This is a genomic window from Leisingera sp. S2M4 (genome assembly GCF_055398055.1).
Window position 1 is genome coordinate 2,322,388 of sequence record NZ_AP040861.1, and the last position, 57,152, is coordinate 2,379,539.

At 64.6% G+C, this 57,152-nt stretch carries 47 protein-coding genes (2 of these 47 only partly in view); 21 read left to right on the plus strand and 26 right to left on the minus strand.

Annotation, left to right across the window (positions count from 1 at the left end):
• From ACZ52D_RS11295 to ACZ52D_RS11325, 7 genes are all read left to right on the plus strand, one after another.
• Positions 1 to 139, plus strand: the 3' portion of a protein-coding gene (locus tag ACZ52D_RS11295; RefSeq protein ID WP_464441371.1) for a transporter substrate-binding domain-containing protein. The gene continues 626 nt to the left of window position 1, outside the view; 139 of the gene's 765 nt are visible here — the last part of the coding sequence; its start codon lies off the left edge, out of view; the stop codon is at positions 137 to 139.
• 9 nt (positions 140 to 148) lie between these two features.
• Entirely contained in the window at positions 149 to 895 is a 747-nt protein-coding gene (locus ACZ52D_RS11300) for an ABC transporter permease (RefSeq protein WP_464441372.1), read from the plus strand.
• Positions 892 to 1,653 carry an ABC transporter permease gene (locus ACZ52D_RS11305; RefSeq protein WP_222454997.1) on the plus strand — a complete coding sequence of 254 codons (762 nt, stop codon included), beginning with the start codon at positions 892 to 894 and terminating at the stop codon, positions 1,651 to 1,653. Before ACZ52D_RS11300 ends, ACZ52D_RS11305 begins: the two co-directional genes overlap by 4 nt.
• 383 nt (positions 1,654 to 2,036) lie before the next feature.
• On the plus strand, positions 2,037 to 3,161 hold the full coding sequence (locus tag ACZ52D_RS11310; RefSeq protein WP_464441373.1) for an extracellular solute-binding protein: 1,125 nt from the start codon (positions 2,037 to 2,039) through the stop codon (positions 3,159 to 3,161).
• A 157-nt stretch (positions 3,162 to 3,318) separates the two neighbouring features.
• A complete protein-coding gene (locus ACZ52D_RS11315) occupies positions 3,319 to 4,431 on the plus strand; it encodes an ABC transporter ATP-binding protein (protein WP_464441374.1) in 1,113 nt (370 codons plus the stop codon).
• A 13-nt stretch (positions 4,432 to 4,444) separates the two neighbouring features.
• Entirely contained in the window at positions 4,445 to 5,365 is a 921-nt protein-coding gene (locus ACZ52D_RS11320; RefSeq protein WP_464441375.1) for an ABC transporter permease, read from the plus strand.
• Positions 5,362 to 6,651: an ABC transporter permease gene (locus tag ACZ52D_RS11325; RefSeq protein ID WP_369926864.1), complete on the plus strand. Its 1,290-nt coding sequence runs from the start codon at positions 5,362 to 5,364 to the stop codon at positions 6,649 to 6,651. Before ACZ52D_RS11320 ends, ACZ52D_RS11325 begins: the two co-directional genes overlap by 4 nt.
• Before the next feature lie 67 nt (positions 6,652 to 6,718).
• Here ACZ52D_RS11325 and ACZ52D_RS11330 read toward each other — a convergent pair whose 3' ends face one another.
• The 7 genes from ACZ52D_RS11330 to lpdA all read right to left on the minus strand — a co-directional run bounded on the left by ACZ52D_RS11330 (position 6,719) and on the right by lpdA (position 16,073).
• Positions 6,719 to 7,723 carry a helix-turn-helix domain-containing protein gene (locus ACZ52D_RS11330; protein ID WP_417472752.1) on the minus strand — a complete coding sequence of 335 codons (1,005 nt, stop codon included), beginning with the start codon at positions 7,721 to 7,723 and terminating at the stop codon, positions 6,719 to 6,721.
• Between the two features lie 95 nt (positions 7,724 to 7,818).
• A complete protein-coding gene (gene gcvP / locus ACZ52D_RS11335; protein WP_464441376.1) occupies positions 7,819 to 10,668 on the minus strand; it encodes an aminomethyl-transferring glycine dehydrogenase in 2,850 nt (949 codons plus the stop codon).
• A gap of 116 nt (positions 10,669 to 10,784) precedes the next feature.
• On the minus strand, positions 10,785 to 11,150 hold the full coding sequence (gcvH, locus tag ACZ52D_RS11340) for a glycine cleavage system protein GcvH (protein WP_417472750.1): 366 nt from the start codon (positions 11,148 to 11,150) through the stop codon (positions 10,785 to 10,787).
• 22 nt (positions 11,151 to 11,172) lie between these two features.
• Positions 11,173 to 12,270, minus strand: a complete 1,098-nt coding sequence (gene gcvT, locus ACZ52D_RS11345; protein WP_222455005.1) for a glycine cleavage system aminomethyltransferase GcvT — start codon at positions 12,268 to 12,270, stop codon at positions 11,173 to 11,175.
• A 62-nt stretch (positions 12,271 to 12,332) separates the two neighbouring features.
• Positions 12,333 to 13,703, minus strand: a complete 1,371-nt coding sequence (locus ACZ52D_RS11350; protein ID WP_464441377.1) for an alanine/glycine:cation symporter family protein — start codon at positions 13,701 to 13,703, stop codon at positions 12,333 to 12,335.
• Between the two features lie 25 nt (positions 13,704 to 13,728).
• Positions 13,729 to 14,673, minus strand: coding sequence for a lipoyl synthase (gene lipA / locus ACZ52D_RS11355; protein WP_222455007.1), 945 nt, complete (start codon positions 14,671 to 14,673; stop codon positions 13,729 to 13,731).
• Positions 14,674 to 14,690: 17 nt separating this feature from the next.
• Complete coding sequence (lpdA, locus tag ACZ52D_RS11360; RefSeq protein WP_464441378.1) at positions 14,691 to 16,073, minus strand: dihydrolipoyl dehydrogenase; 1,383 nt, start codon at positions 16,071 to 16,073, stop codon at positions 14,691 to 14,693.
• A gap of 175 nt (positions 16,074 to 16,248) precedes the next feature.
• Between lpdA and ACZ52D_RS11365 the strand changes: the two genes are divergently transcribed.
• Positions 16,249 to 16,863 carry a helix-turn-helix domain-containing protein gene (locus tag ACZ52D_RS11365; RefSeq protein ID WP_222455009.1) on the plus strand — a complete coding sequence of 205 codons (615 nt, stop codon included), beginning with the start codon at positions 16,249 to 16,251 and terminating at the stop codon, positions 16,861 to 16,863.
• Positions 16,864 to 16,939: 76 nt separating this feature from the next.
• Entirely contained in the window at positions 16,940 to 17,593 is a 654-nt protein-coding gene (locus ACZ52D_RS11370; RefSeq protein ID WP_464441379.1) for a GntR family transcriptional regulator, read from the plus strand.
• Between the two features lie 60 nt (positions 17,594 to 17,653).
• On the opposite strand, the gene ACZ52D_RS11375 is transcribed toward ACZ52D_RS11370, so the two are convergent.
• Complete coding sequence (locus ACZ52D_RS11375) at positions 17,654 to 19,969, minus strand: methyl-accepting chemotaxis protein (RefSeq protein ID WP_464441380.1); 2,316 nt, start codon at positions 19,967 to 19,969, stop codon at positions 17,654 to 17,656.
• A gap of 574 nt (positions 19,970 to 20,543) precedes the next feature.
• On the opposite strand from ACZ52D_RS11375, the gene ACZ52D_RS11380 reads away from it, so the two are divergent.
• Positions 20,544 to 21,257 carry a trypsin-like serine peptidase gene (locus tag ACZ52D_RS11380; RefSeq protein WP_222455012.1) on the plus strand — a complete coding sequence of 238 codons (714 nt, stop codon included), beginning with the start codon at positions 20,544 to 20,546 and terminating at the stop codon, positions 21,255 to 21,257.
• 15 nt (positions 21,258 to 21,272) lie between these two features.
• On the opposite strand, the gene ACZ52D_RS11385 is transcribed toward ACZ52D_RS11380, so the two are convergent.
• The 4 genes from ACZ52D_RS11385 to ACZ52D_RS11400 form a co-directional block, all read right to left on the minus strand.
• Entirely contained in the window at positions 21,273 to 22,451 is a 1,179-nt protein-coding gene (locus tag ACZ52D_RS11385; protein ID WP_464441381.1) for an HlyD family type I secretion periplasmic adaptor subunit, read from the minus strand.
• The gene (locus tag ACZ52D_RS11390) at positions 22,448 to 24,835 is read right to left on the minus strand and encodes an ATP-binding cassette domain-containing protein (RefSeq protein ID WP_464441382.1); all 2,388 of its coding nucleotides are present in this window, start codon (positions 24,833 to 24,835) and stop codon (positions 22,448 to 22,450) included. The genes ACZ52D_RS11385 and ACZ52D_RS11390 overlap by 4 nt, the downstream gene beginning before the upstream one ends.
• Complete coding sequence (locus ACZ52D_RS11395; protein ID WP_464441383.1) at positions 24,832 to 26,121, minus strand: TolC family protein; 1,290 nt, start codon at positions 26,119 to 26,121, stop codon at positions 24,832 to 24,834. Before ACZ52D_RS11395 ends, ACZ52D_RS11390 begins: the two co-directional genes overlap by 4 nt.
• A gap of 98 nt (positions 26,122 to 26,219) precedes the next feature.
• The gene (locus tag ACZ52D_RS11400) at positions 26,220 to 28,766 is read right to left on the minus strand and encodes an Ig-like domain-containing protein (RefSeq protein WP_464441384.1); all 2,547 of its coding nucleotides are present in this window, start codon (positions 28,764 to 28,766) and stop codon (positions 26,220 to 26,222) included.
• A 688-nt stretch (positions 28,767 to 29,454) separates the two neighbouring features.
• Here ACZ52D_RS11400 and ACZ52D_RS11405 point away from each other — a divergent pair.
• From ACZ52D_RS11405 to ACZ52D_RS11415, 3 genes are read left to right on the plus strand one after another with little or no spacing between them, the layout of a single operon-like run.
• Positions 29,455 to 31,389 carry a PrkA family serine protein kinase gene (locus ACZ52D_RS11405; RefSeq protein ID WP_464441385.1) on the plus strand — a complete coding sequence of 645 codons (1,935 nt, stop codon included), beginning with the start codon at positions 29,455 to 29,457 and terminating at the stop codon, positions 31,387 to 31,389.
• Positions 31,390 to 31,407: 18 nt separating this feature from the next.
• Entirely contained in the window at positions 31,408 to 32,745 is a 1,338-nt protein-coding gene (locus ACZ52D_RS11410; protein ID WP_464441386.1) for a YeaH/YhbH family protein, read from the plus strand.
• On the plus strand, positions 32,732 to 34,246 hold the full coding sequence (locus ACZ52D_RS11415; protein WP_222455019.1) for a SpoVR family protein: 1,515 nt from the start codon (positions 32,732 to 32,734) through the stop codon (positions 34,244 to 34,246). Before ACZ52D_RS11410 ends, ACZ52D_RS11415 begins: the two co-directional genes overlap by 14 nt.
• A 115-nt stretch (positions 34,247 to 34,361) precedes the next feature.
• Here ACZ52D_RS11415 and ACZ52D_RS11420 read toward each other — a convergent pair whose 3' ends face one another.
• A complete protein-coding gene (locus ACZ52D_RS11420; RefSeq protein ID WP_464443133.1) occupies positions 34,362 to 35,474 on the minus strand; it encodes an S-(hydroxymethyl)glutathione dehydrogenase/class III alcohol dehydrogenase in 1,113 nt (370 codons plus the stop codon).
• A 357-nt stretch (positions 35,475 to 35,831) separates the two neighbouring features.
• Here ACZ52D_RS11420 and ACZ52D_RS11425 point away from each other — a divergent pair, with 357 nt between their 5' ends.
• Together ACZ52D_RS11425 and cueR are read left to right on the plus strand one after the other, a co-directional pair.
• A complete protein-coding gene (locus ACZ52D_RS11425; RefSeq protein WP_464441387.1) occupies positions 35,832 to 38,339 on the plus strand; it encodes a heavy metal translocating P-type ATPase in 2,508 nt (835 codons plus the stop codon).
• On the plus strand, positions 38,336 to 38,725 hold the full coding sequence (cueR, locus tag ACZ52D_RS11430; protein WP_222455021.1) for a Cu(I)-responsive transcriptional regulator: 390 nt from the start codon (positions 38,336 to 38,338) through the stop codon (positions 38,723 to 38,725). The genes ACZ52D_RS11425 and cueR overlap by 4 nt, the downstream gene beginning before the upstream one ends.
• Before the next feature lie 47 nt (positions 38,726 to 38,772).
• On the opposite strand, the gene ACZ52D_RS11435 is transcribed toward cueR, so the two are convergent.
• Genes ACZ52D_RS11435 through pcaC form a run of 4 tightly spaced genes read right to left on the minus strand, consistent with a single transcriptional unit; the run spans position 38,773 to position 41,369 of the window.
• A complete protein-coding gene (locus ACZ52D_RS11435; RefSeq protein ID WP_222455022.1) occupies positions 38,773 to 39,603 on the minus strand; it encodes a 3-oxoadipate:acetyl-CoA acetyltransferase in 831 nt (276 codons plus the stop codon).
• A 16-nt stretch (positions 39,604 to 39,619) separates the two neighbouring features.
• The gene (pcaG, locus tag ACZ52D_RS11440) at positions 39,620 to 40,240 is read right to left on the minus strand and encodes a protocatechuate 3,4-dioxygenase subunit alpha (RefSeq protein WP_464441388.1); all 621 of its coding nucleotides are present in this window, start codon (positions 40,238 to 40,240) and stop codon (positions 39,620 to 39,622) included.
• The gene (pcaH, locus tag ACZ52D_RS11445; protein WP_464441389.1) at positions 40,240 to 40,968 is read right to left on the minus strand and encodes a protocatechuate 3,4-dioxygenase subunit beta; all 729 of its coding nucleotides are present in this window, start codon (positions 40,966 to 40,968) and stop codon (positions 40,240 to 40,242) included. The genes pcaG and pcaH overlap by 1 nt, the downstream gene beginning before the upstream one ends.
• 11 nt (positions 40,969 to 40,979) lie before the next feature.
• Positions 40,980 to 41,369, minus strand: coding sequence for a 4-carboxymuconolactone decarboxylase (gene pcaC / locus ACZ52D_RS11450; protein ID WP_369925546.1), 390 nt, complete (start codon positions 41,367 to 41,369; stop codon positions 40,980 to 40,982).
• A gap of 87 nt (positions 41,370 to 41,456) precedes the next feature.
• Here pcaC and pcaQ point away from each other — a divergent pair, with 87 nt between their 5' ends.
• Positions 41,457 to 42,380, plus strand: coding sequence for a pca operon transcription factor PcaQ (pcaQ, locus tag ACZ52D_RS11455; RefSeq protein WP_464441390.1), 924 nt, complete (start codon positions 41,457 to 41,459; stop codon positions 42,378 to 42,380).
• A gap of 72 nt (positions 42,381 to 42,452) precedes the next feature.
• Here the strand turns inward: pcaQ and ACZ52D_RS11460 are convergent, their stop codons facing one another.
• The 3 genes from ACZ52D_RS11460 to ACZ52D_RS11470 form a co-directional block, all read right to left on the minus strand.
• On the minus strand, positions 42,453 to 43,166 hold the full coding sequence (locus ACZ52D_RS11460) for a GntR family transcriptional regulator (RefSeq protein WP_464441391.1): 714 nt from the start codon (positions 43,164 to 43,166) through the stop codon (positions 42,453 to 42,455).
• A gap of 74 nt (positions 43,167 to 43,240) precedes the next feature.
• Positions 43,241 to 44,398, minus strand: coding sequence for an acetylornithine deacetylase (argE, locus tag ACZ52D_RS11465; protein ID WP_464441392.1), 1,158 nt, complete (start codon positions 44,396 to 44,398; stop codon positions 43,241 to 43,243).
• Positions 44,399 to 44,403: 5 nt separating this feature from the next.
• Positions 44,404 to 45,588 carry a M24 family metallopeptidase gene (locus ACZ52D_RS11470; protein ID WP_464441393.1) on the minus strand — a complete coding sequence of 395 codons (1,185 nt, stop codon included), beginning with the start codon at positions 45,586 to 45,588 and terminating at the stop codon, positions 44,404 to 44,406.
• A gap of 259 nt (positions 45,589 to 45,847) precedes the next feature.
• On the opposite strand from ACZ52D_RS11470, the gene ACZ52D_RS11475 reads away from it, so the two are divergent.
• From ACZ52D_RS11475 to ACZ52D_RS11485, 3 genes are all read left to right on the plus strand, one after another.
• Positions 45,848 to 46,327, plus strand: a complete 480-nt coding sequence (locus tag ACZ52D_RS11475; protein ID WP_369925536.1) for an Lrp/AsnC family transcriptional regulator — start codon at positions 45,848 to 45,850, stop codon at positions 46,325 to 46,327.
• 81 nt (positions 46,328 to 46,408) lie between these two features.
• The gene (locus tag ACZ52D_RS11480) at positions 46,409 to 47,884 is read left to right on the plus strand and encodes an NAD-dependent succinate-semialdehyde dehydrogenase (RefSeq protein ID WP_464441394.1); all 1,476 of its coding nucleotides are present in this window, start codon (positions 46,409 to 46,411) and stop codon (positions 47,882 to 47,884) included.
• 63 nt (positions 47,885 to 47,947) lie between these two features.
• Positions 47,948 to 49,321 (plus strand): aminotransferase class III-fold pyridoxal phosphate-dependent enzyme, encoded by a 1,374-nt coding sequence (locus ACZ52D_RS11485; RefSeq protein WP_464441395.1) that lies wholly within the window; start codon positions 47,948 to 47,950, stop codon positions 49,319 to 49,321.
• A gap of 104 nt (positions 49,322 to 49,425) precedes the next feature.
• Here ACZ52D_RS11485 and ACZ52D_RS11490 read toward each other — a convergent pair whose 3' ends face one another.
• The 6 genes from ACZ52D_RS11490 to ACZ52D_RS11515 form a co-directional block, all read right to left on the minus strand.
• Complete coding sequence (locus tag ACZ52D_RS11490) at positions 49,426 to 50,421, minus strand: ABC transporter ATP-binding protein (RefSeq protein ID WP_222455033.1); 996 nt, start codon at positions 50,419 to 50,421, stop codon at positions 49,426 to 49,428.
• Positions 50,418 to 51,452 (minus strand): Gfo/Idh/MocA family protein, encoded by a 1,035-nt coding sequence (locus ACZ52D_RS11495; protein WP_464441396.1) that lies wholly within the window; start codon positions 51,450 to 51,452, stop codon positions 50,418 to 50,420. The genes ACZ52D_RS11490 and ACZ52D_RS11495 overlap by 4 nt, the downstream gene beginning before the upstream one ends.
• Positions 51,449 to 52,288 carry a carbohydrate ABC transporter permease gene (locus ACZ52D_RS11500; RefSeq protein WP_464441397.1) on the minus strand — a complete coding sequence of 280 codons (840 nt, stop codon included), beginning with the start codon at positions 52,286 to 52,288 and terminating at the stop codon, positions 51,449 to 51,451. Before ACZ52D_RS11500 ends, ACZ52D_RS11495 begins: the two co-directional genes overlap by 4 nt.
• Before the next feature lie 12 nt (positions 52,289 to 52,300).
• A complete protein-coding gene (locus ACZ52D_RS11505) occupies positions 52,301 to 53,263 on the minus strand; it encodes a carbohydrate ABC transporter permease (protein ID WP_464443134.1) in 963 nt (320 codons plus the stop codon).
• A gap of 184 nt (positions 53,264 to 53,447) precedes the next feature.
• Entirely contained in the window at positions 53,448 to 54,704 is a 1,257-nt protein-coding gene (locus tag ACZ52D_RS11510; protein WP_464441398.1) for an ABC transporter substrate-binding protein, read from the minus strand.
• A 29-nt stretch (positions 54,705 to 54,733) separates the two neighbouring features.
• Entirely contained in the window at positions 54,734 to 55,633 is a 900-nt protein-coding gene (locus ACZ52D_RS11515) for an N-acetylmuramic acid 6-phosphate etherase (RefSeq protein WP_464441399.1), read from the minus strand.
• A 179-nt stretch (positions 55,634 to 55,812) separates the two neighbouring features.
• Between ACZ52D_RS11515 and ACZ52D_RS11520 the strand changes: the two genes are divergently transcribed.
• A complete protein-coding gene (locus ACZ52D_RS11520) occupies positions 55,813 to 56,679 on the plus strand; it encodes a glucosamine kinase nucleotide-binding domain-containing protein (protein ID WP_464441400.1) in 867 nt (288 codons plus the stop codon).
• Positions 56,676 to 57,152: the 5' portion of a GntR family transcriptional regulator gene (locus ACZ52D_RS11525; RefSeq protein WP_222455040.1), read on the plus strand. It continues 279 nt past the right edge of the window; only the first 477 of its 756 coding nucleotides appear in the window; its start codon is at positions 56,676 to 56,678; the stop codon falls past the right edge of the window. Before ACZ52D_RS11520 ends, ACZ52D_RS11525 begins: the two co-directional genes overlap by 4 nt.

The window sequence follows — 57,152 nt, forward strand, 5'->3', positions numbered from 1 at the left end:
GGGCCGCGGCGTGGGCGCAGGCGTGCGCAAGGGCGACGATGATCTGCGCGAGGCGCTGAACAAGGGCATCGCGGCCATCCTGGCCGACGGCACCCACGAGAAGATCACCGCCAAATACTTCACCACCAGCATCTACTAAGGCGCTGACGTGACCGGACTGCTTGAACTTTTGGGCCTTGGCGCCAGCTCAGAGCTGCTGTCGCTGTCAGGCTGGGGCGGCAACCTTCTGCGGGGGCTTGTCAATTCCTTGCAGATCGCTTTTGGCGCCTTTGGCATGGGGCTGGTGATCGGGCTGTTCGGAGCCTATGGCAAACTCTACGGCGGGAAGGTCACGCGTGATCTTCTCGCCATCTACACCACGGTGATCCGGGCGGTGCCGGAACTGGTGCTGATCCTGATCCTCTATTACGTGGGCAGCGATATCATCAACAAGATCTCCGCCGCGATGGGCGGCGGCCGGGTCGAGATCAACGGTGTTGCGGCGGGCATCTGGGTGCTGGGCGTGGTGCAGGGGGCCTATGCCACCGAAGTGCTGCGCGGCGCCATCAAGGCGGTGCCGACGGGCCAGATCGAGGCGGCGAAATCCTATGGCATGCCGGCCTTCATGATCATGCGCCGGGTGACGATCCCGGCGATGATGAGCTTTGCGGTGCCGGGGCTGGCGAACCTGTGGCTGATCGCCACCAAGGACACCGCGCTGTTGGCGGTGGTCGGCTTCAACGAGCTGACGCTGGAGACCCGGCAGGCGGCCAGCAGCACGCGGGCCTATTTCACCTTTTTCCTTGCGGCAGGCGCGCTCTACCTGATGGTGACGCTGTGTTCCGGCGTGGTCTTTGCCCGGATCGAAAAATGGGCGCGCCGCGGCCAGCCCTCGCTGAAGGGGGGCACGGCATGACCAGTGTGAAGGCGCTGATGCAGCCGCACCGCATCGTGATGATGCTGATTTTTGCCGCACTTGTGGTCTGGTGCGCGCTGTCTCTGCGCTGGGACTGGATCCCGCAGTATGCGCCGCTGGCGCTGGAGGGGTTGTGGACCACCATCTGGATCCTGGCGGTGTCGACCTTCCTCGGCTTTCTGCTGGCGGTGCCGCTGGGGCTCGCGCAGGCCATCGGCCCCTGGTACCTGTCGATCCCGGCGCGCACCTTCTGCACCATCATCCGCGGCACGCCGCTGCTGCTGCAGATCTGGCTGCTGTATTACGGGCTGGGCTCCCTGTTTCCGCAGTTCCCCTGGATCCGCGGGTCCGAGCTGTGGCCCTATCTGCGGCAGGCCTGGCCCTATGCGGTGCTGGCGCTGACGCTGTCCTATGCGGGCTATGAGGGCGAGGTGATGCGCGGTGCCTTTTCCGGTGTGGCCAAGGGCCAGCTGGAGGCAGCCAAGTCCTTTGGCATGCCGCGTTTCACCATGTTCCGCCGGATCTGGCTGCCGCAGGCGGTGCGTAACGTGCTGCCGACGCTGGGCGGCGAGACGATCCTGCAGCTGAAGGCCACACCGCTGGTGGCGACGATCACGGTGGTGGATATCTATGCCGTGTCTTCGCGGGTGCGATCGGACACCTTCATCGTCTATGAGCCGCTCTTGCTGCTGGCCCTGGTCTACCTTGTCATTGCCGGCCTGATTGCCCTCGCGTTCCGCCGGTTCGAGCAGGGCTGAGCCGACACGGCGGCGAAACGGGGGCCTGGTCGTCGGCTGCGCCACCCCCGGTGCGGCCCGTCCTGCGGGCGGGGTCGCGCGGCGGCCTGACGAAATCTTCATCCCTATGGGCAACCAAACCGGCGTGCAGGCCGGTAGGGCGTTGACGCCCTGCGTCGGCAGGCGCAGACTGCTGATACAGTAAGGAATTATCCGAGCCAGCCCGAAATGTTTGCGAAAATTTTGCAAAGCCCTCTGAAACTGGCACCATGTTTTGAAATGTTTCTGGTCAACTGGCCTTATCGGTTTCTGAAACTGTCACTGTCGGTGAAAGACCGGCAACCGCAAGCTTCTGCAACAAACAACAAGAAAAACAAAAATCGATCCATAGGGAGTATTTGGATATGACGATCAAAAGTACACTTTCCCGCCGCGCGGTATTGAAGACCGCGGGTGCTGCGGCACTGGCGGCCCCCTTGTATTCCAAGAGCGCGCTGGCCTCGTCGGGCGAGATCAACATCCTGATGTGGTCGGACTATCTGCCGCCGGAGTTCATTTCCGGCTTTGAATCCGAGACCGGCATCAAGGTGAACTACACCGGCATCGGCTCGAACGAGGAAATCATCAACAAGATGAAGGCCACCAAGGGCCAGGGCTTTGACATCGTCTCGCCGACCAACAACCGCTCGCTGCAGTGGGGGCCGCTGGAACTGCTGAAGCCGTTCGACATGAACAAGGTCAACATCGACGCGGTGAACCCGGCGATGGCCAAGATCGGCACCGACGCCTGGAACTTCGACGGCGCAGGCGTGCATTGGCTGCCGCATATCTGGGGCACCGAGGGCATCGCCTACCGCACCGACAAGTGGCTGCCCGCGGGGGATGCGCCCTCCTACGGCGACGTCTGGTCGGAAGAAAACGCCGGCAAGACCATGGGCCGGGCGCATTCGATGATGCTGGGCGCGGGCCTGTTCATGGAAGCCTCGGGCGAGATGGAACCGGGCTCGATCTGGGCCGCCTACGAGGACGAGGAAACCATGCGCAAGGTCTGGGGCCAGGTCACCGACTGGTGCGTGGCGCGCAAGGACCGGATCAAGCTGATCTGGAACGATGCCGACACCCAAAAGAACGGCCTGCTGAACGAAGGCGTGGTGGTCGGCCAGACCTGGGACGGCCCGCCGCTGGCGCTCAAATCCGCGGGTGAGCCGGTGCACTACCAGGCACCGGTTGAGGGCGCGATGGCCTGGGTCGACGGGATTTCGATGCCGGTCGGCGCCAAGAACGAAGAGCAGGTCTATGCCTTCCTCGACTACGCCTACCGCAAGGAGCCCGCGGGCAAGGCAATCGACAGCCACGGCTACAACTCGCCGGTGCTGGGTGCGGATACCTACTCGGGCGATGTCTACAAGAAGAACTTTGCCGAGGCCTATCCGGGCAACTCGCTGGCCAATCTGAACCCCTGGCCGGCCGAAGCGCCCTGGTATGCCGACGTGCGCACCGAGTTCGTCAACAAGTTCAAGAGCGCCTGATCGCAAGCGCCAGACGTGCAGCTGGTCCCCGTCCAAGGGTGGGGGCCAGTCGTGCCGCGACGGCGCGGTACATTCAATCAACAGCTAGGGGACGCAGGACATGCGGCAACCGGTGGTGCGCCACCGGGCGGTGTTTTGCACCCAGGGGAGAAGCCAAATGAGTGCAGGGGTCGGCGTTGATCTCGAAAACCTCTGGATCCGCTTCGGTGACTTTGTCGCCGTGCGAGATGCCAATGTACACATCAAGGGGGGCGATTTCTTTTCGTTCCTCGGGCCGTCAGGCTGTGGCAAGACCACCATCTTGCGGGCGGTTTCCGGCTTTCTGGACCCCAGCGAGGGGCGGGTACTGATCGGCGGCAACGATATGAAGGGCATTGGCCCCAACAAGCGCCCGACCGCGCTGATCTTCCAGAACCTGGCGCTGTTTCCGCTGATGAAGGTCTGGGAAAACATCACCTTCTCGATGGAGATCAAGGGCGCCTCCGCGCGCGAGCGGCGCAAGCGGGCGGATGAGTTGCTGGACATGATCGCGCTGCCGGGGCAGGGCGACAAGCTGCCCAGCGAACTGTCCGGCGGCCAGCGCCAGCGGGTTGCCATCGCGCGCGCCCTCTGTGCCGAGCCGGACGTGCTGCTGCTGGACGAGCCGCTGTCGGCGCTGGACCTGAAGCTGCGCCAGCACATGCGCACCGAGCTGCGCGAGATCCAGCAGCGGGTCGGCATCACTTTCATCTACATCACCCACGACCAGGGCGAGGCGCTGACCATGTCCGACAGCATCGCGGTGATGAAGGCGGGGGTGATCGACCAGATCGCCGATGGCAAGACCATCTACAACGACCCGGCCACCGCCTTTGCCGCGTCATTCGTGGGCGAAAACAACGTGTTCCGGGGCCGCATCAAGCAGATCATGGGCAATGAGGCGCTGATCGAGACGAACCGTTCCGGCACCCTGCTGGCGCGGATTTCCACCGCCAATCAGGGGCGGATGAAGGCAGGCGACGAAGCGATGATGTTCATCCGCCCGGAAGCGCTTGCGCTGGCAGGCGAGGGGGCGGCGGGGAGCAACATCGTCTCGGCCCGGGTCAACCACGAGGAGTTCGAAGGTAACGTTTTCAACATCTTCATGGAAGGTGACGGCGGCAAGGAACTGAAGGTCTCGATTCCCAATGTGGGGCAGTCCTTTGATGATCACACCGGACAGAACATCACCCTGCAATACGCCACGGAAAACGCCGTTGTCGTGCCCGCGGGTGAGCTGGCCGCGGAATGAGGGGGCGCACGCCATGCCAGTCTTCCTGAAGGAATTCTTCAAGCGCAACGGCACCGGCATGGGCAGCCTGATGCTGGCCTTGGTCCTGTTCTGGACCATCGGCCTGATCATCCTGCCGCAGCTGTCGATGCTCGACTTTTCGTTCCGGCCCAACCTGCCGCCGCCGGAGATCGGCGGCCCCAAGGATGTCTACACGCTGGAGAACTACAAATACCTGATCTATGGCCCCGAAGGCGGCAGCCAGGATTACAACGCGGTCGACCTCAAGGTGTTCTTCCGCACGCTGGTGGCGGCGGTCTGCGTCACCATCTTCAACCTGATCCTGTGCTATCCGATCGCCTATTACCTGGCCCAGACCAAGGGCAACCACATCCGCATCTTCGCGCTGATGCTGATCATCCCCTACTGGATCAACGAGATCCTGCGCGCCTTTGCCCTGCGCATCATCTTCGGCGAGACCGGGGTGCTGAACAACGCGCTGGTCGGCCTGGGGATCTTCGATACGCCCTTTGATTTCATCCGCAATGACATCGCGCTCTATGCGGGTCTGGGATATGCCTACATCCTGTTGATGATCTTCCCGATCTACAACGTGATCGAGAGCCTCGATCGTAATCAGATCGAGGCGGCGCGGGACATGGGCGCAAGCTGGCTGAAGATCCACCAGCGGGTGGTCATCCCCTACGCCAAGCCGGGGATCTCCTCGGGCTGTACCATGGTGTTCATGCTGTCGGCGGGCGCGCTGGCGGCGCCGCAGATCCTCGGCGGGCCGTCGTCGCTGTGGTTCACGCAGCTGATCTACCAGCAGTTCAATGACAACTCCGACTGGCCGCAGGGCGCGGCCTATGCGGTGGTGCTGCTGGTGACCTGTATTCTGCTGGTGCTGGCGGTCATGCGGCTGTTCAAGGTGAACATGGGAGACATCGGCAAATGAAGAACCTGTCTTTCACACGGATCAGCATCTGGATCTACCTGGCGGTGTTCTTTGCCTACCTGCTGGGGCCGCTGATCATCATGTCGGCGACCGCCTTCAACTCGCCCTCTTTCCCGCGGATGACCCCTTGGGAATGCCTGACCTTCGAGTGGTTCTCGGCGCTGTTTCAGGACGAACGTATCCTGAACGGCATCTGGAACTCGATCCTGGTGGGCGCGGGCACGGTGGTGCTGTCGGTGGCGATGGGGCTGGCGGGGGCGCTGATGCTGACCCAGATCTGGCCCAAGCTGCGCGCCACCTATTACACCATCATCATCGCGCCGATCCTGATCCCGGGCGTGGTCATCGGCATCTCGACGCTGGTGTTCTGGGACCGGATCAACCGGATGCTGGGGCTGGGCGCCGACAGTTTCCTGTCGAACGGTCTGTTCCTGACGGTGATCGGCCAGTCCACCTTTATCGCCAGCTACTGCATGCTGGTGCTGGTGGCGCGGCTGCAGCGCTATGACGTCGCGCTGACCGAGGCGGCGCTGGACCTGGGCGCGACCCATGCGCAGGCGTTCCGCAAGGTGCTGCTGCCGTTCATGCGGCCCGCGATTGCCTCGGCGGCGGTGCTGGCGTTCCTGGCAAGCTTCGAGAACTACAACACCACCACCTTCACCTTCGGGGAATACCCGACGCTGACCATCGAGCTGGCGCAGAAGGTGCGCTATGGCATCACGCCTGCGATCTCGGCCCTGGCCTTCATCATCGTGGTGCTGACGGTCTTTGCGGCGCTGGCCAACGAGGCCTCGATCCGCCGCAAGGAGCTGGTTGCCATGGCGCGCAAGAAGGCCACGGTGGAGGAACTGGAAAGCGGCAAGCTGCGGCTGCCGGGCTTTCTCAGCTCCAATTCCGCGGCGGTGGCGCTGGTGGTGGTTGCCTGTGCCACGGTGGCAGTGGCCGGCACGGCGGCGGTCTACAGCCCGCAGCAGTGCATTGCAGAGGTGCAGGAGCAGAAGCGGCTGGAGACGGAACAGCGCATCCAGGAGCTGCGCCGCCAGCGCGAGTTGCGTCGTCAGGAACAGCAGCAACAGCAGGGCGAGACCGCCCCGCAGGCGCAGCCCTCCGGCAACAACTCGGGCTTTGGCGGTGTGTTCAACCCCGGCAACCTGTCCGGCGACAGCAGCAGCGGCGAGGACGCCAGCCCGGCAGAGGAGCCGCCCGCGGGCAACAACTCAGGGTTCGGGGGCGTGTTCAATCCTGGCAACCTGTCCGGCGGCGATGGCGGGGGATCGGACAACTGATCCAGATGCCCGGCTCACGGCAAAGGCGGTCCCTCGGGGCCGCCTTTTTTCGGTCATGCGGGAGCGGTCAGGCCAGCGAGCGCTGCGGCTCGCGTTCGGCGTAGTATTGCTTGCGGAAGGCCTGCGGGCTGGTCTTGTACTCGCGCTTGAACCATTCGGTCAGATTGCTGCGCGAGCCGAAGCCGGTGGCGGCGACGATTTCGGTCAGCGGCAGGCTGGTGTGCAGCAGCAGCTGGCGGGCCTTTTCGATGCGCAGCTTGCGGTAGGCCGCCAAGGGGCTGGTCCGGGTCTTTTCCTGAAAGCGTCGTTCCAGCTTGCGGGGGGAGACGCCCGCCTGGCTGGCGATGTCGCGGATCAGCAGCGGTTCTTCGATGTTGCGCTGCATCAGCTCGAGGATCTTGACGATCAGCGCATCGCCACCGGCGGCCTGTCGCAGCTGCAGGGAGACGCGGGAGTGATCGGCGGTCGGTCCCAGCGCGAGGCCGAGGTAGTCGCAGACCGCGTCCGCGATGAAGGCGCCGCGGTCTTCACGCAGGTAGGTGGTCAGCAGGCGCAGGGCGGCAAAGCTGCTGATGGCGGTACTGATCCGGTCTGATACGGTTGTCAGCGTTCCGGCCGGGGCGCAGGGGAGGTCTTCCTCCTTGGCCGCGGCGGCGAAATTGGCGTGCACGGCGGTCTCGTACCGGGTGTTCAGGCCGGTTTCCGGCAACAGGAAGATGGCGCTGCCGGCAAACAGGCAGCGCGGGGTCTGGCGGCAGATCCTTTGCAGGCTGGCCTTCTCGCCGCTGTTCAGGGTCCAGCGGGTGGAAATGCCGCCAAGGAAGATGGCGGTTCGCGGCTTCCAGCCGTCAGGGGCCGAGCGCATCTGGGTGGCAAGATCGCGCACATGGGTGCGATAGGGCGCGCCGGGGAACAGGTCGTTGGCGGCGCGGAAGACCTCGCAAATCATCTGCGCGGCGGCCTGGGATTCCTGGCGCGGCAGAATGATTTCGACATCATGGAAACGGGCAGCGGGGGTTGCCGGGCTGGCGGACTGCGGAACTGGCATGGTCAGCGGTTCGAGACGGGACATCATTCTCTCCTCTGAGCGGGTCATGCGTGGGGACTGTCCCGCCGGAGCGACCGGCGGGACAGGGGAGCCGGGGGGATGCCCCCCGGCCAAAGGCATCAGCCTTCTTCGTAGTCCGACATCGGCGGGCAGGTGCAGACCAGGTGACGGTCGCCATAGGCGTTGTCGACCCGGTTCACGGCCGGCCAGTACTTGTCGACGCCGAGGTTGCCCGGCGGGAAGCAGGCCTGCTCGCGGCTGTAGGGACGGTCCCAGTCGCCCACCAGGTCACGCACCGTGTGCGGCGCGTGTTTCAGCGGGTTGTTCTCGGGATCGATCTTGCCGTCGATGATGTCCTGCGCCTCCGCCCGGATCGACAGCATGGCGTCGCAGAAGCGGTCCAGTTCGTCCTTGGGCTCGGATTCGGTCGGCTCCACCATCAGGGTGCCCGCCACCGGCCAGGACATGGTCGGCGCGTGGAAGCCGGAATCGACCAGGCGCTTGGCCACATCGTCCACGGTCACGCCGCCCTCGTCGTTCAGCGGGCGGGTGTCGAGGATGCATTCGTGCGCCACGCGACCCGTCTCCGAAGTGTAGAGGATCTTGTAGGCATCCTTCAGGCGCGCCGCGATGTAGTTGGCGTTCAGGATCGCCACCTTGGTCGCCTGGGTCAGACCCGCACCACCCATCAGCAGGCAGTAGGCCCAGCTGACCGGCAGGATCGAGGGGGACCCGAAGGGCGCCGCCGAGACCGGACCAACGGCGGTGCCGTATTCCGGGTGACCCGGCAGGTGTTCGGCCAGGTGCGCCTTGACGCCGATCGGACCCATGCCGGGGCCGCCACCGCCGTGCGGAATGCAGAAGGTCTTGTGCAGGTTCAGGTGGCTGACGTCGCCGCCAATGTCACCCGGACGTGCCAGACCCACCATGGCGTTCATGTTGGCGCCGTCGATGTAGACCTGGCCACCATGTTCGTGGGTGATGTCACAGACTTCCTGCACGGTGGTTTCGAACACGCCGTGGGTGGAGGGGTAGGTGATCATGCAAGCGGCGAGATTGTCGCTGTGCTGTTCGGCCTTGGCACGGAAATCGGCGACGTCGATGTTGCCTTTCTCGTCGGCTTTGACCGGGATCACCTTGTAGCCCACCATCTGCGCGGTGGCCGGGTTGGTGCCATGCGCGGAGGTCGGGATCAGGCAGACGTTGCGGTGCCCCTGGCCATTCGCCGCGTGGTAGTTGCGGATGGTCATCAGGCCCGCGTATTCGCCCTGCGCACCGGAGTTCGGCTGCTGGGAGATCGCGTCGTAGCCGGTGATCTGGCAGAGCTTGTCGTTCAGATCGGCGATCATCTGGTGGTAGCCCTGCGCCTGGTCTTCCGGGCAGAAGGGGTGCAGGTTGGAGAACTCCGGCCAGGTGACCGGGATCATCTCGATGGTCGCGTTCAGCTTCATCGTGCAGGAGCCGAGCGGGATCATCGCGCGGTCCAGCGCCAGGTCGCGGTCGGCCAGACGGCGCATGTAGCGGGTCATCTCGGCCTCGGCCCGGTTCTTGTGGAAGATCGGGTGGGTCAGATAGGGGGTCTCGCGCAGCGCGTAATCCGGCAGGCGGTACTGCTTGTTCGAACTGTCGTCCTTCTTGTCGATGCCGAAGGCACCCCAGACCGCTTCGATGGTTTCGGCGCGGGTCTGTTCATCCAGCGAGATGCCGACGCGGGTCTCGCCAACCTTGCGCAGGTTGATGCCGCGGGCAACAGCTGCCTCCATGACGGTTTTCTGCAGCGGGCCGACCTCGACGGTGATGGTGTCGAAGAAGACTTCCGGCTCGACCTTGAAGCCATGCTCTTCCAGTCCGGCGGCAAGGCGCGAGGTCTTGCGGTGCACCGACTGGGCGATCGCCTTGATGCCGTCGGGGCCGTGGTAGACCGCGTACATCGAGGCCATCACGGCCAGCAGCGCCTGTGCGGTACAGACGTTGGAGTTGGCCTTCTCGCGGCGGATGTGCTGCTCGCGGGTCTGCAGCGCCAGGCGATAGGCCTTGTTGCCACGTGCATCGACCGAGACACCGATGATGCGGCCGGGCATGGCGCGCTTCAGCTTGTCGGTGGTTGCCATGTAGGCCGCGTGCGGGCCACCGTAGCCCATCGGCACGCCGAACCGCTGGGTCGAACCGACGGCGATGTCGGCGCCCATTTCGCCGGGCGATTTCAGCAGCGCCAGCGCGAGGATGTCGGCGGCGACAACGGCAATGCCCTTGTGCTCGTGGATGGCTTCGATTTCCTTGGTGAAATCGCGCACGTGGCCGTAGGTGCCGGGATACTGGAAGATCGCGCCAAAGACCGCGCCGGGGTCCAGATCGTCGGGATCGGCGACCACAACGTCGATGCCCAGAGGCTCGGCGCGGGTCTCGATCACCGCGATCGTCTGCGGGTGGCAGTTCTTGTCGACAAAGAAGGCGGCGTTGTTCGCCTTGGAGCGCGATCCGCGGTGCGCCATGGCCATCGCTTCGGCGGCGGCGGTGGCTTCGTCCAGCAAGGATGCGTTGGCGATGTCTAGGCCGGTCAGGTCGCTGACCATGGTCTGGTAGTTCAAGAGCGCCTCAAGACGGCCCTGGGAAATTTCCGGCTGATAGGGGGTGTAGGCGGTGTACCAGGCCGGGTTTTCCAGGATGTTGCGCAGGATCGGCGCCGGGGTGGTGGTGCCGTAGTAGCCCTGACCGATCAGCGAGGTCAGCACCTTGTTCTTGGAGGCGACCTCTTTCATGTGGAACAGCGCATCGCGTTCGGTCATCGCCGGACCCCAGTCCAGCGGCTCTTTCTGGCGGATGGCGGGCGGCACGGTGGCGTCGATCAGCTCATCCAGCGTCTTGAAGCCGATGACCTGCAGCATGTCGGCCATCTCCCGCGGGGAGGGGCCGATGTGACGCCGGTTGGCGAAGTCATAGGCTTCGTAATCGGTAAGTTTGAAGGCCATTTACAGCGCTCCTTTGAAAACGGTCACCTCCGGCCGGGCTTCGGAGTGCCTCCGGCGGGAGTATTTTGGGCAAGGTGAAAGCGCGGGGCCGGTCAGCGCGGCCCCGCAGGCCGGGATCAGCCGATCAGCGCCTTGTAGCCGTCCAGGTCCATCAGCTCTTCCAGCTGGGAGGCGTCGGCGATCTTGATCTTGTAGATCCAGGCGTCGCCCTCGGGGGCTTCGTTCAGCGCGCCGGGGTTGTCGGCCAGGGCTTCGTTGACTTCGACCACTTCGCCGTTCAGCGGCGCGTAGATCTCGGACGCGGCCTTCACGGATTCGATGACGCCGATCTCGTCGCCCTTTTCGAACTCGTCGCCGGCTTCGCGCTGCTCGACGAAGACAACCTCGCCCAGCTGGTCGGCGGCGTGCTGGGTGATGCCCAGGGTTGCCACGTCACCCTCGACGGTGATCCATTCGTGCTCTTCAGAGTAATAGGTGGCCATGTTCGACTCTCCTGATGTGGTCTTAGCGTTTGTAGTTCTGGGTGACGAAGGGCAGCGCAACGATTTCGGCGGGCTGCGCCTTGCCACGGATGATGAGGTTTACCTTGGTGCCAGCCGCGCTGTGCTCGGTCGCGACGTAGCCCATGGCAACCGGACCACCAACCGTGGGGCCAAAGCTGCCCGAGGTGATGGCGCCGATGCTGTCGCCCTCGAGCGTCTGCACCTCGACACCCTGGCGGGCGGGGGCGCGGCCTTCGGGCTTGATGCCGACCAGCTTTTTGGCGGCGCCTTCGGCCAGTTCCTTCTGGATGCGGGCGGCACCGGGGAAGCCGCCTTCTTCCTTGCGGCGTTTCTGCATCGCCCAGCCCAGCGAAGCCTCCACCGGGGAGGTCGACTGGTCGATGTCGTTGCCGTAGAGGCAGAGACCTGCCTCCAGACGCAAGCTGTCACGCGCGCCCAGGCCTGCAGGTTCACAGTCGTCATGGGCCAGGAATAGCTTGGAGATGCGAATGGCGTCGGCTTCGGGGATCGAGATCTCGTAGCCGTCTTCGCCGGTGTAGCCGAGACGCGAGATGCGGCACTCGACGCCGTCGATCTCGGCCACGGTGGTTTCCATGAACTTCAGCTCGCGGGCGGCGGGGCAGAGGCTGCCGACAACCTCCTCGGCGCTGGGGCCCTGGACGGCGACCAGGGCGCGGTCGAAGATCTCGGTCACTTCGACGCCGTCGAGGTTGGCCTGCATGTGCGGGATGTCCTGGTGGCGCAGGGCGGCATTCACCACGACAAAGTAATGGTCACCGGCGTTGGAGACGATCAGGTCGTCCATGATGCCGCCGTCGTCATTGGTGAAGAAACCGTAGCGTGCCTTGCCTTCTTTGAGGGTGGCAAAGGCCTGCGGGCAGAGCGTTTCCAGCTTCTCGCCCACGTTGTCGCCGCGCAGGATCACCTGGCCCATGTGGGAGACGTCAAACAGCGCAGCCTTCTCGCGGCACTGCTTGTGCTCACCCATGATGCCCATGGGGTACTGGACCGGCATCTCCCAGCCGGCGAAGTCGACCATCTTGCCGCCAAGTTCGACGTGCAGGTCATAAAGCGGGGTGCGTTTGGGTGCGTCGGTCATCCTGTGCAGCCTTTGAATTGGTGTAGGTGGGGGGAGGGCGCAGGCCGCGCCCTCCGCGTGTTTTATTCGGCCGCGCGGCCGGCTTCTTCGGAGCGCCCGCCGGTGGCAAAGAACTCTTTCGTCAGCTTGAAGACGATCGGGCTCAGCAGCGCCAGGGCGATCAGGTTCGGGATCGCCATCATCGCGTTCAGCGTATCCGCCAGCAGCCAGATGAAGCCGAGGTCAGCGGTGGCGCCGAAGTAGATCGCGACGATCCACAGGATGCGGTAGGGCATCAGCACCTTGGCGCCCAGCAGGTAGCCGACGCATTTCTCGCCATAGTAGGACCAGCCGAGGATGGTGGTGAAGGCAAAGATCGACAGCGCAATGGCGATCAGGTAGCCGCCGAAGCCCGGCAGCGAGGTCTCAAACGCCAGCGAGGTCAGGGCCGCGCCGCTTTCGCCCGAGGTCCAGGCGCCGGAGGCGATGATCGCCAGACCGGTGATCGAGCAGACGATGATGGTGTCGATGAAGGTACCCAGCATCGCGATCAGGCCCTGGTTGACCGGACCTTTGGTTTCCGCCGCCGCGTGGGCGATCGGGGCCGAGCCGAGGCCCGCCTCGTTCGAGAACACGCCGCGCGCCACACCAAAGCGGATCGCCGCCCAGACCGCCGCACCGGCAAAGCCGCCTTCGGCTGCCGACGGGGTGAAGGCATAGGTAAAGACCATCGCAAAGGCGTCGCCGATGGCATCCGCATTGATGATCAGCACGATCAGGCCCGCAACGATGTAGCTGACGGCCATGAAGGGCACCAGCTTGCCGGCCACCGCGCCGATGCGGGTGATGCCGCCGAGGATCACGGCGCCGGTCAGCACCATCAGCACGATGCCGGTGATCGACGGGTTGAAGCCAAAGTTGGTCTCCAGCACCTGTGCGACGCCATTGGCCTGCACGCCGTTGCCGATGCCAAAGGCGGCAATCGCGCCGAACAAGGCAAAGGCAAAGCCCAGCCAGGCCCATTTCTTGTCGAGACCGTTCTTGATGTAATACATCGGGCCGCCGACGAAGTTTCCGGCCTCGTCACGCTCGCGGAATTTCACCGCGCAGACCGCTTCCGAATATTTGGTGGCCATGCCGACCAGCGCGGTCATCCACATCCAGAACAGGGCACCGGGGCCGCCAAGGAACACGGCGGTGGCCACGCCTGCGATGTTACCGGTGCCGATGGTGGCCGACAGGGCGGTCATCAGCGCGTTGAATGGGCTGATCTGCCCTTCGCCGCTGCCTTCGCGGCCCTTGAACAACAGGCCAAAGCCCATTCCCAGTTTCAGGATCGGCATGAACTTCAGGCCAACCTGAAGGAAAAAGCCGACACCCAGGATCAGAACCAGCATCGCCGGCCCCCATACGATCCCATTTATCCAGCCAACTGCTGTATTTAACGCTTCCATGGGTCTCCTCCCGCTTGCGTTAAAGTTAAATGCCCTGCTTCAAGGCCGTCTGTCGGGCCTGTTTCAGGGCGGCAAAATCTTCATCCGCGTGGAACGATGACCGGGTCAACGGAGTGGCTGATACATGCAGAAACCCCTTGGCTCGGGCGATCTGTTCCAGTTGGGCGAATTCATCGGGTTCCCAGAAACGATCAATTGGATGATGCTTCGGGGTGGGCTGCAAATACTGCCCTACGGTCAGGAAGTCGACCTGCGCCGCGCGCAAATCGTCCATAACCTGTCGCACATCGTCCAGGGTCTCTCCCAAACCCACCATGATGCCCGATTTCGTGAACAATTGCGGGTTGGCGCGCTTGGCGTCATCCAGCAGCCGAAGCGAGGTATAATACCGTGCGCCGGGCCGTACGCGCGGGTAGAGGCGCGGCACGGTTTCGAGGTTGTGGTTGAACACATCCGGGGCTGCGTCGAACACCGCCTGTGCCGCATCGCCCTTGCCCAGGAAATCCGGGGTCAGCACCTCGATCGTGGTCTCGGGGTTCTGGTGGCGGGTGGCACGGATGGTCTGGGCGATATGTTCGGCGCCGCCGTCCTCCAGGTCATCCCGGTCGACGGAGGTGATCACCACGTGGCGCAGGCCCAGCTTCTTGACCGCGGCGGCAACCCGGCCCGGTTCAAACGCATCCAGCGTGTCCGGCTTGCCCGTGGTCACGTTGCAGAAGGAGCAGCCGCGGGTGCAGACCTCGCCCATGATCATCATGGTGGCGTGGCGCTTGGACCAGCATTCGCCGATGTTGGGGCAGGCGGCCTCTTCGCAAACGGTGGCCAGATCGTGTTCGCGCATCAGTTTGCGGGTTTCGTAATACTCCGCGCTTTCGATCTTTTTCTTGCGGATCCACTTGGGCTTGCGCGGGATCGCGCTGTCGGCCTTGTGGGCTTTTTCCGGGTGGCGGGGACGCAGCTGGATGGTCATCTGGCGGGCCTTTCGGATCAGGCGTGGATGGCGCGGCCAAGCGCGTCGAGGCAGGCTTCCTTCACAGCTTCCCCCAAGGCGGGATGGGCATGGCAGGTCTGCGCAACCTCGGCGAGCGTAGCATCTTTGGTCATGGCAAGCACCAGTTCGGCGATCAGGTCGCCCGCGTGGGCCCCGCAGATATGGGCGCCAAGAATGCGGCCGTCGGGGCGGGCCAGCACCTTGACGGCGCCGTCGGTCTCGCCGGTGGCACGGGCGCGGGAATTGGCCATGAAAGCGAATTTGCCGCTGATGTATTCGGTCCCGGCCTCTTTCAGGGCCTCCTCGGTCAACCCGACCGAGGCGACCTCGGGGTCGGTGTAGACCACGCCGGGCACCTTGCCGTAGTCGACATGGGCCGACTGGCCCGCCAGCATTTCGACGCAGGCGACGCCGTCTTCCTCGGCCTTGTGGGCCAGCATCGGGCCGGGCACGCAGTCGCCGATGGCATAGACGCCGGGAACCGAGGTCGAGAAGCGTTCGTCCACCTCGATGAAACCGCGGGCATTGATCGACACACCCAGCTCCTCCAGCCCCAGGCCGCGGGTGACCGGGCGGCGGCCGATGGCAATCAGCACCTTGTCGGCCTCGATCAGCTCTTCCTTGTCCTTGCCGACGCGCTCGACGGTCAGGGTCAGGCCGGTCTCGCCTTTTTCGACGGTCTTGAGGGCACGTCCCAGCTGGAATTTCAGGCCCCGCTTGGCGAGGGCGCGCTGGGACAGTTTGGCGATCTCGCCGTCGATGCCGGGCAGGATGCGGTCGAGGTATTCGACCACGGTGACCTTGGCGCCGAGCCGCGACCAGACCTGGCCCAGTTCCAGCCCGATCACACCGGCGCCGATCACCACCAGATGCTGCGGCACCTCTTCCAGCGCCAGCGCGCCGGTGCTGCTGAGCACGTCTTGTTCGTCGATGTCGACGCCGGGCAGCGGCGTCGGTTCGGAACCGGTCGCGATCAGGATGTTGCTGGCGGTGTAGCTTTGTTCACCCACGCGTACCTGGCCGGGTGCGGGGATGCTGGCCCAGCCTTCGATCAGGTCTACGCCGTTCTTCTTGAACAGGAAACCGATGCCCTTGGTCAGATCCGCAACGGTCTTGTCCTTGCGTGCCATCATCGCGCCGAGGTCGAGGCTGGCGCCTTCGACCGTGATGCCATGGGCGGCCAGACCAGCCAGCGCGGCATATTTCGAGGAGGAGGTGAGCAGTGCCTTGGACGGGATGCAGCCCACGTTCAGGCAGGTGCCGCCAAGGGCGCCGCGGCCTTCGACACAGGCCACCGAGAGGCCCAGTTGCGCCGCCCGGATGGCTGCGACATAACCGCCCGGACCGCCTCCGATCACGATCAGATCATAAGTGCTCATAAGGGGCCTCCTCCTTGTTTCGGTCCAGGACCGGCACGTATGCGGCTGTATACGACGCTGCGTGTTCCCTATAGGAAACTTTTTCCCTGATGCAAACAAAAAGTAACGTCAGGGAAATTTTGACCGCAAAATGCTTCAGGGCTAAGCTGTTTGCGAAACAGGAGAATTTATACCTATGGAACCGATTTCCTTAGATGAAACAGGGCTGGGGCCCGAGGCGGCCGAGGCGCCGGACGGGGAAATCCTGGGGAAAATGATTCGGGATGCCCGCAAGGAAAAGGGTCTGACGCTGGAAGAAGCGGCCAAGGCGGCCGCCATCGGACGCTCGACCCTGTCCAAGATCGAGAACAACCAGACCCGTCCCAGCTTCGAGATCATCCGTCGCCTGATGCAGACATTGGAGCTGGAAACACCACAGCTGTTTGTCCAGTCAGGACAGAGCGGGGTCACGGGGCGGCGCGACTTTACGCCCTCGGGCAGCGGCGAGCACAAGAAGACCTCGACCTACGACCATGAGCTGTTGTGCAGTGATCTGACCAGCAAGCGCATGGTGCCTTACATCAGCACCATTAAGGCGCGGGATGTGACCGAGTTCGACAACTGGGTGCGGCACCAGGGCGAGGAGTTCATGTTCGTGCTGAGCGGTGAAGTCATTCTATATACGGAACACTACCGGCCCCTGCGGATGGGCCCGGGGGATTCCGTCTATTATGACAGCGGCATGGGCCATGGCTGCGTGTCCACCAGCGTCGAGGATGCGCGCGTGCTCTGGGTGTCGCTGGAGGGCTGACGGCAGTGCAAGGCGCTTTTCCGGACGGACCGCATGGCCTAAAGCATTTCCTGTTCCACAAGAAAAAGGAAATGCGATGAAACTGGACCCGGTGGATATTTCCGGCGCATCTTCCGCCGCCGCGGGCGTGTTCGAGGCGTTGCGCCTGGCGATCATCGAGGGGCGCCTGGCCGAGGGCGAACCGCTGCGCCAGGACGAGATCGCGCGCCATTTCAAAACCAGCCGCCTGCCGGTCCGGGAGGCGATCAACCGGCTGGAGGAACACGGCCTGGTCAAGACACAGCGCTTCAAGGGTGCGGTTGTGGCGGGACTGTCGGCAGACGAGGCAGCGGAGATCTTCGATTTTCGCGCCCTGCTGGAGCCGGAAATCATCCGTGATGCGGTGCCGCGGATGGACACGGCGCTGCTGGCGCAGGCGAGGGCGGACTACGCCGCCTTCGATGCCTCCGCCAATCCGAGGGAATGGGGTCTGTTGAACCGGACCTTTCACGACGGTCTCTACAGTGCCAGCAGGCTGGCCTACTTCCGCGAGGCCGCCAGCAGTGCGATGGACCGGATCGACCGCTACATTCGTGCCCAGTTGGTGCTGAGCGATGGCATGCAGCGCGCCCGGTGCGAGCATCTGACCATTCTGGAAGCCTGCGAGGCGGGAGATGCCCAGCAGGCGTCGGAACTGACACGGGCCCATATCCTGGCGGCCAAGAGCTCGTTGCTGGCGCATTTCCCGTAACCAGCCGCGGGCTGGCCGCGCCCCCTTGATCCGGGGGCGCGTTTGCCCGGAAGGGTCAGGTCAGAAGTCCTGCCATTTTCCCGCCCCCGTGGTGCCGGTTGCCAGCGACATGTCATCGTTGGGCTGCTCGTCCTGCCAGGGATCAACCTCGGCGCCGGTGGCAGTCGGCGTCTCGGGCTCCAGGCTGTGCATGGCAAAGGACGCGGGCGTGCCCTGGCCGGAAATGGTGAAATGGGCGACCAGCTCAGCCAGTTTGGTGGCATCGCTGTTGAGCATATGCCCGGCCGCGGTGGCTTGTTCGACCATCGCCGCGTTCTGCTGGGTCACCTGGTCCAGCTGGGTGACGCCGGTGTTGATCTCATGCAGGCCGGTGGATTGCTCCGCCGCACCCTCGGCGATGCCGGAGACCAGCTGCGAGATATGGGACACCTGCGACACGATGCTCTGCAGCGCCTCGCCGGCCTTGCCAACCAGATCCACGCCGCGCTCGACCTGCTTGGAGCTGTCGGAGATCAGCGTCTTGATCTCCATCGCTGCCTCGGACGAACGCTGCGCCAGCGCCCGCACCTCGCTTGCGACCACCGCAAAGCCCTTGCCGGCCTCGCCCGCCCGCGCGGCCTCGACCCCGGCGTTCAGCGCCAGGAGGTTGGTCTGGAAGGCGATGTCGTCGATCACCGAGATGATCTGGCTGATGTGCGCCGAGGATTGCTCGATCTCGGTCATCGCGGCCACGGCGCTTTGGACCACGGCGTCGCTGGTCTCGGCCTCGTCGCGGGCCTGCTGCATCGTCGCCTCGACGCTGCGCGCGCCCTCGGCGGCGGATTTCACGCTCGCGGTCAGCTCGTCCAGCGCGGCGGCGGTCTGCTCAAGGGTGGCGGCCTGGCTTTCGGTGCGGTGCGACAGGTCGTCGGAGGCCTGGCTGATCTCGGCGGCGCCGCTGCGGATGCTGCCGGAGGCCGCGATCACCTGCTGCACGGTGGCGTTCAGGTTGCTGACGGTGCTGTTGAAATTCTGCCGCAGCTGTTCGTATTCCGGCGGGAAGGGGGTGTCGATGGGCTGCGAGAAGTCGCCCTCCGCCAGGCACATCAGGCCGTTGCTGAGGTTGTCGACCACCTGCTGCTGCTGGCGCTGCATCTCGGCGCGCTCCTCCTCGGCGGCGCGGGCCAGTTTCAGGTCGTCCTGCATCGACAGGAGCGTCTTGCCGATCTTACCGATCTCGTCGCGGCGCTGCGCGGCCTCGACCTCGGTGTCGAGATTGCCACCGGCGACCGCTTCCATGTTGTCGCAGATGCGGTTGATCGGCTTGGTGATCGAACGCGCGAACAGCCAGCCCAGAAGCGACACCAGAAGCGCACAGGACAGCGATACCAGCAACATGATCTGGCGCTGCTGAACGGCTGGTGCCAGCAGCTCGCTGTGGTCCATTTCCGCGACAAGGGCCCAGTTGATATCGTTGAAGACGACGGGAGCGGTGACCGCGGCGACAGTACGGCCGTCGGGTTTCTGAACCGCGGGATGGAAGCGGGCGGTTGCTTCCGCCGCTGCCGGTGCGGTGTCGAAATGTGGCTGCTGGGGCAGGGCATCCAGAACCGCATGGCCCCCCTCGAGCCGCGACCGGGTGCGGGCCTTGAGGTCGGTGCCGATCAGGTAGGTGTCGAGGGTTTGCCGCTCGCCGCCGGCATTCGAGGTGATGCGGGTGATTTCCGCGACGGTGATCTGCACGGCGAACACACCGATGAAGCGGCCGGATTCATCTATGATTTGGGTCGCCGCAAAGGCCGCGGGCGCGTTGCCGCTGGGCGCATAGGCGGCGATATCGGAGTAGTAGACCTGCTTGGCGTCGCCCGCGACGGTCTTTTTGAAGACCTCTCCCAGGCCGGAGTCTTGGTAGGGGCCGGAGACCAGGTTGCTGGTGTAATCGTCTTCCTGTGTTGCCGAGAAGACGACGTCGCCATCAGGGCTGATCAGGGCCACGTTGTAAAACCCCATCCGCTCAATGATGCGCTGGAACGGGGGAAGGTTGCGGTTGAAGTGGACGTCATAGGGCGAAGCTGCCGAGGCGAACATCGCCAGGTTGCCAACCGCGGCCTTGTCCGCACCCGCGCGTGTTGACCAGGTGACGGTCAGATCCTTGATCGCCTTGGCCGTGGAGGGCACCGACGCGATGGTCAGCGTCCCGGCCTCGATCCCCTTGAGATAGGAGTGCAGTGCCAGCTCCCGGTCGCGCACCAAGGACATCATGAAGTTTTCTGCATCTGCGACCACGCTGCGTCGGAAATAGGTGGTGCTGACCGCGATCAAGACGACGGTCAGGGTCAGCGCGATGCAGACGATGAGCAGTGGCAGCTTGTGCGCGAGTTTGAGAGATTTGAACATGGATACCTAAACTCCAGCGGATGGGCGCTCCACGGAAGACGGGTCCGTCAGAGCAGAGAACGCAAATTTCCACAGATGAAGTCACAGTTAGGTGAGCGAGACGTTAATCGGCTGTGGATCGCTAGAATTGAGTCCATTTCCCGGTTGCCACCGCGGCGAACGCGGTGCGGTGACCCGGAGCAGTGTTAACCAATGTGGTCCTGCGGCGGTGGAACCCGGGGCGGACCTTCCGTTAAGACTTTCGCAGCCCGAAAGCCTCTGGAATGAGGGCGCCGCGGGCAAGGCCGACGAATCGCAGGCCGGTTTTGGGCGAGAATCGCCGACACCTGCCCCGCACGGGCGCTGATTTTCTGGCGTCTTTTTAGGGATTTGCCAAAAGTGGAAAAGTTTTTTCCGGTTTTTCTGGCAAATCGACGACTTTTTTTGCCATGGTTAAGCATCAATGAAAGCAGCGTTAGGGGATTGTTAACGCTGCCGCATTGGCGGCGTGTTTTTGCCACTGGGTCGCAGGTTTCTGTCTCATTTCGGCCTTGTGCGTGAATGACGATGCCGGGGTGGGAAGCTGGAGTGGAACATGAAGCTTTTATTTGCTGCTATTGCTGCGTGCCTGACGCTGGTGCTGCCAGTCGGCGTTTTGGCACAGAACGCGCAGCCCGATTTTCGAATGGTTGACGGCTGGGAAGCGGTGGGGCGGCTGAATATTGCCAACCGCAGCATGTGCACCGGGGCGCTGGTTGCTCCCGATCTGGTGCTGACGGCGGCCCATTGCCTGTATGATCCGCAGAGCGGCGCGGCGGTGGATCCCACCTCGATCCGTTTCGAGGCCGGGCTGGCCGGGCGCGAGGCGATCGCGCTGCGCCGGGTCGTGAAAGCCGTGAAACACCCGCAATACCGGTATCGACCCGACGGTGCGCACCAGATCGGGAGCGACCTTGCGGTGCTGAAGCTGGAACGCCCGATCAGCAGCCGCCGGATCCAGCCGCTGACCGTCTCGGCCGGAGCCGAGCGGGGGGATGTGCTGGGGGTCCTGTCCTACACTGCCCGGCAGGCGACACGACAGAACCTGCAGAACTATTGCAATGTTCTGGCCCGGCAGAGCCGCACCCTGGTGATGTCCTGCCTGGTCGAGTTCGGGGCTTCGGGGTCGCCCGTGCTGGCGATGCGGCCGGGGCAGCCACCGAGACTGGTTTCGGTCATCTCCGCCAAGGCCGAGATGGGGCGGCGCAAGGTGTCGATCGGCACCGCCTTTGACACCACGCTGCGGGATCTGATGCGCCGGGCGGGCTGAGCCCGGCGTCCCCCGTCAGGGTTCGCGCAGCGCCTCGCGGGATTTGTACAGCGGTTTCAACAGATATTGCAGAACGGTTTTTGAACCGGTTTGCAGCTCGGCGGTGGCGCGCATGCCGGGGCGGATTTCAATCGCCTGCTGGCGTTCGGTGAAGCTGGCCTTGTCGACCCGCACGGTCACCCGATAATAGGGTTCGGCACGTGGGTTGCGCTCGTCTTCGAAGGTGTCGGCCGAAACAAAGTCCACCTTACCCTTCAGAGCCCCATAGATGGTGTAGTCATAGGCGGACAGCTTGATGGTGGCGGGCTGTCCCGGCTGCACGCTGGCGATGTCTTCGGGCCGCACGCGGGCCTCGACGAACAGCTCCTCACCCAGCGGAATGATCTCCAGGATTTCCTCGCCGGGGCGGATCACGCCGCCGATGGTGGTCACGGCCAGGCTGTTGACGATACCGGCCATGGGCGAGGTGATGACGGTACGGTTCAGCTGGTCCACCGCCAGTCGCTGCTCCTGGCGCAGGGTGGTGATTTCCCGCAGGGTTTTCGAGTATTCCTCGGCCTGTTCCAGTTCCGCCTGGGTGCCGATTTCATTGTATTTTGCCCGCGCATCGGTGGCGGCCTTGCGGGCCTTGTTGACCTCGATCAGCGCCACGATCTTCTGCTTGTAGAGCTTTTCCATGTTGGCCAGCTCGGCGTCGAGCTGATCCATGATCTGGCGCGCGCTTTCCCGACGGCTGGTAAAGTCCGTCTGCCGCGCGGTCAGCAGGCTGCGCTCCGAGGCGAGAATGTCGGGCGAGCGCTGCGCCAGCATGTCCGGTACGGTGAACTCGAAAGCGCCCTTCATCTGTGCTTCCAGGCGGTGGCGCTTGATCTCCAGCGCGTCGAGCTGGTTCTGCAGTTCATCGGCAGCGGTGCGGAATTTCGTATCCTGCAGTTTGGCCAGCACCTGGCCGGCGCTGACCACGTCGCCCTGGCGTACGTGCAGTTCGGCGAGGATGCCGCCTTCGAGGTTCTGCACGATCTGCGCGCGCGAGGAGGACACCACCTGGCCTTCGCCGCGCACGATCTCGTCGATCGAGGCAAAGGCGGCCCAAACCAGGAAAACCGCGACCACGGCCACCGCCAGGTAGATGATGCGGCTGGCACTGCGCGGGGTTTCTGCGGTGCCGTAGGGATCGTTGAGATCCATGGTCATTTGCCCTCTCCGGCGGCGAGATGTGCCAGCACCTGGTCGCGTGGCCCGTCGACCACCATCCGGCCCGATTGCAGGATCAGGGTGCGATTGGTCAACGCCAGGATCGGCATGCGATGGGTGGCGATGATCGCGGTGCGGCCCTCCAGCCAGCTCTCAAGGCGGCTGACGAGGGTGCGTTCCAGCGTCTGGTCGAGCGCCGCGGTGGGTTCATCCAGCAGCACCACCGAGGGGTTCTGGAGCCACAACCGGGCCCAGCCGATCGACTGGCGCTGGCCGATCGACAGGCCATGGCCGCCGTCGCTGATTTCCAGGTCCAGCCCCTTGTGATGGCTACGCACATGGGCGCCGAGGCCTGCGAACTCCAGCGCCTCCATCAGGCGGTCGTCGTCACGCTCCAGCTGGTTCAGGTTCAGGTTGTCGCGCAGGGAGCCTGCGAACAGGCGCACGTCCTGGCTGAGGTAGCCGATGCCCGCCCGCAGGTCGCGCGGATCGATCTGCGCCATGTCGGTGCCGTCCAGCAGGATGCGGCCGCGGTCGGGCGCATAGAGACCCGACAGCAGCTTCAGCAGCGTCGACTTGCCGGAGCCGTTGACGCCCAGCACCGCAACCCGTTGACCCGGCGTGATGACGGCGGCCTGCACATCGACGGTGGGGGCGGCGTCATCCTCGTAGCGGAACAGGATTTCGCGCAGCTCGAAGCGTCCCTGGATCTTCTGGCGGCGCAGGTAGGTGCGTTCCTTGTCCTTTTCCTGCGGCGCGTTGGCGATCGCGTCCAGACCCTCGAGTGCCGCCTTGACGTTGCTCCAGCGGGCCAGGGTCGCGGCGAACTGGGTCAGCGGGGCGAGGGTGCGGCTGGTCAGGATGCCGGTGGCGATGATGGTGCCGACGGTGAACTCGCCCGCAAAGACCAGGAGCGTGCCCAGCACCACGGCCGTGATATAGGTCGCCTGCTGCACGCCTTGCGACCAGTAGGTGAGGGCGCTGGAGAGTTTGCGTTGCTCGGTCGCGGAATGGGAGGACAGCGTGTTCAGCTCGTCCCAAAGCCGCAGCACCCGCTCTTCGCCGCGCTGGGTCTTCACCGTGTCCAGCTCGGTCACCACCTCATGCAGCAGGCGGCCCGCCTTGGCATTGGCGCCCTGTGTCTGGCGGGTGTAGGCGATCATCTTCTTTTGCATGAAATAGGCAGGCAGCAGCATCAGGATGCCGCCGATGACAATGACCCAGACCACCGGCCCCGCGATCGAGGCGACGAGGATCAGGAACACCGCGATGAAGGGGATGTCCGCCAGCGTCGAGATGGTGGAGGAGGTGAAGAACTCCCGCACCGAGCCGAAATCCCGCATCGCGGCAAACAGGCCCGAGGGCGGCAGCGGTTTCTTGTCGGAGCGCATGCCAATCAGGCGGCGCATCAGGTTGTGCTGCACCGAAAGCTCGATTTGCCGTCCGGCCGCGTCGGTCAGCCGGGCGCGCGCCAGCTTCAGCATCGCTTCCAGCGCAATCGCCAGAAAGGCGCCGATGGCCAGAACCCAGAGGGTTGCATGCGACTGATGCGGCACCACGCGGTCGTAAACCTGCAGGCTGAACAGCGCAACGGACACTGCGAGGATATTCGCCACCAGCGAGCCCAGCATGATCTCGCCCACCTGGCGGCGGTACTTGGGAAATTCGCTCCAGAACCAGTGGCCGGGGTCGATTTGCGGCGTATGGCGCGCGGCCATCTGGCTGAGAGACGGGCGGGCCGAGAGCACGGTGCCGGTGAAATAGGGGGCAAATTCGCCCAAGGTCACCTCGGTGCGGTTGTCGGCGCAGGAGGTGTCATAGATCGTCAGCACATCCTCGGCCTGGCTGAGCACCAGCACGCATTGGCCGCCGGACATCACCGCCAGCGCAGGCCACAGGGCCGGGGTCAGGGCCTGTTTTTCGAGGATTTTCGGCTGCAATCCCGTGGATTGAATGGCCTTTGCCAGGGTGTGCAGGGACAAGTCGCCGGGCGTTTCACGCCACAACAGCGCGGCAATGTCACTGACCGGAACTTCACTGCCCTTGAGCGCGGCGAGGGTGGCGATCAGGCTGGCGCGGTGCTGGATGCGGGCCGCGGCCCCCTCGAGCAGGGTGCCGACCTCGGGCTGGGCGTCCTGGGTGTTTGGCTTGGCGGCTGGGCTCGCGGCGGATCTCGCCTCGGCGGTTGCCTGGGCCGATGCGGTGGCATCGAACGGCGCCCGTGCGGGCGCGAAGGCCGCGCCGGGCGGTGGGGCAGGCGGTATGGTAGCGGGGCGAGACTGGCCCGAGGGCGCTGCCGCTCCGGAGGAGGGGACGGCACGCAGCACCGGCTTTTTACCGGTGGCGGGTGCCGAAGGGGCCGGTTTCTGCGGTTTGTCGGTCAAATCTTGTCCCCATCGGCCAGCAGGCCCAGATCGCGGGCCAGTTGCAGCTGGATCAGCACCGCCTCGTATTTCGCGTCGATATAGGCCTGTTCGCGGCGGACCAGTTCCTCGTACACTTGGATGACTTCCATGACCGGGCGCTGACCGGCTTCGAACTGCTTCTGGAACAGCTCATAGGTTTCGCGGCTGCGGCGCACCAACGCGGCGGTCTCGGCTTCCTGCCGCTGCAGAGAGGCGATCTGCTGCATCTGGCGGCTATAGGTGCGCCGCGCCGCTTCCTCGGCCTCGCTCACCTGGCGCTTGGCGGCTTCCTTGGAGGCTTCAAGCGCCTGCATGGCTGCCGGTGTGCCCAGCCCCAGCGGTTGCGCCATGTCCAGCGTCAGCCCGGCGCCAGAGCCATCGGTGGTGGCATTGCCCGCAGCGGAGATTTGCGGCAGCAGTCCGGCGCGCCCGGCCTTGGCCTCGGCAATCGTGCGGTTCGCTTCGGCGCTGGCTTTCAGCACCGAAAGGAACTGCGCCTGCGATGGCGGTGTCGCGATGTCCAGATGCGTCGCCGCGCGCTTGAACTCTTGTCCGGTCATCGCCTGCAGTTCCGCGCGGGCGGTGGCGGCATCATCGCGGGCGGTGGCGGTCGTGGTGCGGATGCCACTGATCTTGCTGTCGACGACGTTCAGATCGGAATGATCCGAAACCCCGCCATCAACGCGGCCCTGCACGATGCGGCGGAACTCCTGCATGCGGCGCAGGGCGCGTTCGCCATAGGCGGCCTTTTCGTCACCACGCAAGGCGGCGACGTAGAGGCCGACGGCCGTTTCCACCCGGCCATTCATGTCCTGCGACAGGTTCACGGCGGCAACTTCAACATCGGCAGCGGCGAATTCCCGTTCCGCCTTGCGTCGACCGTTGTCGAACAGAACCTGTTCGATCAGCAACCCCGCGACCACGTCACCCAGGTCGGTCAGGCTGACGGAAGGGCCAAGGGTCGGCAGCCAGTTCTTGGAGGCGGCTTCGGCGCGCAGTTTGGCGCTGATCAGCTCGGCCTCGGCGGCGCGGGCCGAGGCGGCGAGCGCGGCTTCGGCGACCTCGCCAAAAGCGCTGTCAGACGACAACAGCGAACGTCGCTCCAGCAGTGTCTGGATCACCTCCGACTGCGCCGTGCCGGTCTGGGCGAAGTTGCTGCGGGGCGCGGTGTCCGGGTTGTCCTTCGAGGCGAACAGGCCGGTTTGCGCACAGGCCGACAGGCTGCACGTGACTGCGATGGCGCATAGAAAGCGTCCCGGTTGCATCCTGCCCCTTGCCTGTTTGATCCGCGTTTGGCCCGGCGGTTTTTGTTGCTGTCTGGCGGTGCGGCCCGGCATCCGCTGGCGGGCGCCGGGCCAAAGGCTCAGATCACGGTATTGATGTCTTCGTCCACGATCACCGTCGTGCCACCATCGCCGAGGGTATAGACGTTGTAGGTCTCCTCGTTGATGGTCTGGGTGCCGGTCTTGGTGGCTCCGCTGATGGTGAGGGTGTCGTTGTCGGACCCGTGCACGACAAGAGTGTCCGAATTGCCCGAGAGGGCGTTGATGTCGGCTTCTGTCAAGGTCAGGCTGGCGTTGTCGGAGTGATCGAGGTTCAGCTCGTCGATGTTGAACTGCGACAGGCCTGCCTGGCTCAGCACGTCTGCACCTGCACCATCGTCCAGCACGACCAGCGTGCCGGAGCTGTTGCCGGCGTCGTCCACGCGGTTCAACACCAGTTGCGAGCCGTCCGGCACATCCGCATCGAACTCGAACAGCACCCGGCCGTCGGCCAGGTCGGTCTGGGTGCCGCTGATGGTCGAGACGTTTCCGGTGCTGGTCAGCTCATGCACCGTGTCGCCCGCGGCGAAATCGTCGCTGAAGAAGGCGCTGGTGGATGTGCCCGCGCTGATCACCTTGCCGATGTCGGGCGCGGAATAGTCGGTGTCGACGCTGAAGCTCTCGGTCAGGGTCTGGGTGTTGCCCGCCGCATCCGTGGCGACGATCGTCGCCGAGGTGTCATAGGTGCCCTGCGCCAGTTCGCCGGAGGCGAAGGTGGCGCTCCAGTTACCGCTGGCATCCACGGTCGCCGCATGGGTGACGCCCTGAATTGTGACCTCGACGGTGGAGCCGGGCTCCACGGTGCCGGTCAGGGTCAGTCCTGCGGCATGTTCGGCCAGGTTCAGCACGTCGTCGGTGGTTTGCTCCGGCGCGGCGGTGAGGGGGGTAACCTCGGTGTCGATCGCCAGCGTGTCGGTGATTGTCTCGCTGTTTCCCGCCGCATCGGTTGCGGTGACCACGACGGCGGCGTCATAGCTGCCTTCGGGGATGTCGCTTGCCGCAAAAGTGGCGCTCCAGTTGCCGCTGGCATCCACGGTGGCCGTGGTGGTGGCGCCCCCCAGCTGCACGGTGACGGTGGAGCCGGGCTCCACGGTGCCGGTCAGGGTCACGCCATCGCTGCGCTCGGCCTGGTTGACCACGTTGTCGCCCTCGATGTTCCCGGAGGCCAGGGTCAGCGGATCGACGAGGGTATCGACGCGCAGGCCCGCGGTCGTGGTCGCGCTGTTGCCGGCCGCATCGGTGGAGGTCACGGTGACCGTGGTGTCATACTCGCCCGCGGGCAGCGAGCCCGCTTCGAAGGTGGCGCTCCAGTTGCCATTAACGTCGACGGTGGTGGTGCGGGTGACGCCCTCCACGGTGACGCTGACCGCGGACCCGGCCTCGCCGGTACCGGTCAGGACCAGCCCGGAGGCGGCTTCGGTGCTGTTGAGAATGTCGTCGCCACCGGCCTTGCCGCCATCGATGGACACGGCGGTGGTGGTGTCGACACGGATGGTCCCGGTGGTGGTTTCGCTGTTGCCGAAGCTGTCGGTCGCGGTGACAGAGACCTCCGCATCGTATTCGCCGGCGGCGATTTCGGTTGCGGCGAAGTCGGCGCTCCAGGTGCCGGCGTCGGTGGCGGTCACCGTACGGGTCACCCCCTGAAAGGTGACTTCGACGGTGGCGCCGGCCTCGGCGGTGCCGGTCAGCGTGACGCCATCCGCGGCCTCGGCTGCGTTGATCATGTCGTCGCCACCGGCCTGGCCTGCGTCGATGTCGACGTCGACAACGGTGTCGATCACCACGGAGGGGCCGTCGAGATCGAACTCATAGCCATCCGGGTCGACCACATGCACGTCGACATCGTAGTTCCCATCGACAGGCAGCTCATCCACCGGAATCGAGACACCCCAGGTGCCATCGTCCTCGACGGTGGTGGTCACTTCGGTGGTGCCGACGGTGACGGTCACGTCCGAGCCGGGCGCGCCGGTGCCGGTGATCACGACAGGGTCGGTGGTGGAGCTGGAAACCGGGTGCGTTGCGTCAGGGTCGTCGACGGTCGGGTAGATGCCGCTCGGCGGACCGTCGCCATTGCCGCCGCCACCACCACCGCCGCCGCCGCCACCGGCGAGAACAGCCGCGCCGGCCACACCGGCTGCCGCCGCGCCAGCCGCGCCGAGGCCACCGAACAGCGGCGCTGCCAAGGGTGCTACAACCGGCTCGATGCGGTCGACGTCCAGGAACACCATTTCGTCATAGGCGCTCCACTTGCCGGTCAGGTCCAGCGGCTCATAGGTGGCAAACAGTATTCCGCCGGATTTGTCTTCCAGCACCACTTCGATGAACTGGCCTTCCTCGCTGAGGAACAGATTCTTGGAACCGGTCTGACCGAAGGCGTAGAAATCCTCCAGCACCAGCTCCTGACCGTTGGCCAGGGTGATGTGCAGGTTGCTGCCGTGGCGGGCATAGCTTTCGACGTCCGCCGGGTTGAGGTTCAGCGAGATGTCCTTGGCGCCTGCGGCCTGAATGCGCGCGGGGTTGCCTTCGGAAGAATTCCCATGCTGCGTAGTGCCCGCCATGTTGCGGGTGATATATGCGACAGTGCTCATGTTTACCGCTCATCTGTTCGCTACGCCGCCGGGGAAAGCCCGTCCGCGCCGCGTGGTTGCGTTGCCTGTGTATTGCCCATCGACCGTCTGATGCGGCCATTTAGGGGCCATAATGTGACGAGTTTGGCCATGCTGTCCAGTGTTGCAATGCCGTGAAAGGGGGCGTTTTGGGCGCAACCGTGTCCTGACTGCCGCAGATTCTCTAAGGTTTATTGCGCTTTTTGCGATCCTTTGCGCTCGGATGCCGCGAGATGACGGCGCGTCGGAATCAGGCCGCGCTCGGGCCCAGCCAATCGTGGTACGCCCTGTGGGGGAGGCGTTTGCGAGCCGTTGATGCCGCGTTGCAGCGTGGTCGCGGGGGCAGGCTGATCGCTGCAATGTGAGGAAAATTTCCCGCAAAAGTTTCTGGCAATTAATTAAAAGTACACCACTTTCAGATAGTATGAAGTTCGTAATTGGTGTAAGCTCGAATGTAAGTAACATGACGCCGAGAGCCCTGGCATGCCGGGCCCAAGCCGCCGCCAAGAGCGGCTAGCCGGACGTAAAGAGCCAGCAGCGGCGCTGAGCAGAAATCAGAATTCTAACACTGACGCGGACACCCATGCCCACGTGCTGGGCACTCTCTGTCCGTGCGCGAACCAGAACGCCAGGAGGACCGGCGCCAGCTAACCAGGAGGCTTGATCCACGATGAAAGACATTGCCGAACTTTTTGCAGAGCAGTACGGCGAAACGCGCGAGCAGGAAATGCCGCTGCAGGAGTATCTGAACGCCTGCCGCGACGATTCCAGCCTCTACGCGAACGTTGCCGAGAGGATGCTGAAGGCAATTGGCCAGGAGGAGTTGATCGACACCTCCAAGGACGCGCGGCTTGGACCGATCTTTCAGAACCGGACGATCAAGCGCTACAGCGCCTTCCACGATTTCTACGGTATGGAAGACACGATCGAGCGGATCGTCGGCTACTTCCGCCACGCGGCGCAGGGATTGGAAGAGCGCAAGCAGATCCTCTATCTCCTGGGGCCGGTCGGCGGCGGCAAGTCCTCGCTGGCGGAGCGGCTGAAGCGCCTGGTCGAGGACCAGCCGATCTATGTGCTGAAGGCAGGCGATCAGATTTCGCCGATCTTCGAAAGCCCGCTGGGCCTCTTCGACCCTCTGCGCATGGGCAAGGTCCTGGCGGAAGAATACGGCATCGCACAGCACCGGCTGCCGGGGCTGATGTCGCCCTGGGCGGTGCAGCGACTGGATGAATTCGACGGCGATATCAACAAGTTCTCCGTCGTCAGAATGTATCCCTCGCGGCTGCGCCGGATCTGTGTCGCGAAGGTGGAGCCGGGCGACGAGAACAACCAGGACATCTCGACCCTGGTTGGCAAGGTCGACATCCGCCAGCTGGAGCATTTCAGCCAGGACAATCCGGACGCCTACAGCTTCTCGGGCGGGTTGAACCGGGCGACCCAGGGCATCCTGGAATTCGTCGAGATGTTCAAGGCGCCGATCAAGATGCTGCACCCGCTGCTGACGGCGACCCAGGAAGGCAACTACATGGGCACCGAGAGCTTTGGTGCGATCCCGTTCAACGGTCTGATCCTCGCCCACTCGAACGAGAGCGAATGGCAGAGCTTCAAGAACAACAAGAACAACGAGGCCTTCATCGACCGGGTGTCGATCGTCAAGGTGCCCTATTGCCTGCGGGTGTCGGACGAAACCTCGATCTACCAGAAACTGATCGAGAACAGCGAGCTGCGCGATGCGCCCTGCGCACCGGAGACGCTGAAGATCCTCAGCCGCTTCTCGGTGCTGACGCGCCTGAAGCCGCATGAGAACTCGAACCTCTATTCCAAGATGCGGGTCTATGACGGCGAAAGCCTGAAGGACACCGACCCCAAGGCCAAGACGGTGCAGGAATACCAGGACCGCGCCGGGGTGGACGAGGGCATGAACGGCATCTCGACCCGCTTTGCCTTCAAGGTGCTGTCGACCACCTTCAACTTCGACACCAACGAAGTGGCGGCGGATCCGGTGCACCTGATGTATGTGCTGGAACAGATGATCAAGCGCGAGCAGTTCCCGCAGGAAACGGAGCAGAAGTACCTGGAATTCATCAAGACGGAACTTGCGCCGCGTTATGAGGAATTCATCGGCAACGAAATCCAGAAGGCGTACCTCGAAAGCTATACCGAATACGGCCAGAACGTCTTTGACCGCTACATCGCCTATGCCGATGCCTGGATCGAGGAGCAGGACTACAAGGATCCCGACACCGGCCAGCTTTACAACCGCGAGGTGCTGGATGCGGAGCTGTCGAAGATCGAAAAGCCGGTCGGCATCGCCAATCCCAAGGACTTCCGCAACGAGGTGGTCAAGTTCGCCCTGCGCCACCGCGCCAACACCGGGTCGAACCCGGCGTGGAACTCCTACGAGAAGCTGCGCGACGTGATCGAGAAGCACATGTTCTCGCAGGTGGAGGAACTGCTGCCGGTGATCTCCTTCGGATCCAAGAAGGACAGCAAGACCGAAAGCAAGCACCAGGAGTTCGTCGAGCGGATGCGCGGCCACGGCTACACCGACCGCCAGGTCCGGCGTCTGGTCGAATGGTACATGCGGGTCAACAAGGCGGGCTAAAGAGGAGCGCTGTGCAACATGCATCATTTCATCGACAGGCGCGCCAATCCAAAGGGCAAGAGCCTCGGGAACCGCCAGCGGTTCCTGCGGCGGGCCCGCGAGAATATCAAGGAGCGCGTTGACCAGTCGGTCCGGGGCAAGTCGATCCAGAACGGCAGCGGCGTCCCGGATGAAGGCGAGAAGGTCACCATCCCCACCCGGGGGCTGAAAGAGCCGCGGTTCTTTCACTCCTCCAAGGGCGGGCTGCGCCGCCATGTTCTGCCCGGCAACAAGGATTTTGTTGTCGGCGACACCATCAAGCGGCCGCAGGGCGGCGCCGGGGAGGGCGGTCGCAAGGCCTCCGAGGACGGCGACGGCGAGGACGAGTTTTCCTTTACCCTGACGCAGGAAGAATACCTGGAGATCCTGTTCGACGGGCTGGAACTGCCGGACCTGGTCGAAAAGGCCACGGTGGAGACCGAAACCATCGGCACCCGCCGCGCCGGGCTGACCACCGCGGGCACGCCCAACAACCTCAACCTCGTGCGCACCATGCGCAACTCGCTGGGCCGCCGCATCGCGTTGCAGCGTCCCACCACCAAGTCCCAGCGCGAACTGGAAGACCAGATCGCCGAGCTGGAGGCGCTGGAGGAGCGCACCCCGCCGCAGGAAGAATTTCTGGAGACGCTGCGCAAGAAGCTGGAGGGCATCATCCGCAAGCGCAAGGTGGTGGGCTACATCGACCCGCTGGACCTGCGGTATGACACCTTCGTGCCGGAAAAGATCCGCAACTCCCGTGCGGTGGTGTTCTGCCTGATGGATGTCTCGGGCTCGATGCAGGAACGTGAAAAGGATCTGGCGAAACGCTTCTTCCTGTTGCTGCACCTGTTCCTGGAGCGCTGCTACGAGCACACCGAGCTGGTGTTCGTGCGCCACACCCACCACGCGCAGGAGGTGGATGAGGAAACCTTCTTCTACGCCCGCGAAACCGGCGGCACCATCGTGTCGACCGCGCTGGAGAAGATGAAGGAAATCATCGAGGAACGTTATCCGCCGGACGAGTGGAACATTTACGGCGCGCAGGCGTCGGACGGCGAAAACTTTGGCAATGACTCGGTGCGCTGCAAGAACCTGCTGCTGAAGGATTTGCTGCCGGTCAGCCAGTTCTACGCCTATCTGGAGATCGTCGACGAGGCGGCGGAGATGCTGCTGAACAACCCCGAAGCAGGCGAAGACCTGTGGCAGAACTACCGCGAGGTGAAGGCGCAGGCGCATCATTTCGAGATGCAGCGGGTGTCGCAGCCGGGCCACATCTATCCGATTTTCCGGGAGTTCTTCCTCCCCAAGGTGAAAGGGGCGCAGAATGCAGGCAGCTGAAAAGGCGCGCAAGCCGTTGTTCGACGGGCCGGAATGGACCTTTGAGCTGATGGAAAAGGCGCGCGACGCGATCGAGGAGATCGCGCTGGGCGACCTTGGGCTGGATGTTTATCCCAACCAGATCGAGATCATCTCGGCCGAGCAGATGCTGGATGCCTATTCCTGCGTCGGCCTGCCGCTGATGTACCAGCACTGGTCCTTCGGCAAGCATTTCGCCCGCGATGAGGCGCTCTACCGCACCGGGCGGCAGGGGCTGGCCTATGAGATCGTCATCAATTCCAATCCCTGCATCAGCTACAACATGGAAGAAAACACCATGGCGATGCAGACGCTGGTGATGGCGCACGCGGCCTTTGGGCATAACCATTTCTTCAAGAACAACTACCTGTTCCAGCAGTGGACCGACGCGGCGGGCATTCACGACTATCTGGCCTTTGCCAAGAACTACATCGCCGCCTGCGAGGAGCGTTATGGCCTGTCGGCCGTGGAGGAGGTGCTGGACGCCGCCCATGCGCTGCAGTCGCAGGGGGTGTTCCGCTACGGTCGCCCGCCCAAGCCCACCAGCGAGGAGCTGGCTGCGATGCAGAAGGTGCGCGAGGGCTATGAGAGCGGCCAGAGCGTGCTCGACATCTGGACCGACAGCACCATGGGGCGCAACACGCTGGAGGCGGTCGAGGACAGCTCCTATGCGGCGCGGCGCAAGCTGATGAATTTGCCCCAGGAAAACCTGCTGTATTTCCTGGAAAAGCACAGCCCGGTGCTGGAGCCCTGGCAATGCGAGATCCTGCGCATCGTGCGCATGCTGGCGCAGTATCTGTATCCGCAGAAACAGACGAAGGTGATGAACGAGGGCTGCGCGACCTTCGTGCATTACTACATCATCAACAAGCTGTACGAGCAGGGCCAGATCACCGAGGGTGCCTATATGGAGATGCTGCACAGCCACACCAACGTGGTGATGCAGCCGGAATACGACGATCCGCGCTATTCCGGAATCAACCCTTATGCGCTGGGCTTTGCGATGATGCAGGACATCCGCCGCATCTGCGAGGAGCCCACGGACGAGGACCGCGAGTGGTTCCCCGACTTTGCCGGCAATCCCGACTGGCGCGGCGTTCTGCGCGATGCCTGGGCGAACTACCGCGATGAAAGCTTCATCCAGCAGTTCCTGTCGCCGCATCTGATCCGCAAATTCAAGCTGTTTACGCTGACGAATGACGCCGACCTGCCCAATCTGGTGGTCAGCCAGATCCACAACAGGGCCGGCTACAAGGCGATCCGCCGCGATCTGGCCAAGCAGTATGATCTGGCCTTTCTGGAGCCGGACATCCAGGTCACGGATGCCGACCTGCGTGGCGACCGAGAGCTGAAGCTGACCCACACCGTGCGTGACGGTATCCACCTGGACGAAGACGATCAGGAAGAGGTGCTGAAACACCTGCGCCGCCTTTGGGGCTATGACGTCAGCCTGGACGCCGTTGAGGCGACCAGGGAGGGGTAAGGTCGAAGGGCAGGGGGCGGCAACCGCCCGGGAGTGTGGCCCGCTCCGACAGGACAGAAAAGAAAAACGCAGGCCGCCCGGCCTGCGTTTTCCCGTTTCAATGTTTAGGCGCGGATCAGAATTCCACGACCGCGCGGATCGATTTGCCTTCGTGCATCAGCTCGAAACCCTCGTTGATCTGGTCCAGCGTCAGCTTGTGGGTGATCATCGGGTCGATCTCGATCTTGCCGTCCATGTACCAGTCGACGATCTTGGGCACGTCGGTGCGGCCCGATGCGCCGCCGAAGGCGGTGCCTTTCCAGACCCGGCCGGTGACCAGCTGGAAGGGGCGGGTCGAAATCTCGGCTCCGGCAGGTGCCACGCCGATGATGATGCTCTCGCCCCAGCCCTTGTGCGCGGCTTCCAGCGCGGTGCGCATCACGTTGACGTTGCCGGTGGCGTCAAAGGTGTAATCGGCGCCGCCCTTGGTCAGCTCGACCAGATGCGCCACCAGATCGCCCTCGACCTCGGCCGGGTTGACGAAATCGGTCATGCCGAATTTCTCGGCCATTTCCACCTTGCCCGGGTTCAGGTCGACACCGACGATCTGGTCGGCGCCCGCCAGCCGCAGGCCCTGAATCACGTTGAGGCCGATGCCGCCAAGGCCAAAGACGATGGCGCGGCTGCCGATTTCCACCTTGGCGGTGTTGATCACAGCACCAATGCCGGTGGTGACGCCGCAGCCGATGTAGCAGACCTTGTCGAACGGCGCGTCCTCGCGGATCTTCGCCAGCGCGATTTCCGGCACCACCGTGTGGTTGGCGAAGGTCGAGCAGCCCATGTAGTGGTGGATCGGAGTGCCGTCGAGCATCGAGAAGCGGGTGGTGCCGTCCGGCAGCAGGCCCTGGCCTTGGGTCGAGCGGATCGCCTGGCAGAGGTTGGTCTTGGGGTTGAGGCAGTATTCGCACTCGCGGCACTCGGGCGTGTAAAGCGGGATCACGTGGTCACCGGGCTTCAGCGAGGTAACGCCTTCGCCGACCTCGACCACCACGCCCGCGCCCTCGTGGCCCAGGATCGCCGGGAAGATCCCCTCGGGGTCGTCGCCGGAGCGGGTGAATTCATCGGTGTGGCACAGGCCGGTGGCCTTGATCTCGACCAGAACCTCGCCCGCCTTGGGGCCTTCGAGGTTCACGTCCATGATTTCAAGCGGTTTGCCGGGGGCAACCGCAACGGCGGCACGGGTGCGGATCATGATGGCTATCCTTCGTCTGTCATACGGTGGGCCGACCGCCCGCGGGGCGGGTCGGGAATTTTGCCAGCGGCGGGGACACAGCGGCCGGATGACCCAGCGTTACATTTGCGGCCGACCCCACGCAAGCATTCCCCGGCACTCTAGCAGCGCAGCAGGCCTGCGCTTTGCGCCGAATGCGACGGCTGGCCCTTCGTCCGCGCCATTTCGCGGCGACGGCTGGCCAATCGCCTTGGTTTGCAAACAGTTAGAAGAAAGTTTCCAGTTTTGGGAAGGAATCTGCATCAGGGCTCTTGACCTTCCTCTCACTGGAAGCCTCATATCTCCTGTCACAGCATCTAGACCAGCAGGTTTGCCATGACAGAACTCAGCACATATTCACTTCAGGTTACCGGGCTCAGCTGTGCGGGCTGCGTCGGCCGGGCGGAACGCGCCCTGGCCGGGGTGGAGGGTGTCAGCGCCGCCTCGGTGAACCTGGCCAATGCATCCGCGCACGTCGAGGCGGCACCGGATGTGCCGCTGGCGGCGCTGACCGATGCGCTGGCCACGGCCGGTTATCCGGCAGCACAGAGCGAGGTCACGCTGCGGATCGAGGGCATGACCTGCGCGTCCTGCGTGGGGCGGGTCGAACGCGCGCTGCAGGCGGTGCCGGGGGTGGTTTCGGCCAGCGTCAACCTGGCGACGGAAAGCGCGCAGGTGACGTACCTGTCCGGCGTGACGCAGATGGCCGAGCTGATGCGCGCCGCCGACGGGGTCGGCTATCCCGCGCACCTAGCCGAGGAAGCGGCGGATGAGGCCGCGCAGGCGGACCAGCGCCGCCGCGAGGAAACCGCACGGCTGTCGCGGCAGGTTCTGCTCGCGGGCCTGCTGACGCTGCCGGTCTTTCTGGTGGAAATGGGCGGTCACATTGTGCCCGCGCTGCACCATTGGGTCGCCGCCAACATCGGCATGCAGAACAGCTACCTGATGCAGTTCGTTCTCACATCCATCGTGCTGGCGGGGCCGGGGCGGCAGTTCTACACCAAGGGCGTGCCTGCACTGTTGCGCGGCGCACCTGACATGAACGCCCTTGTGGCGCTGGGCACGGCGGCGGCCTATGGGTTCTCGGTGGTCTCCACCTTCGCACCGGGTCTGCTGCCCGAAGGCACGGCCAACGTCTACTTCGAGGCCGCGGCGGTGATCGTGGTGCTGATCCTGACCGGCCGTTACTTGGAGGCCCGCGCCAAGGGCCGCACTGGCGCCGCGATCCGCAAGCTGGCGGGGCTGCAGCCGAAGACGGCGCTGGTGCTGCGCGACGGCGTGGCGGTGGATGTCCCGGTTGCGGAAATCACCACCGGCGACGTGATCCGCACCCGTCCGGGGGAGCGCATCGCGGTGGACGGTGAAATCGTCTCCGGCAGCTCCTACGTGGATGAGAGCATGATCTCGGGTGAGCCGGTGCCGGTAGCCAAGGGCGCAGGCGACGAGGTGACGGCCGGAACCGTCAATGGCAACAGCCTGTTGGAATACCGCGCGACCCGAGTCGGCCAGGACACGGTGCTGGCGCAGATCATCCGCATGGTGGAGCAGGCGCAGGGCGCCAAGCTGCCGGTGCAGGCGCTGGTCGACCGGATCACCCTGTGGTTCGTGCCCGCGGTGATTGCGGTCGCGGCGGTCACGGTGCTGGCCTGGGCGTTGTTCGGCCCGGCACCCTCCCTGCCGCTGGCGCTGGTGGCCGGGGTCTCGGTGCTGATCATCGCCTGTCCCTGTGCGATGGGGCTGGCGACGCCGACCTCGATCATGGTGGGCATCGGCCGGGCCGCGCAGATGGGGGTGCTGTTTCGCAAGGGCGACGCGCTGCAGCGGCTGCAAGAGGTCAAGGTGATAGCGCTGGACAAGACCGGCACCCTGACCGAAGGCCGCCCGGCGCTGACCGAGCTGATCTGCGCCGAAGGCTTTGATCGGGCGCAGGTGCTGCGGCTGGCGGGCGCGGCAGAGACCGGTTCCGAACACCCCATCGCCCAGGCCATCGTGGCCGAGGCAGGCAGCGATCTGCCGCCGGTCGAAGCCTTTGAGGCGATCCCGGGCTATGGCCTGCAGGCGAGTGTCGAGGGCCGCGATGTTCTGGTCGGCGCTGCCCGGCTGATGGCGCGCGAAGGCATCGAGCTGGGCTCTCTGGCGGCAGAGGGGCAGCGGCTGGCAGAACGCGGCGAGACACCGTTGTTTGCGGCCATCGACGGGCGCGCGGCGGCGGTGATCGCGGTCTCCGACCCGATCAAGGCGGGCACGCCCGCGGCGATCCGGGCGCTGCATGCGCAGGGGCTGAAAGTGGCGATGATCACCGGTGACGCCGAACCCACGGCGCGTGCGATCGCGGCGCGGCTGGGCATCGATATCGTGCGGGCCGAATGCCTGCCTGCGGACAAGGTTGCCACCATCGAGGCTTTGCGTCGTGACCATGGCGCGCTGGCCTTCACCGGCGACGGCATCAACGATGCGCCGGCGCTGGCGGCGGCGGATGCAGGGATTGCCATCGGCACCGGCACCGATGTCGCGATCGAGGCTGCGGATGTGGTGCTGGTCTCAGGCGATCTGCGTGGCGTCGTTAACGCGCTGACGGTCAGCCGTGCCACCATGCGCAACATCCGCCAGAACCTCGGCTGGGCCTTTGGCTACAACGTGCTGCTGGTGCCGGTGGCGGCAGGCGTGCTGTATCCGTTCGACGGGGTGATGCTGTCGCCTGCGCTGGCGGCGGGCGCGATGGCGCTGTCCAGCGTTTTCGTACTGTCGAACGCCTTGCGCTTGCGCCGCCTGAAACCTGCTATAGATGTGGAGGAGGTCGGCGGATCCGCCGACCGTGAGACACAGCAGGAGGCGCGTGCATGAACATCGGGGACGTATCCAGCCGCTCTGGCCTGCCGGCCAAGACGATCCGCTATTACGAGGACATCGGGCTGATCCGGCCGCACCGCAGCGCCAATGGCTACCGCTGTTTCGAGGAGAAGGATCTGCACAAGCTGGCTTTTCTGGGGCGGGCGCGGGCGCTGGGCTTCACCATCGAGGACTGCCGCACGCTGCTGGCCCTCTATGAGGACGACAGCCGCGCCAGCGCCGATGTGAAGCAGCTGGCGCTGGAGCATCTGTCCAAGATCGAGGCCAAGATCGCGGATTTGCAGGCGATGCGCGACACCCTGCGCGAACTGGTCACCAGCTGTGCCGGAGACAATCGGCCGGACTGTCCGATCCTCAAGGATCTGTCCGGCGCCGAGTAGGTTCCGCGTGAAACAATTCCCCGGCCCTTCGGTGGGCCGGGCAGGGATCAGGGCATGCGCAGACCCAGGATCTCACGCGCCTGTTGCCAGGTCGCCACGGGGCGCTCGTATTTCTCGCACAGTTCCACCGCGCGTTTCACCAGCGCTGCATTGGACGGCGCCAGCGTGTCACGGTCCAGCCGCATGTTGTCCTCCAGCCCGGTGCGGGTGTGGCCGCCTGCGGCGATGGACCACTCATTGACCTGGATCTGTCCGGCCCCGACACCGGCACCGCACCATTCGGCCTCGGGGGCCAACCGCTGCATGGTTTTCACGTAGTAGTCGAACACGTCGCGGTCCACCGGCATGGCGTTCTTCACGCCCATCACGAACTGCACGTAGAGGGTGCCGGGAATGCGCCCGTCGCGGTTCATTTTCACCGCCTGGTGAATGTGCGACAGATCGAAGGCCTCGATCTCGGGCTTCACCTCGTAGGTGCGCATCTCACCCGCCAGCCAGTCGACCAGATCGGGTGAGTTCTCATAGACCCGCGTCGGGAAGTTGTTTGACCCCACCGACAGCGAAGCCATGTCGGGGCGCAGGCTCAGCATGCCGCCGCGTTCGCGCCCGGCGCCGGAGCGGCCGCCGGTGGACAGCTGCACGATCATGCCGGGGCAGTGCTTGTGCAGGCCTTCCATCAGCCGCGCGAATTTCTCGGGGTCCGAGCTGGGCGTCTGATCGTCGTTGCGCACGTGGCAGTGCGCAATCGTGGCACCGGCTTCAAACGCCTCGTGGGTGCTTTCGATCTGCTCCGCGATGGTGACCGGCACCGCCGGGTTGTTGGCCTTGGTCGGAACTGATCCGGTGATGGCCACGCAGATGATGCAGGGCTTTCCCATCGGTCTATCCTCTTGTCTAGATGTCAAAGAATACGGTTTCGCCATCGCCCTGCAGGCAGATGTCGAAACGGTAGGTCACGGCGCCACCGCTCTCGCTGCGGCGGGCGATCAGGGTCTGGCGGCGGTGTTCCCATTCGATCAGGTTCAGCACCGGGTCGGCGGCATTGGCCTCGGCCTCGTCCTCGAAGTAGAGCCGCGTGTTCAGGCCGACATTGATGCCGCGGGCGACGATCCACAGGTTGATATGCGGCGCCATCAGGCGGCCGTTGCGCCCCGGAACCGTGCCGGGCTTCACGGTGTCAAATCCCCATGTGCCGGTCTCGAAATCGGTGATGACACGGCCCCAGCCGCGAAAGCCGTCCTCGACCTCGCCGGGATGTTCGGGATGGGCGTAGATGCCGTTTGCATTGGCCTGCCAGGCTTCCAGCAGCACGTCCTTTACCGGCGCGCCGGTGCCGTCGGTAACCACGCCTTCGACGCGGATGCGTTCGCCGCCGGCGTTGGGGCCTGCGATGTCCCAGCCCAGTTCCCGCTCATAGATGTCAAACCCGGCAGCCCCCGGCGCGAGGCCGATGTGGACATAAGGCCCGGCGGTCTGCGACGGGGTTTCCTTCAGGTACTCAAACGGGCGCATCATCAGTTTCCCTCCGGCCGGTTTTCGAACATGGTCGAGCGCCGCCCGCGCAGCACGATGTCGAAGCGGTAGGCGATGGTGTCCAGCGGGATGGTGGCGTTCATGTCGAGCCTCGCAATCAGCATCTCCACCGCCTGCGGATCGGCAATCGACTGGACAATCGGGCAGCGCGAGATCAGCGGGTCGCCCTCGAAATAGAGCTGGGTGATCAGCCGCTGGGCAAAGGCCGTGCCAAAGACCGAGACATGGATATGCGCGGGCCGCCAGTCGTTCACCCGGTTGCGCCAGGGGTAGGCGCCGGGTTTCACGGTGCGGAAGCTGTAGCGCCCTTCGTCGTCGGTCAGCACCCGGCCGCAGCCGCCGAAATTCGGGTCCAGCGCGCCGAGGTAGCCGTCCTTCTTGTGGCGGTAGCGGCCAGAGGCATTCGCCTGCCAGATCTCCACCAGCGTGCCCGGCACGGGGCGGGCGTTCTCGTCCAGCACCCGGCCATGCAGGATGATGCGCTCGCCGATCGGGCTTTCGCCGGGCTTGGCGAAGTTGGTCAAGAGGTCGTTGTCGCCCGCGTCGATGTCCCCGTGGCCAAAGGTCGGCCCGGTGATCTCGCTTGCGGTGTTTTCGAGACTGATCAACGGCAGCCGTGGCGACCGCGTGACCGAAGTCTTGTAGGCGGGGGCGAGGGCGGGCGGATGCCAGTCCCTGTCGCGCTGGTAGAACTCTCCCTGATCGGACATCTGTGGCTTCCTCATTGCTCGGCTTCGGCGGCCATTTCGGCATAGGTCTGCTTGGCCAGTTTCAACGCGTGATTGGCCCGCGGTACCCCAGCATAGATCGCGACGTGCTGGAAGGCTTCGATGACATCGTCCTGGCTGGCGCCGGTGCGGGCGGTGGCGCGGATGTGCATCGGAATCTCCTCGAAGTTGCCGGTGGCCGCCAGCAGCGCCAGTGTCAGCATCGAGCGCTCGCGCCGGGAGATGCGGTCGGAGGCCCAGACCGTGCCCCAGGCCGTCTCGGTGATCATCTCCTGAAAGGGGCGGTCGAGCGGCGTGGCAGCGGCGGTGGCCGCGTCCACATGGGTGTGGCCCAGGACCTCGCGGCGGACCTGCATGCCCCGGCTATAACGATCTTGCGTCATGGTGGTCTCCTTGCTTGGGAGAAATATTGCATAACGAACGCGTTCTGTATAATGCTGAGTGATCCTTTAATTGATATCGAATTTATTATGAGAATACCTTCTGCACTGAAGCTCCGCCACCTTGAGGTTTTTGTCGAAGTGGCCCGCAAGATGAGCGTGACGCAGGCGGCGCAGGCCCTGGGCATGAGCCAGCCTGCGGTGACCCGCATCCTGCGCGAGCTCGAGGAGGTCTGCGAAAAACCACTGGTGGAAAAGCAAGGCCGGGGTATCCGGCTGAGCGGCTATGGCGAGCTGTTCTGCGATCACGCCGCGCGCAGCCTGGCTTTGGCGCGGGACGGGGTCGCGCTGCTGCGCGGCATGGGGGAGACAGATGGGCCGCGCGTCGCCATCGGCGCCTTGCCGACGGTGGCGGCGGACCTGGTGCCCGATACCTTGGCGCGGCTGCGCCAAGAGGGCGCGCCGGGGCGCTTTCAGGTGACGTCGGGCGACAATCAGTATCTGATCGACCTGCTGCGCAAGGGAGAGCTGGACGTTGTGGTGGGGCGGATGCCCGCGCCGCGGCACATGGCCGGGGTCACCTTCGACCCGCTGTACCGCGAGCGGGTGGCGGTGGTCGTGGCGCAGGATCACCCGTTGGCGGGGCTGGAGCAATTGCCCGCCTCCGCGATGGAGGATTATCCGGTGCTGCTGCCGTCGGAAGGGTCCATCATTCGCCCGTTCGTGGAGCGATTGTTCCTGGAGCTGGGGCAGCCGATGCCGCGGTTTCCGATTGAAACGGTGTCATCGACCTTTGGGCGGCGGTTCGTGCTGGCGCATCGGGCGATTTGGGTCATCAGCCACGGCGTGGTGCGGCCTGACTTGGCGGCGGGGAACATGGTTGCGCTGCCGCTGGACACCGGCAGCACCCTCGGGCCGGTGGGGCTGTGCAGCCGCAGCGAGCATCAACTTTCGGCAGCGGCGCAGCGGTTCTGCCGCCTGCTGCGTGAGGCGTGTGTCGAACAGGGATTGTAACAACCGCTGCGCCTGCGGCGGCTGTGGGCCTGCCTGCCGAGGTCGTCGCTATTCCTTCCGAAGGCCGCGCTGTCACCCCGCGCGGCTTTCGTGAACGCCGACTGCCCGTGCGGCGCTTCGCATCCGGGTAAAACTCATCGAGATGTGGGCGCGTTGGATCAGGGCCACGGCCTCCATGTCCCCAAGTTCGACCGCGGCCAGGATTTCCTCGACCTCGCCGCCGAAGATGCGGATTTCCTCGTTCAGATCGATGATCGACGCAAAGACGGATTGCAGCCAGATACGCGTGGTCTGGAAATACAGCCGCTCGCTGACCTCGCGCAGGGCGAGGTTGTCAGTGATCTTCAAAAGCGCCTGGAAGAACGCCATGTTCAGCTCGGCAAATCTGCGTGGCTCCGGCGCGTCGGTCAGGCAGCGGACGCGTTCGGCCAAATCGCGAAATTCCGCCACCAGCTCGGCACTTGGGCGGGTGGGGGACAACCGTCCCGCCAGCCCCGCCAGTTCCATGCGCAGCCGATAGGTCTGTTCCAGCTCTTCGATGTCGGCGTCCGTTACGATCGTGCCGACCCCTTGAACGGAGCGCAGCAGCCCCTCGCATTCCAAGCGCACCAATACCCGTCGCAACGGTGTGCGCGAGACGCCGAACTCCTCGGCCAGCGCCGTTTCCGACAGCCGACTGCCCGGAGCATAGTCCAGTAGGCAGATTCGGTTGCGGATCTCGTGGTGAAGCCGCTCGAAACGGTCTCGGGCGGAGGCGTCGGACATGTCTGGTATCGGGGTGGTCACGGGTCAGCGCCTTGTGGTGAAAGGCGCAGGGTATCCCCGCGCCGTCCAAAGTGCAAAATCTTGGCTTCCGGCTGTCATACCAGTTTCGCCGACAGTCGCTCCAGCATGCCGAGGCACTGCGACATCTGGTCGATGCTGACGAATTCATCCGGCTTGTGCGCCTGCTCGATGGAGCCGGGACCGCAGACCACCACGCTCATGCCGAGGGTCTGGAAGATCCCCGCCTCGGTCCCGAAGGAGACCACATCGGCGTGGCGGCAGCCGGTCAGCTCCATCACGATGTCGCGGGCCTCGTTGTCGTCCATCGGCTGCAACCCGTCGATCTCGCCGATCACCTCGGTGTGGATGTCCGCCTCCGGGTGGGTCCGGCGCATCTGTGGGATCAGCTCGTCCTGGCACAGCTGGTGCAGAACGGTGCTGACGTAATCCGCGTCGCGGGGCTGCACCGGGCGCATCTCCCAGTCCACGCGGGCCTTGCCGGGTATCACGTTGTGGGCAACGCCGCCCACCAGCGCACCGGTGTTGATGGTGGTCCAGGGTGGGGTAAAGCGGCTGTCTGCCGGGGCGCGGGCCTGTAGTTCTGCCTTCAGTTCCAACAGCTTGGCGACATAGCGCACCGCGTATTCCACTGCGTTCACGCCCAGGTCGGGGCGGCTGCCGTGGCCCTCCAGCCCGGTAAAGCGGGTGGTGTACTCGTGGCAGCCCTTGTGACCTTCGATGATCTGCATCATCGTCGGTTCGCCGATGATGGCCACCGCCGGTCGCAGGTCGCGCTGCTGCAGCGCGCGGGCCAGTGCGCGGGCGCCGAAGCAGCCGATTTCCTCGTCATAGGTAAAGGCGAAATGCACCGGGCGCTGCAGCTCCATGCGGGCATAGCGCGGTGCCATGGCGGCGGCGGCGGCGATGAAGCCTTTCATGTCGCAGGCGCCGCGGCCGTACCATTTGCCGTCCCGTTCGGTCATGGTGAACGGGTCGCTTGACCAGTCCTGGTCGGCGACCGGCACCACGTCCGAGTGACCGGACAGCACGATGCCGCCATCGCGCTCCGGCCCGAGGGTGGCGAACAGGTTGGCCTTGGTGCCGGTTTCATCATGCCAGATGTCGACCCGCGCGCCGCAGCTGTGCAGATGGTCGGCCAGGTATTTGATCAGGCCAAGGTTGCTGTCAGCCGATACCGTGGGATAGCTGATCAGATCGCGCAGCAGCTGCCGCGTGTCGTCCAGTACGCTCATCGGGATCAGTCCTTCACAAACAGCTGGCGTTCGACGTTGCACAGCGCCTCGGCGGGGCCGTCGGGGCTGATCACGATGGTTTCGGTGGTCTCCAGCCCCCAGTTGTCCAGCCACAGCCCCGGCATGAAGTGGAAGGTCATCCCCGGCTGCAATACCGTGTCATCGGTGGAGCGCAGCGACACCGTGCGCTCGCCCCAGTCCGGCGGGTAGCTGAGGCCGACGGGGTAGCCGCAGCGGCCGTCGCGGTCGATCCCGGCCTTGGACAATTCGCGGTTCAGCGCCTTGGCGATGTCGCTGGCGCGGTTGCCGGGACGGGCGGCTTCCAGCCCCGCCTCCAGCCCGGCGGTCAGCGCCTTGGAGGCGTCGAGCATGTATTGCGGCGGCTTGCCCAGGAACACCGAGCGGCACAGTGGCGCGTGATAGCGCCGGTAGCAGCCGGAGAGCTCGAAAAAGGTGATCTCTCCCTGTTTCATCCGGTCGCCGTTCCAGGTGAGATGCGGCGCGGTCGCGTCCAGCCCGGAGGGGGCCAGCGGCACGATCGCCGGGTAGTCGCCCCAGTCGTCGCCCACGCCCATCAGGGCGGCGCGGGAAATCTCCGCCACCAGCTCATTCTTGCGCAGGCCGGGCTCGGCGCGCTCCAGGGCCAGCCGCACAATCTTTTCCGAGATGCGCGCGGCCTTGCGGATGAACTCCATCTCCTCGGCCGATTTGACGCCGCGCTGCCAGTTCACCAGCGCGGTGGCATCGGCAAAGGAGGCGTTCGGCAGGGTGGCGGTCAGCACCGCGTGGGCCTTGGCGGAGTAATAGTAGTTCTCCATCTCGACGCCGATGCGCGCCTTGCCGTGGCCCATCTCGCACAGCCGCTGCGCCAGATCCTGCATCGGGTGGCGGCTGGTGGACTGCACGTAGCTGTCGTCATAGCCCAGCACCTGCTCGTCCTCCATCCAGACGGTGCGGCACGCGCCGTTGGCGTCCATCTCGCGCCCCCACCAGATGGGATCGCCCTCCAGTCCCAGCAGCACGCCCTGATGCACGTAGAACGACCAGCCGTCATAGCCGGTCAGCCAGGCCTGGTTCGACGGGTCGGTGACAAACAGCACGTCAATGCCCGCCGTCACCATGGCAGCACGTGTGATGGACAGGCGGCGGTTGTACTCTTCCTGGCTGAAGGGCGCGTGTTCAATGGGCATTGGGACCTCGCAAGTGAAGGGTGGTTGTGCACAGGCGCGAGTCGCGGGATGTGTCACATGGAGGATAGTCGCGCCGGAGCGACCGTATCGTCAGTTTGCGACCCGTTTGGGTCGTATTTTGCAGGCGATCGTCCCGTCATGCGAACGTCTTGTATACAACTAGCCTGAAATGCGGGCGCGGCCATGCGCGTCTGCCTGCACGGCGGGCAGTGCGCCGCGGGTGGTTGACGGCGGCGCCAATCGGGGGAAGTCTGCGCCCATGCAATTGGATGAACGGGACATACGGATCTTATCGGTGCTGTCGCAGGACGGGCGGATCACCAAGGCGGCGCTGGCCGAGCGGATCGGCCTGTCGCCCACGCCCTGCTGGGAGCGGCTGAACCGGCTGGAAAAGGCCGGTTTCATCGAAGGCTACGGCGCGCGCATCAATCTCAAGAAGCTGGCGCCGCATGTCACTGTCTTTGTCGCGGCAGAGATCGCCGACCACACCGCCGCCAGCTTTCGCGCCTTTGAAAGCGCGATGCAGCGCTATGACGAGGTGGTCGCCTGCTGGGCGCTGGGCGGCGGGTTTGACTATATCCTGCAGATCGTCACCCGTGACATCGACGCCTATCAGCGGCTGATCGACGAGATGCTCGACGCCCGCATCGGTCTGTCGCGCTATTTCACCTATATCGTCACCAAGCCGGTGAAGGGCGCGGCGATGCCTCCTCTGGAAATTCTGCTCTCCGGCAGGTGAATCCTCTGCTTCAGGGGCAATCTTTGGCCGGAACCTCCGCCGCAAGCTGTCAGAGTCTTCTGTGACAACAGGAGGCAAAGCATGTCTGATACAGCCCTATCCGCACGTGCGGACATCCAGGACAAGGCGCTGGTGCGCTCGTTTTCCTATGTGAACGGCAAATGGTGCGTGGCGCAGTCCGGCGAGACCTTCCCGGTGAGCGACCCGGCCAGCGGTGCCTTTCTGGGCGATGTCGCCGCCCTCAGCGCAGAGGAATCCTCTGCTGCAGTGGATGCGGCGCAGGCGGCGTTTGCCGACTGGTCCACCCGCCTGCCGCAGGAGCGCGCCGCGGTGCTGCGCCGCTGGCATGATCTGCAGCTGGCCCACAAGGAGGATCTGGCCCGCATCATGGTGCTGGAGCAGGGCAAGCCGATTTCCGAGGCGCGCGGCGAGATCGAATATGGCGCCGACTTCGTTGAATACTACGCCGAGGAAGCCAAACGCCCCAATATCGAGGGCGTCACCAGCCATCTGCCCGACGCCGAGATGGAGCTGTGGCGCGAGCCGGTGGGCGTGGCCGCGCTGATCACGCCGTGGAACTTCCCCTCGGCGATGCTGACGCGCAAGGCGGCGGCGGCGCTGGCAGCGGGCTGTACCGTGGTGGCGCATCCTTCGGCCGAGACCCCGTTCAGCGCCCTGGCGCTGGCCGAGCTGGCCGAACGCGCGGGCTTTCCGCCCGGCGTGTTCAACGTGGTGACCGGCAATGCGCCCACGGTGGTGGAGCCCTGGACCGCAGATGCGCGGGTGCGCGCCTTGTCCTTCACAGGCTCGACCGAGGTGGGCAAGCTGTTGTACCGCCAATGCGCCGGCACGGTGAAGCGGCTGGTGATGGAGCTGGGCGGCCACGCGCCGGTGCTGGTGTTCAAGGGCGCGGATCTGGACAATGCGGTGGCCGAGACCATCAAGGCGAAATTCGCCACTTCGGGCCAGGATTGCCTGGGCGCCAATCGGATCTATGTCGAGCGGGCGATCTATGACGAGTTCTGCGCCCGCTTCACCGCCGCCGCACGGGCGCTGACCGTGGGCACCGGCATGGAGGATCCCGACATCGGTCCGCTGATGAACGAACAGGCGGTGGCCAAGCAGGAGGCCCATGTGGCCGATGCGCTGGCCAAGGGGGCAAAACTGGCCTGCGGCGGGGAACGCCACCCGCTGGGGCCGCTGTTCTACCGCCCCACGGTGCTCACGGATGTGCCGCCGGATGCGGATATCCTGCACCAGGAGACCTTTGGACCCGTCGCGCCGATCCTGCCCTTTGATACCGAAGAAGAGGCGGTGGCGCGGGCGAATGACAGCGAATACGGGCTGGTGGCCTATGTCCACAGCCATGACCCGCGCCGCATCTACCGGCTGAGCCGGGCGCTGCAATACGGCATGGTTGCGGTGAACCGCACCAAGGTGACCGGCGCGCCGATCCCCTTTGGCGGCACCAAGCAGTCCGGCCTGGGCCGCGAGGGCGCGCGGCTGGGCATGGAGGCGTTCACCGAGGTCAAATACGTCTGCCGCGACTGGGCGTAAGGTGCGCACCACGCAGAATGATCCGCCGGACGGGCGGGACGGGAATTACAGGAAGGACAAGACATGCTGAAGAATGACCAGCTGGACCAATGGGACCGCGACAACTTTTTCCACCCCTCGACGCATCTGGCGCAGCACGCCCGCGGTGAAAGCCCGGCCCGCGTGATCCAGACCGCGCAAGGCGCCCATATCGAGGACCGCGACGGCAACCGTCTGCTGGACGCCTTTGCCGGGCTCTATTGCGTCAACGTCGGCTACGGCCGCCAGGAAATCGCCGAAGCCATCGCCGCGCAGGCGCGGGAGCTGGCCTATTACCATTCCTACGTCGGGCACGGCACCGAGGCGTCAATCACCCTGGCCAAGATGATCCTCGACCGCGCGCCCTCGAACATGTCGAAGGTCTATTTCGGCCTCGGCGGCTCGGACGCCAATGAAACCAACGTCAAGCTGATCTGGTATTACAACAACATCCTGGGTCGCCCGCAGAAGAAGAAGATTATCTCGCGCTGGCGCGGCTATCATGGCTCGGGGCTGGTCACCGGCTCGCTGACGGGGCTGGAGCTGTTCCACAAGAAGTTCGACCTGCCGGTGGAGCAGGTGATCCACATCGAGGCGCCCTATTACTTCCGTCGCGCCGATCTGAACCAGACCGAGGAGCAGTTCGTGGCCCATTGCGCGGCTGAGCTGGAGGCGCTGATCGAACGCGAGGGCGCGGACACCATCGCGGCCTTCATCGGCGAGCCGGTGCTGGGAACCGGCGGCATCGTGCCGCCGCCCGCGGGCTACTGGGCGGCCATCCAGGCGGTTCTGAAGAAACACGACATCCTGCTGGTGGCGGATGAGGTGGTGACCGGCTTCGGGCGGCTTGGATCGATGTTCGGCTCTGACCACTACGGAATCGAGGCTGACATCATCACCATCGCCAAGGGGCTGACATCGGCCTATGCGCCGCTGTCCGGCTCGATCGTCAGCGACAAGGTCTGGAAGGTGCTGGAGCAGGGCACCGATGAAAACGGCCCGATCGGCCACGGCTGGACCTATTCGGCGCACCCCATCGGGGCCGCGGCGGGGGTTGCGAACCTCAAGCTGCTGGATGAGCTGAACCTGATCACCAACGCGGGCGAGACTGGTGCCTATCTCAACGCCACCATGGCCGAGGCGCTGGGCAGCCACCCGCACGTGGGCGATATCCGCGGCGAGGGGATGCTCTGCGCAGTGGAGTTCGTGAAGGATCGCGACAGTCGCAGCTTCTTTGATGCGGCGGACAAGATCGGCCCGCAGATCGCGGCCAAGCTGTTGGAGCAGGACAAGATCATCGCGCGGGCGATGCCGCAGGGCGACATCCTGGGCTTTGCGCCGCCGTTCTGCCTGACGCGGGCCGAGGCCGACCAGGTGGTCGATGGCACCCTGCGGGCGGTCAAGGCGGTACTGGGCTGACCGGACGGCCGGGCCAGAGATGCCTGCGCGATGATTGCGGCGGCGGATGGGGGATCCGCCGCCGCTCATTGTTCTGTGATGACTGATGGGCGTTGCGCTGTGGGTCAGCGCAGGCGCTGGCCGCCTTCGTCGAAGTAATAGGCGCGGCTGGGGTCAAAGCCGAAGCGGGCATCCTGGCCTGCGCGGATGTCGTGCTGGCCGAACAGGCGGATGGTCAGCGGTGCGCTGGGGGTCTCGAGGATCACGTTGGTGTCGCCGCCCAGCTGTTCCACGTGCGACACTCGGCCTGCAATCGGGCCGCCGCCTTCCAGCCGGATGTCCTCGGGGCGGATGCCCATTTCGCGCGGATCGCCGGGATTCAGCGCCTCGGCAGGCAGGAAGTTCATCGACGGCGCGCCGAGGAAACCCGCGACAAAGCGGTTTGCAGGGTCGTTATACAACTCCATCGGGCTGCCGATCTGCTCGACCCGGCCGTCGCGCAGCACCACGATCTTGTCGGCCAGCGTCATCGCCTCGGTCTGGTCGTGGGTCACATAGATCATCGAGGCCGACAGCTGGCGGTGCAGGTTGGCGATTTCGATCCGCGTGTTCATCCGCAGCGCGGCGTCCAGGTTCGACAGCGGCTCGTCGAACAGGAACAGCTTGGGCTGGCGCACGATGGCACGGCCGATGGCAACCCGCTGGCGCTGACCGCCGGACAGCTCCGACGGGTAGCGGTCCAGGTAGGGTTCCAGCCCCAGCATCCGGCTGGCCTCGGCGACGCGCTCCTCGATCACCGCCTTGGGCTGGCGTTCCTGTTTCAGCGCGAGGGTCATGTTGCCGCGCACGTTCAGATGCGGGTAGAGCGCGTAGCTCTGGAATACCATGGCGATGCCACGCTTGGAGGGCGGCGTCAGGTTGACCTGCTCGCCAGCGATGTGGATCTCGCCCGAGGTCGCATCCTCCAGCCCCGCGATTACCCGCAAGAGGGTGGACTTGCCGCAGCCCGAGGGGCCGACGAAGACCACGAATTCGCCGTCCTCGACCTCAAGATTGATGTCCTTCAGAACATGCACCGGGCCAAAGGATTTGTTGACGTTTTTCAGGGACAGGGCGGTCATTTTGCGGCCTCCTCAAGTGTAACAGGTTGGCCGGTGCGGATGCTGTGATCCGCAGCCAGGCAAATGGCAAGGGACTGGACGGCGTCATTCATGTGCCGGGTCAGGTCGTGGTCTTCGATGATGGCGCGCAGCATGGCGTGCTGCTCTGCATCGCACAGCGCCTGGTGGCCGGGCTCATCCGGCAGGTCGATGTAGCGGTCGCCCTCGGCGCGGTGCAGCAGGATGCTACCGACACGGGTGTGGCCGTCCACGTCAGACGATCCGGCCTTGTCGGTCTCGGTGATGGAAACCGAGCCGTTCGGCGTGATGATGTCCTTCACGAAAAACGCGGTTTCCGACATCATCGGCCCCCAGCCGGCTTCGTACCAGCCGGTCGAGCCATCGGCAAAGATCACCTGGAACTGGCCGTAGTTGTACATGTCCTCGGCGATTTCATCCGACAGGCGCAGCCCCATGCCATGCACGCGCACGGGCTCAGCATCGGTGATTTGGCACATCACGTCTACGTAATGCACGCCGCAGTCAACAATCGGGCTGGTGGTCTGCATCAGCGCCTTGTGGGTCTCCCACTCAGCGCCGCTCGATTGCTGGTTCAGGTTCATGCGGAACACATACGGCCCACCCAGATCACGGGCCTCGGCGATCAGGCGCTGCCAGCTGGGGTGGTGGCGCAGGATGTAGCCGACCATCAGCTTGCGGTTGGTCTGTTGCGCGGTGGCAACCACGCGGCGGGCATCCGCCACGTTGGTCGCCAGCGGTTTTTCCACAAACACATGCGCCCCGGCTTGCATCGCTGCACAGGCATAGTCGGCGTGGCTGTCGGAATAGGTGGCGATCACCACCAGATCCGGCTTCACCTCGGCCAGCGCCTGATGGAAATCGGTGAACACAGGGTAGCCTTGCAGGTCAGCGTGGCCCACCTCGCCGGAGCGGTTCACCAGGCCGACGATCTCAGCCTCTGGGTGGGTGTGGTGGGCCAGCGCATGGGACAGCCCCATGTTGCCCAGGCCTGCTATCAGTACCCGGATCATTTGACCGCCCCCGAGGTAATGCCGCGGATCAGCTGGCGTGAGAAGATCACGTAGAGCACCAGCACCGGCAGGATCGCCAGGCTCAGCGCCGACAGCACAGCGTTCCAGTTGGTGACGAACTGGCCGATGAACACCTGACTGCCGAGGGTCAGGGTCTTGGTTTCCTCGGCCGGGGCCAGGATCAGCGGGAACCACAGGTCGTTCCAGATCGGGATCATGTTGAACACCGCCACCGTCGCCATCGCCGGGCGCACCAGCGGCAGCACCAGCCGGAAGAAGATGGTATATTCGCTGAGCCCGTCGATACGTCCGGCGTTCTTCAGGTCATCACTCACCTGTTTCATGAATTCGCTGAGGATGAACACCGCGAGCGGCAGCCCTTGGGCCGTATACACGAGGATCAGTGCCCAGAGGGTGTTCACGAGGCCGGAGGCCACCATCATTTCAAGGATGGCCACGGTGCCGATGCGGATCGGGATCATGATCCCCAGCGCCAGATACAGCCCCAGCAGAGTGCTGCCGCGGAACTTGTATTCACTCAGCGCATAGGCCGCCATGGCGCCAAACAGCAGCACCAGCGTGAGCGAGGCCACGGTGACGATCATCGAGTTCTGGAAGTAGAGGAAGAAATCCCCCTGTTTCATCACTGTCTGATAGCCGATCAGGCTGAAGCTGTCCGCGTCGGGCAGGGCCAGAGGTTCGCGAAAGATCGCCTTGCGGGTCTTGAAGCTGTTGATCAGGATCACGAATACCGGGAACAGCGCAATCAGCGTGTAGAGGATCAGCGCGCCGTGCATGGCGAAGGTGTTGATCGGGTTGGAGCGGGCCTTGTTCATGTCATCTGCTCCTTACAGCTGGTACCGGCGCATCCGGGTCTGGATGCCGAACAGGTGGATGCAGACACCCACCAGGATGATCGCGAACATGGCGCTGGCGATGGCGGAACCCATGTGCGGATCGCCAAGCTGCAGCTGGAAGCCAAAGAAGGTGCGATACATGAAGGTGCCCAGGATATCGGTCGAGAAATCCGGCCCCGCCAGCGCGCCCTGCGACGCGTAGATCAGGTCGAAGGCGTTGAAGTTGCCGACAAAAGTCAGGATCGAGATGATCCCGATGGAGGGCAGGATCAGCGGCAGCTTGATCTTCCAGAAGGCGGCAAAGCCGGTGATGCCGTCGATTTCACCCGCTTCCAGGACTTCCTCGGGGATCGACAGAAGTGCCGCGTAGATCAGCATCATCGGGATGCCGACGAACTGCCACACGGAAATCAGCGCCAGCGTGGTCAGCGCGTATTCTTCCTTGCCCAGCCAGGGCGCGAACAGCGACTTCAGCCCGACCGCATCCAGCATCGAGGGTGCGATGCCCCAGATCGGCGACAGGATCAGTTTCCAGGCAAAGCCGACGATCACGAAGCTGAGGATGGTCGGGATGAAGATGGCCGAGCGGTAGAGTGCCGCAAAGCGCAGCCGCGGGTGGCTCAGCAGTGCGGCCAGAGCGATGCCGATGGGATTCTGCACCAGCATATGCACGAGGAAGAACCAGAAATTGTTGCCCAGGGCGTTCCAGAACTGCTCTGACCAGATCGGGTCGAAGAACAGCGTCTGGAAATTGGCCAGCCCGGCCCAGACCCGCTCCTGATCAATGCGCGTATAAAGCGCCAGCCGCAGCGTGTTGAACAGCGGAAAGATCATCACCGCGGTATAGATCAGCACCGCGGGCGCCAGGAACACGACGACGTGCAGGCGCGGGCGGCGGCGCTTCTTCGTGGCAGGAGCAGTGGCGGCGGCGGCCTGTGGCGCCGCGGCGGCCATTGCGCCGGCTTGTGCCACGGTCTGCGGGGTGCCGCTTTGTGAAGGGCGGGACATGGGCAATTCCTCCATGTGTCAGGGGTGCGCCGACGGGGCGGTCGGCAGGTCGGTCCGGCGGGGCGCGCGGACAACTGATCTGGACGATCGGGGGTGCGGGGCGCAACGCAGGCTGCGCCCCGCGGTCAGCTTAGTTCTGCTGCGGTTCGTACCAGCTGGCCAGCCCGTCCTGCAGCTTCTGGCCCAGAGCCTCGGGTGTTTCGGTGCCCTTGATGGCAGCGACCGATGCGCCCCAGGTCTCGTTTTCCAGGTTCGGCGTGCCGCGCGACAGGATCTGGTAGGTGGAGCGGATGGTGCTCTCGCAGTCGTCGCGCCAGCTCAGGAACTCCTGCGCCAGCGGGTCCTCCAGCTCGACCGGGGCGCTGGACAGCGGGAAGAAGCCGGGCAGGGCGTTGGCAAAGATCTCTGCAAACTCGGGGCTGGCGACCCAGGTCAGGAAGGTCTTGGCGGCCTCGGGATTGTCGGTGGCGGCGTTCATGCCGATGCCGATGTCGGTGTGATCCGAGATATAGCAGGTGTCGCCCGCGTTCTGCACCGGCGGGTTGAACACGCCCATTTCGAAATCCGCCTGCGCGTTGAAGCCGGAGATTTCCCAGCTGCCTGCCGGGTAGATCGCGGCGCGGCCCAGCGTGAACAGGTTCTGGCTGTCGGGATAGGTCTGTGCCTCGTACCCGTCCCCCAGGTAGTCGGCCCATTTTGCCAGCGTTGCAAAGGGGGCGGTCCACTGCTCGTCGGTCAGCTTTTGCTCGCCTGCGATCAGCGCCAGGCGGCCTTCTTCGCCCTTCCAGTAGTTCGGACCGATGTTGTTGTACCCCATGGTGGCAGCTTCCCATTGGTCGTTGGTGCCCATCGCCAGGGGGATATAGCTGCCGTCTTCCTTGATCTTGTCGAGCGCGGCAAAGAACTCCGTTTCGGTTTTGGGCTCTTCGAGGCCCAGCTCGTCAAAGATTTCCTTGTTGTAGATGAAGCCGTGGATCACGCTGGCCATCGGCATGCAGAATGTGGCTGAGCCATCATCGGTCTGCCAGGCGGATTTGGCGACATCCGGGAAGTTGCCCATCGCCTCCATGTCGCTGAGGTCGGTCAGGTGACCGGCTTCATACAGCGCCAGCGAGGCGTCGAAGGGGCGGCAGGTGATCAGATCGCCGGCCGACCCTGCGTCCAGCTTGGAGTTCAGCACGGCATTGTACTCCGCCGGGGCCGAGGGCGTGAACTTGATCTTGATGCCGGGGTGCTTGGCTTCAAAAGCGGGGATGATCTTGTCCTGCCACAGGGTCAGGTCGTCGTTGCGCCAGCTTTCGATGGTCAGCGTCGCATCTTCGGCAAAGGCGGCCGGGGCGCTTAGCGCGGTGGTGGCCAGCATGGCGATCAGGATCTTGCGGTTCATGTATTTTCTCCCAGTTTTTCTTCTTGAGTTCAGGCAGTTGGTTTCTTCAGCTGCTCAAGTGCCGGGCGCAGTCTGTCGCTGCTTGCCGACAACATTTCGGTGGCCTGTGCCATATCGGTTGCGCCTGCGCACAACAGGATGGCGGGTTTGACAGCCCCTCGCGACATCTCCAGCGCGGTGCGGGCCTGCGCCTGTGTTGCGCCGGTGATGCGCATCGCCACCGCCTCGGCGCGGGTGCGCAGCTTGGCGTTCTCGGCGCGAAAATTGACCATCATGCCGTTATGCACATGGCCCAGCTCGACGGCCATCAGGGTGGACAGCATGTTCAGCGCGATCTTCTGTGCCGTGCCAGCCCCCATCCGGGTCGAGCCGGAGACCAGCTCCGGCGCGGTTGCCAGCAGGATGGGGTGGTTGCTCAGCTCCAGCAGCGGGCAGCCGGGGTTGTTGGCGATGCCGACCACCGCGGCACCGGCCTTGCGTGCGATGCGCGCCGCCTCGAGGGTGAAGGGGGTGGTGCCGCTGGCCGAAACCACGAGCACCGTGTCATCGGGGGTCAGCAGCGCCAGGCCTTCGGTCAGGCCTTCGGTGTCGTCTTCAGTGGCACCGGGCATGCGCGCGCTTTGCGGCAGGCCGCCCGCCATCAGGATGTGAATGCGCGACTCGTCGATGCCAAAGGTTCCGCCGAGCTCCATCGCATCCGCCGCCGCCATCAGTCCGGAGGACCCCGCTGCCACATAGTACAGGTTGCCGGTGCCGCCCAGGCTGCGGGCCATGGCGCGAGCGCCGTTGCTGATTTCGGTCAGGGCGGCAAGCGGGCTGTCGGCCGCCTGCCGCTGGCTGTCTGCGAGCGCCCGGGCAATGGTGGTGAGCGGCTGGGTGTCCAGCCCTTCTGCCTGCGGATGCAGCTGTTCGGTGGTACGTGGCAGCACGGGGGTCCTCCTTGTTGGCTGATAGCATACCTATACAATACCACTTGTCCATGGTTAATTTTTGAAAGGCCAATTCTGCCGATATTTCAGCGGATTGATCGGTGTGGCGCCGAGATTGGTCTGTTTTCGCCTTTCTTTTTTGCAAGAGGTATCATATAGGTATTTTCATGATGACTGGTATGAACACTCCCATTTTGGCCGTGGATGGCGGCGGCACCAACTGTCGGATCGTCTGTTGCGCGGGCGGCCAGCGGCATGTGGTCGGGGTTGGGCCCGCCAATGTCGCCAGTGATTTCGAGGGTGCGGTGGCGCGAATCGTCGCCGGGCTGGAGCAGCTGGCTGGCCAGCTGCAGCAACCGCTTCGGACGCTGTGCCGCCAGCCTGCCTACCTGGGGTTGGCCGGTGTGACCGGCCCCCAGATGGCGGCGCGGGTGGCAGAGGCGCTGCCGCTTGAGTTGCTGCGGGTCGAGGATGACCGGCGTTCCGCGCTGGTCGGCGCCCATGCCGGTGGGGATGGTGCCATCGCCCATTGTGGCACCGGCTCCTTTCTGGCGCTACAGCGGCAGGGCGCACAGCGCTTTGCCGGCGGCTGGGGTGCGGTGCTGGGGGATGAAGCCTCGGCGCAATGGGTGGGTCGCAAGGCGTTGTCCGCGGCGCTTGATGTGGTGGATGGCCTGACCGATTCGACGGATCTGACCGAGGCGCTGCTGCGCGAGTTTGATGGTCCGGCCGGTATCGTGGCCTTCGCCGGTCAGGCGCGCCCTTACGAGGTTGGCCAGGTCGCGCGCAAGGTCACGGCGGCGGCGGAAGTGGGGGATGCGGTCGGTGTTGCGCTGATGCGGGAGGCGGCGATGCAGTTGTTGCAGGTGCTGGAACGCATGGGATGGACGCCGGAGCTGCCGCTCTGCCTTACGGGGGGTATCGGGCCGCAGTATGAACCCTATCTGCCGGAGGCTGCGCGCGCGGCTCTGGTCGCGCCGCAGGGGGCGCCGCTGGAGGGCGCCATCACCCTTGCGCAGTCTTTTGCAGTGGAGGTGCAGTCATGAATGCGGCAGCTTTTCTGGCACCTGACGACTGGTTGAATGAGGCCGATGGCCCGCGTTACGTCCGGCTGCGTCAGCGGCTGGAGGAGGGGATCGAATCCGGGGTTCTGCCGCCCAATTCCTCGCTGCCGCCGGAACGGGAAATGGCCGAGATCACCGGCCTGTCACGGGTCACCGTGCGCAAAGCGATTCAGGAACTGGTCAGGCGTGGCAGCATCGTGCAGCGGCAAGGCTCAGGATCCTTTGTGCGCGATGCCGCGCCGCGGGTCGAGCAATCCCTGTCGCATCTCACCTCCTTCAGCGAGGATATGCGCCAGCGCGGTATGGAGGTCAGCTCCAAATGGCTTGAGCGGGGCGTGTTCCTGCCGTCGCCGGAAGAGGTGGCGACGCTCGGGCTGGCGAGTGATGCCCAGGTGGCGCGGATCTGCCGTCTGCGCGAAGCGGGCGGGCGTCCGATGGCGGTGGAGCGCGCGGCG

Bases quoted from the DNA above. Each gene is read 5' to 3' on its own strand.
- ACZ52D_RS11350 (WP_464441377.1), bottom strand. From the start codon at position 13,703: ATGGAAGCGTTAAATACAGCAGTTGGCTGGATAAATGGGATCGTATGG.
- ACZ52D_RS11320 (WP_464441375.1), top strand. From the start codon at position 4,445: ATGCCAGTCTTCCTGAAGGAATTCTTCAAGCGCAACGGCACCGGCATG.
- ACZ52D_RS11395 (WP_464441383.1), bottom strand. From the start codon at position 26,121: ATGCAACCGGGACGCTTTCTATGCGCCATCGCAGTCACGTGCAGCCTG.
- ACZ52D_RS11505 (WP_464443134.1), bottom strand. From the start codon at position 53,263: ATGGCCGCCGCGGCGCCACAGGCCGCCGCCGCCACTGCTCCTGCCACG.
- ACZ52D_RS11475 (WP_369925536.1), top strand. From the start codon at position 45,848: ATGCAATTGGATGAACGGGACATACGGATCTTATCGGTGCTGTCGCAG.
- ACZ52D_RS11490 (WP_222455033.1), bottom strand. From the start codon at position 50,421: ATGACCGCCCTGTCCCTGAAAAACGTCAACAAATCCTTTGGCCCGGTG.
- ACZ52D_RS11410 (WP_464441386.1), top strand. From the start codon at position 31,408: ATGCATCATTTCATCGACAGGCGCGCCAATCCAAAGGGCAAGAGCCTC.
- ACZ52D_RS11310 (WP_464441373.1), top strand. From the start codon at position 2,037: ATGACGATCAAAAGTACACTTTCCCGCCGCGCGGTATTGAAGACCGCG.
- lpdA (WP_464441378.1), bottom strand. From the start codon at position 16,073: ATGAGCACTTATGATCTGATCGTGATCGGAGGCGGTCCGGGCGGTTAT.
- ACZ52D_RS11365 (WP_222455009.1), top strand. From the start codon at position 16,249: ATGGAACCGATTTCCTTAGATGAAACAGGGCTGGGGCCCGAGGCGGCC.
- pcaQ (WP_464441390.1), top strand. From the start codon at position 41,457: ATGAGAATACCTTCTGCACTGAAGCTCCGCCACCTTGAGGTTTTTGTC.
- ACZ52D_RS11380 (WP_222455012.1), top strand. From the start codon at position 20,544: ATGAAGCTTTTATTTGCTGCTATTGCTGCGTGCCTGACGCTGGTGCTG.
- ACZ52D_RS11485 (WP_464441395.1), top strand. From the start codon at position 47,948: ATGCTGAAGAATGACCAGCTGGACCAATGGGACCGCGACAACTTTTTC.
- ACZ52D_RS11500 (WP_464441397.1), bottom strand. From the start codon at position 52,288: ATGAACAAGGCCCGCTCCAACCCGATCAACACCTTCGCCATGCACGGC.
- ACZ52D_RS11470 (WP_464441393.1), bottom strand. From the start codon at position 45,588: ATGCCCATTGAACACGCGCCCTTCAGCCAGGAAGAGTACAACCGCCGC.
- ACZ52D_RS11435 (WP_222455022.1), bottom strand. From the start codon at position 39,603: ATGGGAAAGCCCTGCATCATCTGCGTGGCCATCACCGGATCAGTTCCG.
- ACZ52D_RS11370 (WP_464441379.1), top strand. From the start codon at position 16,940: ATGAAACTGGACCCGGTGGATATTTCCGGCGCATCTTCCGCCGCCGCG.
- pcaC (WP_369925546.1), bottom strand. From the start codon at position 41,369: ATGACGCAAGATCGTTATAGCCGGGGCATGCAGGTCCGCCGCGAGGTC.
- gcvT (WP_222455005.1), bottom strand. From the start codon at position 12,270: ATGACCGACGCACCCAAACGCACCCCGCTTTATGACCTGCACGTCGAA.
- ACZ52D_RS11385 (WP_464441381.1), bottom strand. From the start codon at position 22,451: ATGACCATGGATCTCAACGATCCCTACGGCACCGCAGAAACCCCGCGC.
- ACZ52D_RS11480 (WP_464441394.1), top strand. From the start codon at position 46,409: ATGTCTGATACAGCCCTATCCGCACGTGCGGACATCCAGGACAAGGCG.
- cueR (WP_222455021.1), top strand. From the start codon at position 38,336: ATGAACATCGGGGACGTATCCAGCCGCTCTGGCCTGCCGGCCAAGACG.
- pcaH (WP_464441389.1), bottom strand. From the start codon at position 40,968: ATGTCCGATCAGGGAGAGTTCTACCAGCGCGACAGGGACTGGCATCCG.
- gcvP (WP_464441376.1), bottom strand. From the start codon at position 10,668: ATGGCCTTCAAACTTACCGATTACGAAGCCTATGACTTCGCCAACCGG.
- lipA (WP_222455007.1), bottom strand. From the start codon at position 14,673: ATGACCATCCAGCTGCGTCCCCGCCACCCGGAAAAAGCCCACAAGGCC.
- ACZ52D_RS11400 (WP_464441384.1), bottom strand. From the start codon at position 28,766: ATGAGCACTGTCGCATATATCACCCGCAACATGGCGGGCACTACGCAG.
- ACZ52D_RS11330 (WP_417472752.1), bottom strand. From the start codon at position 7,723: ATGTCCCGTCTCGAACCGCTGACCATGCCAGTTCCGCAGTCCGCCAGC.
- ACZ52D_RS11305 (WP_222454997.1), top strand. From the start codon at position 892: ATGACCAGTGTGAAGGCGCTGATGCAGCCGCACCGCATCGTGATGATG.
- ACZ52D_RS11425 (WP_464441387.1), top strand. From the start codon at position 35,832: ATGACAGAACTCAGCACATATTCACTTCAGGTTACCGGGCTCAGCTGT.
- pcaG (WP_464441388.1), bottom strand. From the start codon at position 40,240: ATGATGCGCCCGTTTGAGTACCTGAAGGAAACCCCGTCGCAGACCGCC.
- ACZ52D_RS11415 (WP_222455019.1), top strand. From the start codon at position 32,732: ATGCAGGCAGCTGAAAAGGCGCGCAAGCCGTTGTTCGACGGGCCGGAA.
- argE (WP_464441392.1), bottom strand. From the start codon at position 44,398: ATGAGCGTACTGGACGACACGCGGCAGCTGCTGCGCGATCTGATCAGC.
- ACZ52D_RS11520 (WP_464441400.1), top strand. From the start codon at position 55,813: ATGAACACTCCCATTTTGGCCGTGGATGGCGGCGGCACCAACTGTCGG.
- ACZ52D_RS11495 (WP_464441396.1), bottom strand. From the start codon at position 51,452: ATGATCCGGGTACTGATAGCAGGCCTGGGCAACATGGGGCTGTCCCAT.
- ACZ52D_RS11510 (WP_464441398.1), bottom strand. From the start codon at position 54,704: ATGAACCGCAAGATCCTGATCGCCATGCTGGCCACCACCGCGCTAAGC.
- ACZ52D_RS11405 (WP_464441385.1), top strand. From the start codon at position 29,455: ATGAAAGACATTGCCGAACTTTTTGCAGAGCAGTACGGCGAAACGCGC.
- gcvH (WP_417472750.1), bottom strand. From the start codon at position 11,150: ATGGCCACCTATTACTCTGAAGAGCACGAATGGATCACCGTCGAGGGT.
- ACZ52D_RS11315 (WP_464441374.1), top strand. From the start codon at position 3,319: ATGAGTGCAGGGGTCGGCGTTGATCTCGAAAACCTCTGGATCCGCTTC.
- ACZ52D_RS11325 (WP_369926864.1), top strand. From the start codon at position 5,362: ATGAAGAACCTGTCTTTCACACGGATCAGCATCTGGATCTACCTGGCG.
- ACZ52D_RS11375 (WP_464441380.1), bottom strand. From the start codon at position 19,969: ATGTTCAAATCTCTCAAACTCGCGCACAAGCTGCCACTGCTCATCGTC.